The following is a 57,671-nucleotide window of genomic DNA, read 5'->3' on the forward strand; positions in this document are numbered from 1 at the left end:
GTTAATCCTTGTATAGTTTGAGATGCAACTTGTCCTATACTTTCTCCTGTAACTAAAGCATCACAGTGTCTAGATTCAGCTACTCTTTCTGCTATTTGCATCATGAACCTTCTTGATATTATAGTCATTTCCTCTTCTTTACATTCTAATCCTATCGCCTTTTGTATTTCTAATATATTAACCTTGTGAAGCCTTACTCTTCCACAGTACTTAGCAAGTATCTTAGCTAAATCTCTAACTTTCTCTTGAGATTTTTCACTTGTAAATGGGTAACTATGGAAATGTATAGCTTCTAAGTCCATACCTCTTTTAGCAATCATCCATGAAGCTACAGGACTGTCTATTCCTCCTGATAATAAAGACATAGCTCTTCCATTAGTTCCTAATGGTAATCCACCGTAACCAGCAACCGTATCACTATATACCATGACATGATTTTGTCTTAATTCACACTTTATCTTAACCTCTGGATTTCTAACATCTACCTTTATTCTATCTTTTACATTGTACACTAAGTATCCGCCGATATCTAAACTCATCTCTTGAGAAGTTAAATTAAAATCTTTGTCTCCTCTTCTAGATTCAACCTTAAATGTCTTATAACCTTCTTCTATTTTATCTTCTAACATAGCTAAAGCTAGCTCTTTTAATTTATCATAGTCTTTTGCTGCTCTTATCCCAGGACAAACTCCTACTATTCCAAATACTTTTTTAACTTCTTCTATTACTTCTTCATAATCGTAATCTTCTAAGTCTACATATATTCTTCCGTACTCTTTGTAAACATTGAACTTACCTATTGGCTTTAACATGTTCTTAATATTCTTTATAAGCTTATTTTCAAATAGGTATCTGTTCTTACCTTTAACACCTATTTCTCCGTATTTAACTATTAATATATTATACAAAATATCACCTCTTAAATTATTTTTGTCAATCAAAATACTGTCATCTATTTTGCTTATATGATCTATCTTCTTCTCATTATCATTCTTAGATCACTTATTGATTCTTTTAACACTCTCACTACTTCTAATATTTCTTCTTCTGTATTATCATCTGATAAACTAAATCTTATAGCACCCTCTATTTCATCTGGAGTAAGTCCTATCATATTTAATACATGGCTACCTTTTTTCTTAGACGAACAAGCAGATCCTGTTGATACATATATACCTTTTTGTTCAAGGTAGTGAAGTAATACTTCTCCTTTTATTCCTCTAAATGATATATTTAATATATGGCATACACCATCTTCAGGAGAATTAACTTTTATATCTTCTATAGACTTTATTATTTCATCCTTAAGAAGATTTTTTAATCCTGATATTTTTTCAATTTTTGAATCTAAATCTTTAGTTATTATTTTTACAGCTTCTCCTAAACCATAAATACCAGGTACATTTTCTGTTCCTGATCTTACTCCTATTTCTTGACCTCCACCAGTTAACATAGGCTTTAATCTATTATTTTCTTTAATATACATAAATCCTATACCTTTAGGACCGTGGAACTTATGAGCACTAACACTCATGAAGTCAATATTATATCTAGATGGTCTAAAGTTAATCTTAGCATACGATTGTATAGCATCTACATGTAAGTATACCTTATCCTGTAATGATTTTAGGTATTTACCTATTTCTGCTATTGGTTGTATGCTTCCAATTTCATTATTAACATGCATTATAGTTATTAGGCATGTTGATGGCTTTATAGAGTTTTTTAGTTCATCTATATCTATTTTACCTTCTTTATCAACATTTAAATATGTAACTTCAAAACCTTCATCTTCTAAATCCTTAAGTGTATTTAAAACTGAAGGGTGTTCTATTACAGTTGATATTATATGATTTTTTCTTTTCTTATGAAGGTTTGCTACACCTCTTATTATAGTGTTATTAGATTCTGTTCCACCTGAAGTGAAATATATTTCTTTATCTTTTGCGCCTATACTTCTAGCAATATCTTGCCTCACAGCTTTTATATTCTTCTCAACTTCTATTCCTTTTTTATGTAAAGATGATGGATTTGCATAATCTGAAGTTAATGCATACATCATTCTTTCTACTACTTCTTTGTAAGGCTTCGTAGTTGCACTATTATCTAAATATATATCCATATACTACACCAGCTTTCCAATTCATACTTAATATAAACAATTAATATTTATATTTTAACCAAAGTGATCATTATTTAAAAAATAACTTAAAAAAAAGAAATCTTTTGGATTTCTCATGCTATCTTTTAAATATAAATTTAAATTCATATCTCTTTATTATACCACTAAAGTACATTTTTTTTAATATTTTCTATGTAATAAGAAAAAATCTTTGACCTATATAAATCAAAGATTTTTGTTAATAGTTATTTTAATTAATACTTCCATAAATCTTTTCTATACTATCTAAACTAAATCCAAACATATCTAGCTTAATACCTTTTTCTCCTAGCATAGATTCTATCTCCTCAATAAATATTCCCTTTTCTTCAGTGTATATTATACTATCTATAGTTCGGCTTAAATTTTTATTACTTCCTAACTCTCCACCCCATTCTCCTCTGCAAGTTAAGCTAACACCACAAGATGGACTTCCATCTATCCCCAAGATACCTAATATCTCATGTCCATTATTTATATACTCTTGTATCTGGTACAGGTATGTTTTAAACTCTTCTCTGCATATTCTTCTAAAATGAGGAGTATCGAATTGATCTTTTACATGCCCCCATCTTTTACTTCCATACATTATTTGCTCTGGGCAAGGTAGCTGAATTATACTTATATTATTCTCTATAATTAACTTCACAAGTTCTTTCCTTGCCTCTTCTCTTTCAAATTCTTCGATAAAACTCTCTACTTTTGAGTTTACATTTAGAATACAGTGTGAAACCAATATAATTTTATTTGTACTTATCATATTCTAATATTCTCCTTAAATTTACATTATATGTCATATAAATTGTAATCTATCTGTAGCTTGATAGTAAAACTGATTTTATGAATATCTAATTATCACTTATAGATTTTATGAATATTTATTACATATATAAAACTTAAATTCTCATTTTATTTTCTATTTATATCTAAAAACTTACTTTTTTAATATTTTGAATACGTTTTCCTTATATTTTTTATTTAATTTTAACTTTTTTCAAGTTTTTTTAAGTTTTTTTGTAAAAACTATTGATTATCCTGTCGAATTTTGTTATTATTAATACATGGTTATCCCCCTGATAACCTTAATTAAAATCTCTATTCCCAATACCCCTTTTGAACGGATAGACTTTATATCCATTATTGTTAAATTGGCAACGGAAGCCAGTTTAACAGAAAAAAAAGAGCTTCCCCGAGCTCTTTTTTTTTATGCTTTTTTTTGATATAATGCAATTAGATTGTACAATTTTTATATTTTATAAAGGTGGAGATATTATATGACTAACAAAAAGAAAGTTGCCATAGTTTTTACTGGTGGAACTATATCCATGACTGTAGATGAAAAAGTTGGAGCTGCTATACCAACATTATCTGGAGAACAAATAATGTCAATGGTTACAAACATTGACAAGGTCGCTAATGTTGAAGTTTTTAATTTTGACGAAATTCCAGGACCTCATATAACTCCAGAAAGAATGCTAGAGTTGAGAGACTATGTCAATAATTTACTTGCAACAGACGATATATCTGGTGTTGTAATAACTCACGGAACTGATAGTTTAGAAGAAACTGCTTATTTCCTTGATTTAACTATAAAAACTTCAAAGCCAGTTATTGTAACTGGTGCTATGAGAAGTAGTTCAGAACTTGGATATGATGGACCAAGTAACTTATCTTCAGCTGTTTGTACTGCAATATCAGAAGAAGCTAAAGATAAAGGTGTACTTGTAGTACTTAACAATGAAGTTATGTTAGCTTCTGAAGCTACTAAGACTAATACACTATCTTTAAATACTTTCCAAGCTCTATCTGGTGGTCCTTTAGGAATCATAGATTGTAATGAGCTTGTATTATTTAAAAGTACAGCTTCAAGAAACATTGTTCATATAGATACAGATGTTGTTGAGTCTAAGGTTGCCTTATTTAAATCAGGAGTTGGAATGGATGATACATTTATAAAATTTGCTGCTGATAATGGCTACAAAGGTATAATAGTTGAAGCTATGGGTAGAGGTAATATACCTCCAATAATGTATGAAGGTGTTAAATATGCTAGGGAAAAAGGAATCCCAGTTGTTATAGTATCTAGATGTCACTCTGGTAGAGTATTTGATAGCTATGGATATTTAGGTTCAGGAAGAGATTTAAGAAATATAGGATGTATATTTGGTGGAGACCTTCCAGGACAAAAAGCTAGAATAAAACTTATACTTGCATTAGGAAAAACTAATAACTTAGATGAAATTACAGATTACTTTGAAAAAGGAATTTATTATTAAATATTATTGATATTTATATATATATGACCTACATTGATAATAAAGTTCGTTTAAGTCATTTATTAAAAATATAATTTAAAACAAAAGCGCTATCTAGATATACTTAGATAGCACTTTTTAATATTCATTATTAAATATATATTTTTTATGCCAAAACCTTATCGAAAAATTCTTTAGCTCTGCCATTTTTAGGAGCATTAAATACATTTTCTGGAGAATCATCTTCAATAATTTTTCCTTCATCAACAAATATCACCCTATCTGCAACTTCCTTTGCAAATCCCATTTCATGTGTAACAATTGCCATAGTCATGCCCTCTATAGCAAGTTCTTTTATAACATCTAGTACTTCTTTTACCATCTCTGGATCTAGCGCTGAAGTCGGTTCATCAAATAACATCATATCTGGTTCCATTGCAAGAGCTCTTGCAATAGCAATTCTTTGCTTTTGACCTCCTGAAAGTTGAGATGGATATGAATTTTTCTTATCTAATAAGCCTACTCTTTGAAGTAGGTACTCAGCTTTTTTCTCAGCCATTTCCTTAGTCATTTTATTTAGCTTAATTGGCGCTAGTGTAATATTTTCTAAAACTGTTTTGTGAGGAAATAAGTTAAAGTTTTGAAATACCATTCCAATTTTTTCTCTTACTTTATCAATCTTTATTTTTTTATCGGTTAAGCTAATCCCTTCAAAAATTATATCTCCATTTGTTGGTTCTTCCAACAAGTTCATACATCTAAGAAGAGTACTCTTACCACTACCGCTAGGTCCTACTATTGCAAGTATTTCTCCTTTTTTGATTTCTAAATCTATATTTTTTAGTATCTCTAATTTTCCAAATGATTTACTAAGATTATTTATTGTAATCATAACACTTATTCTCCTTGATTATATTTTTATGCATCAGCCATAGCAAATTTCTTTTCCAATAGACCAACAAGCTTAGATAATGTAAATGTAAGAACAAAATATATTAGAGCTGCTACTATTAGAGGTTCTAAAGGCTTAAACGTAGAATTCTTTACTACACCTTGAACAAACATGATCTCTTTGACACCTATAACAGATATAATAGAAGATTCTTTTATAAGTGATATAAATTCATTTGCTAAGGCAGGTAAGATATTTCTTATTGCTTGAGGTACTATTACATATCTCATCGTACTTGAGTAACTTAATCCCAAAGATCTACTTGCTTCCATCTGCCCATTATCAACTGACTGAATACCAGATCTAAATATCTCAGCTACATATGCACCTGAATTTATAGATAAAGCCACGGCCGCGGTTACAAATTCACTAGATATTCCAAATATACCCGGTATGTTAATTCCTATCTGAGGTAATCCAAACCAAAGTAAAAATACTTGTGCAAGTAATGGAGTACCTCTTAATACTTCAATATAAACACTTGCTAATCCACTTAAAAATTTATTTTTGGATAGTTTTGCAAGACATATAAATAAACCTATTATAAATCCGAAAAATAAAGCTATTAGAGAAACTGATATTGTAATACCAGTTCCCTTTAAAATCATCTCATACCATTTGCTTAAGAAACTAAAATCCATATTGCCCACTCCCAACTTTTATTTTTTATTGCTGACCAGACTCTGCCGCTATAGTTGAAGCTTCATCTAAAAATTCATCTATTTTCCCTGAATCTTTTAATTCTTTTATTTTTTTATTTAATAGATCCAAAAGTTCCTTATTATTATCAGTTTGCTTAATAGCTGCTGCCATACCTTCTTCTACACCTTCACCTATTGAAGTATTTGCTACTTTAATACCATCATAAACTTTAGTGTTTATCATAGACACTGCCTCATTAGTTACTATTGCATCGATATTTCCATTTTTTAATTCAAGCACTAAATCAGGTATACCAGCTAGAGATTTAAAGTTTTCAGCTTTTAAATCATCACGCACATACTCTTCTTGTATACTTCCCTTTTGAACCCCTATTCTTAGCTTTTTTAAATCTTCTTCAGATTTAATTTTATTTTCATCCCCACTTTTAACTATAACTGCATTGTAACTTACATAATATAAGTCTGTGAAATCAACGCTCTTCTCTCTTTCTTCTGTTGGTGACATTCCAGCAAGTATAATATCTATCTTATCTGCACTTAATGCACCTACTAATCCATCAAAATCCATTTCTTTAAATTCAACTTCTACTCCAAGATCTTTTGCAAATTCATCAGCTATCATAGCATCTACACCTAAAACTTTTTCATCTCCATCTTTATGAAACTCAAACGGTGGAAACTCTGCACTAGTTCCCACTACTAATTTTCCACTATCTTTTATAGATTCCAGTAGATTTGCTGATTCTGTTGAACCTCCATTACTTCCTCCTGATGTACTACATCCTACTAATGATATTGATAATGCTAATGCTGCCCCAAAACTTAATATTTTCTTTAATCCCTTCATTCCTAATACCCCCTAAATTAATTATTATTAAATATAATTTCTTAAATTAAAAAAGTCCCTTGGCATAAATGCCAAGAGACGAATCAAACGCGTTACCACTCTTGTTGATAAGCAAATAAATCAAAAATCATGGTTTTAGTCGTATAAATAAAAAAGTCCCTTAGTCTAAACGACTAAGAGACGAATTATATCCGCGATACCACTCTTCTTGATAAGTAATTACTTATCCTCTCAAAACCTTAAGGCGGCCAACCAATTATCATACTAAATCTTCTGATAATCTTCTCCAAAGCTCTCTTCACACTAAAATCCAATGCTAGGCTTGCACCACCCCCTAGCTCGCTGTAAATTCATTTAGGCTACTTTCTTCTTCACTGAATTTATCTTTCTTAAATTGTTAATAACATTGTACTTCTGCTTTTTTGAATTGTCAACAATTTTTAGAATATTTTTTATATTATAATTTACACATAATCTTTTTAGTTAAGCAAACTCTTGCGTTTAAGGTCTTATCTCCATCTTCAAATCTTATCTTCAAAGAATCTCCATCTTTTTGTATTATAGTTCCTTCTTTAAATCTCTTATGATAAATTTTATCACCTATAGTTATACTGTCTATCTCATCTTTAGTCAGCACATTTATACCATTTATCATATTCTCTTTCTCTATCTTTTTTCTATATTCTTCTTTAGAAGTTTTTGCGTCATCTATAAATCTAGATTTTGTTGCTTTTTTCCCATACTTATTAAGCGGCGAACTTATATATAGACTTTCTTCAGCTCTAGTTATTGCCACATACATAAGTCTTCTTTCCTCTTCTATTTGTTCATTTTTTCTTTCTTCGTCGTCTATATCATATGATTTTTCATGAGGTATTGTTCCTTCATTAGCGCCAATTATATAAACATTTTTAAACTCTAAACCTTTAGCACTATGCATAGTAGTAAAAATCACACCATCACTTTGCTTGTTATTTCTATTATCTATTATCTCAGCCTTTACCCGTTCAATATGGTCTAGATACTCTTGAATCGTTTTAAAATTAGTAGAAGAACTTTCTATTTCATTTAAAATTTCAACTAATCCAGTTGCCTTCATTTTTCTATTTGAGCAATAGTCTAGTATATATCTATCATAATCCAAGCTACTTCTAATATAAGATATAGCATTTTTAGGTGTTAAAGTTTTTAAGTAACTTATATCTATTTCTAAATCATTTATTGTTTTTACTTGTTTAGGATGAAGATCACATTTATTTATTAATGCATCTATAAAATCTTTTTCTTCTTTCATTAGATTTATATTATCTTTTGATATATACCTAAACGGCTTATTTATAATTCTTACCCAATCTTTGTTTGACTTAGGATCTAGGGCTATTCTTAAATATGCTAAAATATCCTGAGCTGCCCAATGGTCATATATTGTAATTATAGAATCCTTTACTACAAATGGTATTCTAAGATCCATAAATACATCTACCAGCGCTCTTGATTGTATATTAGTTCTGTAAATCACTGCAAAATCAGTATATTCAACATAGTCTTTTTTCATTTCTTCTAATATATCTTTTCCAACAAATAACGCTTCTTCCTCTGCATCATCAGGAGAAATATAACTTACCTTAGCTCCCTTACCTTGGCTACACTTTATAATCTTTTCATATCTATTATTATTTTTCTGTATAAGGTTATTAGATACTTCTATAATTTCATTCTTAGATCTATAATTTATATCTAAGACAATTTTTTCAGCTCCATTAAAGTACTCCTCAAATTGAAGTAAAAAATCAGGTCTAGAGCCTCTAAATCCATAAATACTTTGGTCTTCATCTCCAACTACAAATATGTTATTCATTGGATTAGATATTAGTTTTAGTACCTCAAATTGAACCTTATTTACATCTTGAAACTCGTCTACAAGAATATATTTATATACTCCTCTCACCATTTCTAATGCTCGTTTATTCTCTTTAAGTAGATGATATGTCTTTATTAACATATCATCAAAATCTATCTTATTTAATTGAGATTTATGCTCTTCATATAAATTATATACCTTAGAAAACTCATCCGATGTTAAAATTTCTGATGTAAAATCAATCCTATCCATTAACTCATTTTTCACATATGAAATCTCATTGATTACTTGTCCTACTGTCTCATCATCATCTGCATTTTCAATATTTAAGCTTTTTAAGATAGTTTTTATACACATTCTCTTCAACTTTTCTTCAAAAATACTGTCTAAACCGTAATTAGTAAAATGCCTTAAGATTCTAAAAAACACAGAATGGAATGTTCCATATGTAACCTTTGTAAGTCTAAAGTCATTATTTAAGCTGATAGCTCTATTTCTCATCTCAAGAGATGAAGCCTTTGTAAAGCTTATTGCCAGTATATTTGTAGGTTTTATATTCTCATTTAGTACTAAGTTTGCTATTCTATAAGTTATAACTCTCGTCTTTCCAGATCCAGGTCCTGCAAGTACCATACATGGACCATCTATATGCTTAACAGCTTTTTGCTGATTATCATTTAAATTATCTATATTAATCATTTTTTACCACCTTGATGTATTATTTAATTAAACTATAATTATATATAGGTTTAATTGTTGAATCCATATTATATTTTAGTACTAAACTATTATAATATATAATTCACGAAAGGAGAAATTTTATGGAAATTATTACGGATGTTCTAGATGATGTTTTTGATATTCCTCCTGACTGTTTTGTTTTTGATATCGAAACTACAGGGCTTAGTCATAAATTTTGCAAAGTTATCTTAATTGGTATCCTATATAACAATAATAATAAGACTGTACTTAAGCAGTTTTTTGCAAACACTGAAGCTGATGAATATGATTTATTATTAGCCTTTAAAGATGAAATTAATAATTTTAAAAATCATATAACCTTTAATGGTGTTGCCTTCGATATTCCTTTTTTAAATGCTAGATTTAAAAAATATGATATTGATTTTTCTTTAAATAAATCTGATGATATTGATATTCTAAGAGTTATAAAGCCTTATAAAGAAAAACTCTCACTATCTGATTGTAAACTAAAAACTCTAGAAAAATACATAGGAATACATAGAGAAGATACTATATCTGGAAAAGAAAGTGTTGAAATATATAAGGAGTTTGCTTCAACTGGTTGCAGTGATCTAAAATCTAAGATACTGCTTCATAACTATGAAGACATTTATTATTTAGCTAGACTATCTAAGATTAAGGACGCACTTATTCATAAATTAGATTCTATATCTATTTGCAATAATAGTGTGGATATTACTATACTTCCTTTGTCCTATAAGCTGAGCAACTTAAAATTAACTATGAAGTATAATATTTTCTTAGGAGATTTGCCTTATATAAGCATCTATAAAGATGACTACTTCGTATACTCTGATGATAATTTTTTATATTTAGATTTGGCTATAAGTAAGGGAATTGATTCAGATAATAATTCGATTTGGTTTTATAATATGTCTACCATAATTCCTCTGAAGTTTAATGAATCATGTTTAGAAGATAATATATATTCACTTTCTAATTTTTTAATAAAAAAAGAATTACACAACCTGTAAGATGATAACTATTTTAAATTATAATTAAATAGCAAATAATATATTATATATAAAAATTAGCGATATCATACAAAGTAATATCGCTAATTTTATTTTAAATATTTATTATATTTATTTCTATATAATTGATGTCTTTTTTAACTACTTGAAATAGATAATGCTGTATCTAGCACTTCTGCTGATTCACTTTGATCTGCAATAATTGTTATATAATCACCTGACATTATTTTTGTGTTACCCTTAGCAATTATCTCCTGATCCCCTCTTATTATAGATACAACTAAACTATTTTTAGGCCATTGTATCTCTTTTATTAATTTTCCATCTATCTCGCTGTCCATATGAACAGCTATTTCTAATAAAGTTTTCTTATTATGATTGCCTTGATATTTACTAGATCCATTATCTAATAATCTCTCTAATAAACTTTCGTAAATAGGACTTCCATTTAGTATATCAGACATTAGCTGAGCTACTACAACCACTATAGCTAGTGATAGCATGTGATCTAGTGACCCTGTCATTTCTGATATTAATATAACTGCCGTTATAGGTGCCTTAACGATAGCAGCAAAGTGTCCTGCCATAGCAAGTACTACAAAGTTCATTATATATATTGGTGGTATCGATAAATAATTTATACAAATAAGTCCTACTACATTTCCAACTAAAGCACCTAATACAAGTAATGGGAAGAATATCCCTCCTGGTACAGATGAACCAAAACTGACAAATGTAAATAAAAACTTCACTACTATAAATGTCATTAAAACGACAAGCGTATAGTTACCATCTTGCAAACTAATAATAAGGTCATGACCTCCACCTAATAGTATTGGACATATTAACCCTACTACTCCTGCTAATATAAAAGGAATTATTATCTTAGTTTCTATTTTTAGCTTACTATCCTTAAATAACTTCTGAGTTTTTAGTATACCTTTGTTGAATATTACTCCACTCACCCCTATTATTGCCCCTAGTATAATAAGCGCCCAATAGTATTTAAGTGGCAATGCCTCTAATTTTGAAAAGTGTAAGGATGGAATCATTCCAAAAAATTGCTTTGATACAAAATCTGCAGTTAATGAAGCTATCATTGCAGATAGTAATATTAATGGCGAGAAATTTTTATGCGCTTCTTCTAAAGCAAACATAACTCCTGATAATGGAGCATTGAATGCAGCGGATAATCCAGCGCTTGCCCCACTTGTAATTAAATATTTTTCTTCATTATCTAGCTTTTTAAAACCCTTTGCTATACCTTCACCAGCACTAGCTCCCATTTGTACTGAAGGACCTTCTCTTCCTACTGACAGACCTGCACCTAAACAAATCAGTCCACCTATAAACTTATAAAATAATACCCTAAACCAATTCATCTCTAGGTGTTTGGATAATATTCCCTCTACCTGAGGTATTCCACTACCACTTATCATAGGTTCTCTCTTTACCATCTTAGATACGATATACCCTAATACAATAAGTGTTATAAAAATGATAGGAATCATATATAAATTACTACGTCCCTGTGAATATAAATGTTCAAATACTTTAGTTAAGTTTCCTAATAAAATCCTATGAATAACAATTATAATTCCTACTACTAGACCAACTATTAAAGAATCTAATACCAACCTATATTTTAGGTTTTGGACTCTTTTAATAATATTAAATACTCTGTCTCTACTGTTTTTCATTGCTTTCCTCCTTGTTCTATAACTATTTTATTGTAGCTAAAAAAGTTATAAATCACAAGTAATACATTTATTAACACGCCTAGTAATATAACCCATATATAAACTATATCAATAGAATTTAATATTTTACATAAAAAAATGAACTCTATAAATTAGAGTTCATTTGATTGGCGGAGAAGGAGGGATTCGAACCCTCGCACCGGTTTAATCCAGCCTAATCCCTTAGCAGGGGATCCTCTTGAGCCGCTTGAGTACTTCTCCATATTTGGTTATATCCAAATTATATATTAATTTTTTAACTAAGTCAATACTATTTCTTATTTTATTTTAAAAACCACTTTAAAATATAAAATTTATTTTAAGGTGGTTTTTAATAATTCATCTTTCTATTTTAATGATTTATTTTCTATGCCTGATATAGATTTATAGCATTTTATATCTTTGGCCTGATGTGAATCTGACCCTAATACCATAGGTATTTCATATTTTTCTATTAAGTCCAGTAATTCTCCACTTATATAAGCTTCCTTACACTCTTCTTTTCTATATCCAGCTATATTATAATCAACCTCATATCCATTTTCCTTAATAGACTTTACAATTTCTTCTAGCAGTAAATTATTAGAGTAATCATAAGGAAAAACTTGATTAAACTTCCTAACTATATTCAAATGTCCTATTCTTTTTGGCTTATACTCTCCTAAATCAGAATCTATCGCATTTTTTATAGTTTGATAATACTTCGTGTAGACATTTCCTACTCCATTTAAAATACTTATTAATTTTCCAAATTCCTCTACACTATAGTCAATTAGGCAGTACTTCCCTCCTACATTAATCATATGAACTGAAATAATACTATCATCTAAATCCGGTCCATATTTATCTAATATATATTTTATCTCTTCTTCATATCCTTCTAGATAATCTACTTCTACACCTGCATTTATTTTTATCTTATCTCTATATCGTTCCTTGAGTTTTTTTACTGTATCTATATAGCACTCTATACTTTCTATTTTCATAGCACTATCCTTTTCATGAGATGGATCTACAAATCCATTAGGAAGTGGTAGATGTTCTGTAAATGTAATCTCAGTTAATCCTACCTCTATTGCATTTTTTATGTAGTCTTCAAAATCGTCATTACTGCCATGAGGGCAATAAGGTGAATGTACGTGCCCATCTTTCATGATACTACCTCCCCATTAATACAATATTTTTAAATTTACAATTATAAATAAGCCTTATATATCTTTTAAATCAATTACAGGTATAGTAACAATAAACTCAGTACCTTCCCCTACTTTACTAGTTACTTCTATACTTCCTCTATGCAAATTAACTATCGATTTACTAATGGTAAGACCTACTCCTATGCCACCAGTCTTTTTACTTCTTGATTCATCTACTCTGTAAAATCTTTCAAATATATATTTTAAACTTTCATCTGGTATGCCTACTCCATTATCTTCAACATGTATCTTAATTGCATCATCTTTCTTATAACTTCTCAAATATATATATCCACCCTCATTAGTATACCTTATTGCATTAGATAATAAGTTCACTACAAGCTGAGATATTTTTTCTTTATCTAGGTTAGATTCTATTTCTTCTAAGCTAGATTTTATTTCTATATTTTTCTCTAAAGCTTTACCTTGGTTATTATAAATAATATTTTGTATAAGCTGTCCTAAATTTACCTGTGTTAAGTTCAATTTACTCTCATCACTATCGAACTTAGCCAAATCTTTCAGTTGATTTACCAAGCTAGTAAGCCTTATTACCTCTTCATTTATACTAGACAATCTATCATTAGTAGGTTCCCATATTCCATCTAGTATCGCCTCTAGATGTGTTTGAATACTTGTAAGAGGTGTCCTCAGTTCATGTGAAACATCTGTTGTAAGCCTTTTTCTTAGCTTTTCCTGTTCTTCTAACTTAGATTCCAAATCGTTGATAGAATTTATTAATGTGTCTATTTCTTTTATATTACTATTATATTCGATCTTATTTGTATATCCTCCTTCACCAATCAACTTAGTCATTTCAGATACCTTTTCAATTGGTTTTGATATGTTGTTGGATATTAATATTGCTATTATTATAGTAATCACTATTGTGATTATAGCTATTATAACTATAAGTTTATTTATATGATTTAAGAAATCAACTTCCTCATCCATATAATAAAATGCTCCATACGACCCTACATTTACATAGCCTATATAATCTCCATATTCATTGGTTAGATTGTATTTTTCTACTGAATACTCTCCATCCCATTTCGGATTCATATTCTTCATATTATTTTTTATGCCATCCATAGTCTGATGACACATCTTATTATCATATTCACGAGCTCCCCATACTAAGTTCTCTTTATTATCGTATAGCTCTATTATTCTCCCTTTATCTATAGATACTTTTCCTATTTCTTTTATGTTATATATATTCCACTGATTATTTTTATACTCTTCTTCTAATGATGTTATCAAGCTATTAATTTCTTTTCTATTGTTCTTAGTTATATAATCTGCGAATGTATTTTCAAGTACTATATTTATAGTTACACCTATACTTACTACTACAAGCAATATTACTGATACCAATGATATTATTAATTTATTATTTAAAGTTTTTTTCTTATTTTTGTAATCCAAACTTATAACCTACTCCATATACAGTCTGAATAATTTCCGGCTTTCTTGTATCAATTTCTATTTTTTGTCGTAAGTTTTTTATATGGGCATCAATAATTCTATCTATCTTTTCATAAAAATCTTCTACTGATATTTCAAGTAGTTCTTCTCTTGTAAAAAGTTTTTTTGGATTTGTTGCTAGAGTTAAAAGTATTTTATACTCTGTATTTGTAAGTGTTACATATTTATCTCTAACTTTAACTTCATGAGACAATGTATTTATTTCAAGTTCATCATAAAATCTAAGTATGTCCTTACTATCTTCTACTTCTAACTTTCTAAAAACTGCCTTTACTCTTAGTACTAATTCCTTTACATTAAAAGGTTTACATACATAGTCGTCACAACCTAAATTAAATCCATCTATCTTATCTTCATCATCAATCTTTGCAGTTAGCATTATTATATGAACCATAGATTTTTTTCTTATTATTTTACATATCTCTTCTCCGCTTATATCTGGTAACATCCTATCTAATACTATTAAGTCAAATTCACTTTCATTAAAATAATTTATAGCTTCATTACCAGTATTAGCTATTTTACAGTTATAACCTTCTTTTTCTAAATATGCTTTAATAACATCCGTTATTTTTTCTTCATCATCTACTATTAATATATTAAACATAATAATTTCTCCTTTATGTTAATTTTCTTCATGTATATAGAAAAAGTATATCAAACAATTGTATATTTTTTATGAATTATTTTTGCCTTCATTATTTTTTCATAATTTTAAATTATAATCTTTATATTATTTAATTAATGAGGTGATGTATTGAGCAAAATTACTAAATCATTTGATGTTTTCAGTATGCATTGTAGATCTTGTGAAACTTTAATAGAAGATGAGATTAAAGAACTCGAAGGTGTTCATAGCGTTAAAGCAACTTATAATAATTCAAAAGTTGCTGTTGTTTATGAAAATGGATTATGTAGTGAAGAAAAAATTAAAAATGCAATAAAAAAATCAGGTTATTCTACTAATGATAACTCTCTTAGTAAATTGTTTGGTCTTGGATTAATATTTATAGCCATGCTCTTTTTAAGTAATAATGATTTATTCGGATACAATACAAACCAAATGCTAGAGAATTCTTCTTTTATTATGTTATTTATTGTTGGAGTACTTTCTTCTTTGCATTGCGTTGGTATGTGTGGCGGAATAATGCTTACTCAGACTTTAGATAAAGATATTTTACTTACAGATAAGAAAACTTCTTTTAATATTTCCCTTAAGTATAACTTAGGTAGAGTAATCTCCTACACTATCCTAGGTGGTATAATTGGTGAAGTTGGTTCAGTATTTTCTTTATCCATGAAAGTACAAGGCTTAATACAAGTAATAGCATCTTTATTTATGATCGTTGCTGGTCTAAATATGTTCGGATTTACATTATTCAAACAAATTAAACTAAGTATTCCTCTACCTAAAAATAAATGTGGAAATAAAAATAAGAATCCATTTTTAATAGGTATCCTAAATGGATTTATGCCATGTGGCGCATTACAAACTATGCAATTATATGCCCTTGGTACAGGTAGTTTTGTACTAGGATCATTTTCAATGTTTTTATTTTCCTTAGGTACAGTCCCTTTAATGCTTGGATTTGGATATATCTCATCTAGATTAACTAAAAGTTTTAGTGCTAAAATTTTTAAATACAGTGGTGTATTTATAATAGTTCTTGGTCTTTCTATGACACAAAGAGGGCTGGCTTTAACTGGTGTTAATATACCTTTTCTAAATAGCCAATATAAAACATCGTTAGAATTAGCTCCTATTGTGGATGGATATCAAGATATTACTATTACCGCTAATAGATATGGGTACTCCGTTTCAAATAGTATAGATCCTAATGTACCAGTAAGATTAACAATAAAAGGAGAAGAGCTTACTAGCTGTAACTCTACTCTGTACTTCCCTACTTTTGATCAGTATGTTGACTTAACTCAAGGCGATGTTGTTGCAGAAATAAGTCCGAATGGTGAAGATATACCTTTCACTTGCTGGATGGGTATGATTAGAAGTAATATAGAAGTTGATAACTAGTATCAATATATATAATTTATCATATAAAATTAATGATGCAATAGGTTTATTTTCCAAATTTTTCTTTGAATTATAAACCTATTTTTATTATTCTTCTTTAAATAAGTTCCTAAATAATAACTGATTTAGAACTTAACTACTGTGTATTTATAAGTAAGTAGAAATATAATTATCAAAGCTATTAATATCATAAAATCTATTTAATTATAGTTTATTACGTTACTATACACAGTACCACTTTCGCCTACACTACCTCTATATGCAGTACCCTTTGTCATAACTCGATAAGAGTATCCTTTAGTTATAGAGTTTGTTTTATTTAAGCTCGATAAAATCTTATCTTGAGTATCTGTCCAAGATTTAATATTTACCCATTTACCACTTACTTTTCTCTGTAATGTTGATGTTACAGAAGTTTTTGTCACTCCACTTTGTCCTCTGACTGAAGATGAAACAACAGCATTACTCCCTGATTTTGTTAGACTAGATGAAATCTTATATATATTATTGTATCTAGCATCTGGATTTTCTTCTGTATTAGTTTTGCTACCTTCGTATGCCGATATAGGTGTATGCATACCTAGACATCCTATTACTATTGCAAGGCTCAAAATTACCCCTGACTTTTTCTTTAATATCATTAAATTGATCCCCCTTAAAATGAAATGTATATACTGTATAACCTTTTTAATATAAATTTTGTGACAAAAAAAGATTATTTTTTTAAGATAATCTTTTTCTAAAACTTTATTTAACACTTTTTGCTATTTTAATCAATTGTTCTTTACTTTGCTGTTCATTAAATTCACTAGGAAAATCAACACTTATGTTATAAAGATATTCTTTGTCATTCCAGATTAAAGAATGATTACTACCTTTTACAATATAATCAGCCTTAAATCCATTTATTGTAATTTCATTTATAGTTGCACCTTCTGTATCTATATTTATGTTCATATCAATTAATTTGCTTACATCATAGAATATGAGCCCACCATTATCATTTGAATAAGTTACAAGCATATTGTTTTCACTTTCTACTTTATCAGTCTCCTCAAAGGTGTTTGGGATATAGGTAGGAACTAAGGATTCCCAACTTATCTGTTCAGAATCTCCCTCAGTCGAGTCTATAGAAAACATATATGTAGTAAAGTTTTCATATATTTGTCTAGTTATACTTAGAATTCTTGTTCTAAGTCCCTCCACACTCATAGATAGAGTTAATATACTTATACTTACAATAACAAATACTGCTGCTGCTTTTTGAGAGCTCTTATATACTGATTTATATTTGCCTCTATTTAAAAATAAGTTATCTATTTTTTCTTTAAATCCATTTGAAAACTCATAATCTAAGTCCTCTTCATTTGGTAGATCTTTTATCAGATGCTTATTTAAATTCTTTAGGCTTTCATATAAAATTTCATCAGTAATTTTATTATCCAACTATACTCACCTCACCTTCTGATAGAATTTCTTTTAGCCTTTGTCTACCTCTAGAAACTCTTTTTCTAACTGTATCTTGCCTTATATTAAGAACTTTACTAATTTCTTTATCTGATAATTGGTGAAAAAATTTCAAAAGGAATATCTCTTGATATGTATCTGGTAATTTTAAAATAGCAATTTCTATCTCTGAAAAAGTTTCTAAAGTTTCTAGATTAATATCAGTAAAAGTTGATATATCCTGCAGTCTATCAATTTTTTCATTTTCTTTTTTAACTTTATTATATATATTTATAGAAACTCTTTTTACTATTACTATAACTAACCCTTTAGTTTTATTACTTGTGACATCTTCAATCTTATTTTCATTTATGTATTTTATTAATCTAATAAAACTCTCGTGTACTGCATCTTCTGATAATTGTTTGTCCTTTAGTATCTCAAAAGCTTTATAATGCATTGTTTTTTTATAATTTTCATATATGTATTCAAATTTACTCACTCCTTCATGTGTATCTATCAAATTTAAATATAATAACATGCTTATCACTCCCCCTCTCACATTATATAACAAAAAATATTTTTTTTTATAAAATGTCACATATTCCAAATTTATGATGTTATATGTATGAAGAATAAATTTAGGGGGGAATAATATGTTTTTAAAAAAAATAAAGAAGAGCGTTGCATTAGCATTAACTGTAATTACAGTATCAATACCTTTTGCAAGTACAGCTAGTGCATTAGAACCAGAAGTATATATGGATAGTCAAGGTAATGAAATTGAAAGAGTTTATGTTAATGAGGAATCTGATAATACAGAAGGGGTAGAAAATAAAGGAGTAGGTACTCCTGCATTTTATGAATATTCAAAAAAAGTAGGAACTATGGGTGTTAAAGAGTTGGATAAGTTAAAAGGTTTAGCTGATAAAGCTCATAAAAGTAGTTCACAGGCTACACTATTCTCTTATGCAAGTTTTATAACTTCATTTTACTGGCCGGCAGTAAGTACGGGATTAGCAGTAGCATCTATGTTGCCTACTAGTTACATAAAGCCTTATGAAACAGTTTCATACTGTTATGATAGGCTTTCATACTTATATAAAAATCCATCATACAAAAAAGCAAAAGGTGAAATTCAATTTGTAAGATTCTGGAACGGAAATTCGTATCGCAATCCATGGCAACCATATAAAGCACCTAGACATATAAGTTATGTTAAATAAAAAGAAATATATCAAAATACTTTTTTTATTTCTTGCTATTTTTATAGTTATAGGTGGATTTACATACGCTTATAAGAAACCTGTAATAATACATAAAGTTTATAATGGAGTTATCAAAGATGTTAAGTCAAATGAATTAATTGGAGACTCAAAAATAAACTTAGATATCAATTATGAAAAGGCATATAAAATAAAAAATTTCAACAGTGTAGATAGGCTATATGGAACTATTACTATAGATGATATTGAATACGAAATTCAAGGAATAACAGTACTTAATGAAAAAAATAAATATATAGGTGCAACAGCTATTAAAAATGGCGAAAGTAAATACCATATATTTCTTTTAGAAGATCTTGAATTCATACTTTTAGGTGAACTTGGAGATGATGAGTTTGTAAAACAAATTGTAGCTCCAGCTAAAAATGAATCAGATTTTGATAGAATCATACAAAAATTACCTTAAAATATGCTAAAAATAGCTCTTAGCATCTAAGCAGGATCAAAATAATATAATTAAGGATAAATAATATAATATTAAAATCTAAAATACGACTTAAAGCTCAAAGTAGAGTCTTATAAGGTAATAAAACAAAAAAATTACCTATAAATAGATAACCTTAACTGATGCCTAACGGTTGTCAGTTAAGGTTATCTTATTTTTAGCTTTCTTATTTTTATACCAAATACATTTACATAAAATTCTTCATTATATATTTTATATAATTTATTTACTAATCTTTTAGTTTTTATATATTTAAAATTATTTTTTATTCTGCCTAAAAGTATAAACTACAGCTATTAATCATACTTCATAGTATCCTTTCACTTTGTTTTAATATTGACTTGATAATACTCCATATACATTATCTTGCAAATCCTTTAATAACTCCCGTTTTTGATAAAATTACACACAAGTTTTACATAGTTTTTAAATTATCATAATCTCCTTGTAATTAAAAAATCCCTGATTGTTCTATCAAGGATTTTTACTGGCATTTATTTAAACAGTATGAGAGTGAACTCCACTAAATCCATCTTCATGTACATGATCACATCCAACTCCATTAACATGTTCATGGACATGCATATAAGATACTTGTAACTTGTTATTAATAGGATTTTTGCCTATATAAGCATTTACTCCAAAAACTTCTTTTAACATTTGTGAAGTTATTACATCTTCAACTGTCCCAAAATCTATTACCTTACCTTCCTTCATTACTATTAAATAATCACAATACATAGAAGCCATATTCATATCATGTATTGCAGATAAAGTAGTTATATTAAGACTTTTTATCAAATCCATAAGCTGTATTTGATACCCTATATCTAAGTGATTTGTTGGTTCATCTAGTATTAAAAAGTCAGTATTTTGAACTAATGCACGTGCAATTAATGTTCTTTGCTTCTCTCCACCTGATAAATTTGAAAAACTTCTATCATTGTATTCATCTAGTCCAACTTTTTGAAGCATTTCTTTTACCATTTTTAAATCAGTTTTTGAATAATCTTCAAAAATAGACTTATATGGATATCTTCCCATCTTTACTATTTGTTCAACAGTAAAATCAAATTGAGAGTTACTTTCCTGAGCAAGTACTGCAATTTGTTTTGCACAGTCTTTGTCCTTCATATCAGATAAATCTTTATTATCTAATATTATATTTCCACTAGACGGCTTATATAATCTGTATATATTTTTAAGTAAGGTAGATTTACCAGAGCCATTTGGTCCTATAATACCTACAAAGGATCCTTTTGGAACTTCTAAGCTTATATCCTTAAGAATTTCTTTTTTATCTATACTAAATCTCAAATTTTTTATCTTCAGCTTTAACATTACTCATTACCTCCAAAAGAATAATTTTTCTTAGAAATAAGGTATAAGAAGAATGGTCCACCAACAAGTGATGTTATTATTCCTATAGGTATTTCTATTGGAGGGAATAATCCTCTTGCTGCTACATCTGATAGTATCAAAAATATTGAACCTACCAATGTAGAAAGTACAATAAGTTTCTTGTGATCACTTCCTGCTACAGTCCTACACACATGAGGTACTACTAGACCAATAAATCCTATCGCTCCAGTTATTGCAACTAACGTAGATGTAAGTAAAGTAGCTAGTATTAATATTATTGATTTTACTAGCTTTACATTTATTCCTAAAATAATTGCACTATCATCCCCAAGAAGTAATACATCTAATGACTTTGACATTATAAATGCTACAGCTACTACTATTATTAGTGCAATAAATGGAATTAACAATACATCCCATTTAGCTCCACCCAAACTACCCACTGTCCAAAACAGCGCATTTTTTGCTTGGTTAGAGTTTTTTGCAGAGTATATTAATAGATTAGTAAGAGCACCAAATATTGTTGATATTGCCATACCAGATAGTACTAATCTAGTTGTAGATGTAGTCCTTCCCATTTGTGTCCCTATTGCAAATACTAGTACTCCAGATACTATAGATCCTACAAATGCACCACCGGTTATACTTGTTATTCCAAGAGTTGATATTCCTCCAAGTACAATAACAGCAACAGCTCCACAAGATGCACCAGAAGATATACCAAGTATATAAGGCTCTGCTATTGGATTCTTAGTTACACATTGCATAAGTACTCCACAAAGCGCAAGCCCTGCACCACATACAGCTCCCAGTATTACTCTAGGAAGTCTTATCTCCCATATAATATTTTCAAACATAACATTCCAAGTTGGCTCAAATATCTCTCTACTTAATAACTTATTAAGTAATACCTTATAAACTACTCCAGGTTCTATATAAGTACTACCTATCGCTATAGCTCCTATTATCGTTGCAACTAAAACTATGCTAAGAGCTATAGACCAAAATAAGAAACCCCTCTTTTTAGAAAGGTTTCTTCTTTGTTGGATACTTACATCCACTATTTATTTTCTCCGTAGAAGTATCCGTACATCTTCTCTATAACTTGAGAATTTCTAACTCCTGGAGATAAGTCAGCTAATCCTACTACATATATTCTATTATTTTTTATAGCATCTACATCTTTAAGAGCTGGATGCTTCTTTAAGAAATCTATTTTTTCTTGTACTGGAGAACCCGCAAGATAGTCTGTTACTACTATAACTTCAGGATTTTCTGCAACTACGCTCTCCCAAGTAGCATTTATGTATGGTTGGTCTTCGTTACCAAATATATTGTTTCCACCTGCAAGCTCTATTAGGTTGTTTGCAAGCCCTGATCCTACAGCCATTGCTTTATCTTCACCTGAATCATATACCATCATCTTTACTCTGTCTTCATCTTTAACTTCTCCAACTTTGTCAGTTACAGATTTTATATCACTTTTCATTTTATCTACAACTTCTTTGGCCTTATCTTGTACACCAAATATCTTTCCTAATAGTTCAAAATCTTCATAAACAGTTTCTACTGTTGCATCTGGTGAATAAGACGCAGCTAAAAATGGTGTTACGTCATTTTTTATAAGTTCATCAGGTGCTCCTGTAGTTTGCTCACTTATAGACATATCCCATCCACTTACGAAATCTGCACCTGTAGCTACAAATGCTTCTTTTGATATAGAGTGCCCTTCTCCTATTTTAAGTTCAGGTATTTTATCATAAGCTTCTTTATATTCTGGTAGTATTTCATTATCTAAAAGAGCAGTCCCAACCATTCTATCTCCTAAATCTAGTGCTAATAGCATCTCTGTCATAAATTGAGATAATGTTACAGCTTTTTGACGTGGAGATTTTACTTCTACATCATAATCTTTAGCTCCATCTGAATATACAAATTTTACAGCTTCAAAATTACTTTCTTCTACTGCAGATTTAGGTGTTTCACTAGAATCACCTTTAGAATCATTTGAACATCCTACTGCTGCTAGCGACAATCCTGCTATTCCTAATACTATTAAAAATCTTTTTAAGCTTTTACTTTTTATCATCTTAATATCTCCCTCAAAAATTTGTATTATTTTATTTTTACTAAAAAACCATGAAGTTAATAAAGCGTGCCTTATTGCACTCTTTTATTTAAACCTTCATGGTTTTAGATTCATTTTATTAATTAAATTTTATTCCCCAATAAATTAAAATTAGTTATTATCCGTGATTATGAACGTGACTTTCACTGTGGTTATGTCCGTGTTCATGAGTATGCTCATGATCATGACTGTGAGCTCCTGTGAATCCATCTTCATGATTATGGTCATGTCCTTCTCCATTTATATGTTCATGGTCATGCCCATGTTCATGAGTATGTGAGTGTACATGATCTGTATGATTGTGGCTTCCACAACAATTTTCTCCACCATCTCCACAGCATCCATTTAGATGTGGGTTGTGATGTAACATTAAATTATTTTTACCAAGCATATTGTATCCCCCTTTAAATCCATATCCCTTTGAATACTTCTGTATTCCTTTTCCTGTTTTAATAATACATATAATTACAATTATTGTAAATATGTTCCATAGTTTTTATAAAATTTAGTTTTATACAGCATTCTCCGTTATTTTTAAAAATATTTCTTTTTTCGACTTATACTTACATAAAAAATGAGAGGTATAATAACCTCTCACTTATACATTAATTTATATTTTTTATATTACATATTCTTTTTAGCTTCTACTAGCATCTCATTAGCTTTTTGTAAGTATTCTATAGCCTTTTCTATACTATCTGCTGTATCATTTTTTCCTATAGCTCTAGCTTTTTCTACCCATTCCTTAAATCCTTCTTCATGAGATTCATTGTGGTTTACCCAATGAACTAATAAAATCTTTAGAGTTTTCTCATCCTTATTTTCTTGAGTTTCTCCATGAGAGTGTGTATGAACATGATCATGTCCTTCTAATTCATCATGACTATGATCATGGCCATGGTGGTATCTTACAGTATATTTACCTAGCATATTTTTTCCCCCTAGTTACTTTATATTAAATTCTTTTTTTATCACCTTGATTGTGTCTTTTATTAATAAGGATAATGGTTTATTTTCTAATCCAACTAAACTTATGTTTTCAGGCATTATAGGCAATAGTATTTTTAATGCTTCGCTATCTGATATAGCTTCACTTATTTTGCAAGTAACCTCTCCCATCATAGAGTTTGGCATTACTGCTGAAATCGGCGCAACTATAATATTAGCTTTTCTTGATGATGTTACTATAGCATTTTCGCCTGTTGCTCCTTTATTTGCATGTGATTTCATCATAGCACTAGTTGCTATAGAATTTGTCCCCAATGCGTATATATCTATGTATGTAGGCAACTCATCTCTAAGAGAAGAGACTATTTGAGCTCCTATGCCTCCACCCATTCCATCTACAACGGCTATTATCATCTTGTTATTTTCCCCTATGCTTTATTTTGTGATTAATTAGTTTCTTCTATTATTATTTTGTGATCCATTAGTCTTATTTCTTTTATTGTCCCATCTACTATTTTTTGCTCTCCAAGTAGATCTGTTAAATAAACTTTCCCTTCATATGGATCTATAGTCACTACGTTGTCCATAATTCTTTCTAGCTTATCGTTTTTTCTGATAAATGCTGCTGATTCACACATATAAAATCCCCCTATAAACTTATTCTTTAAAATATCAAAAAAAGGTCGCTTCAGGCATTTCAATACACCGAAGAAACCTTCATGATTTCAAAATCTTCTATACTATTTATAATTTGAGTATATACTTTGATTAGTGTAAAGTCAATTAAAATTACCTTTTTTTGTTATATTCATCACCCTTGTATTTCTTATATAATTCATTAGCTAAATTAAGCTCATAATCTGTCAGTTCTTCCTCTACAAATTCTACATTTAGATGTGAACTAAGACCTTTAATTAAGTTTTCTTCTAGTGTATCTATGTCTATACTTCTTCCTGTCTCATTTTCTATTCCACTAGCTTTGTTAGCAGTAAATCTCTTTGACCTTTCTTTTAACTCTGGTGTTTTCATTTTTATTAAATTAAATAAATCTTCCACATTGAAATCTAATACTATAGATCCATGCTGAAGTAATACTCCATCTTTTCTATGCTGTGCACTACCAACTATTTTTTTATGGTTTATAGTTATTTCATAAGATGCATGAGCATTGAAACATGCAGCAGATAGATTACCTCTAGTTATATGTTCTCCACTATTTAAATCATCTGTAGGTATATTTGATAAATGTAGCCCTTCTACTAAGCCTTCACTTATGAATCTATATGATAAATTTATACTTTTGTCAATTATAGGGTTCTCTTCTCCAACAACAATGCTATAAGTAAGTTCCTTATCATGTAATACTGCTCTTCCACCAGTTATTCTTCTTACATAATCTATGTTGTTTTCTTTACAAGCTATTAAATCTATATCACTTTCTAACTTCTGAAAGTATCCTATACTTAAACATGCTGGTTTCCAAGTATAAAATCTTACTGTCGGGTTAACTTTTCCTTCTTTATATGCAATACTTATAGCTTCATCTATTGCCATATTCATAGCTCCATCGTAGGATCTATTTTTTATAAGCCTCCACTGTTGCATAATAGCTCTCCCCCTATATCTAGGTTAATTTCTTTTTTTGCTAAATTTATCTCATCATCATTTAAACGCCTAGAATAATTATAAATAGTACTTCCTGGTCTCTCATTGTAATATGGTCTATTGCAATCTTTGCATCCTCTTATTTCAAAAGGATATCCTTTTTCTATATCTTCAATAATTCTTGAATCTAATTTAATTTCCTCTAGATATTCATCATCAAATCTAAAATACTCTTCTTTATAACCTTTATCTATCATATATGTCATAAGCTGTACTCTTCTATAACTTTCTATCTCTGGCTGATTTATATTTTCCATTTTAGTTCCTCTTACGGGAGTAAATGCAAATAAACTTATAGTTACATTATTACCCTTAAGATAACTATATAAATTATATATATCTTTATGGCTCTCACCTAGCCCAACGATTATATGAGTGCTTATTTTTCCAGGATATTTCTTAGCAGAACTTACAATAAATTCTATCTTTCCTTCAAAGTCTTTTCCCTTTATATCTTCATATAATTTTTCATTTGCCGCATCTATTGCTATACCTACTCTATCTACGCCCATAGATAAAAATCTATCTATATCTTCGCTACTTTCAAGCTTAGCAGACAAGGATATTGGCATATTTGTTTTATCTTTTATGTATAGTAAAAATTCTTCTACAGTTTGATATGCTTCTTTACTTGCTGTAGATTGAATACAGATTCTTCTTATATTATGCTTTTTATAATTTAGCATCGAATCTAATATATCTTCTTTAGAATATTGTGGCCATACCACCCTAGATAATTTATCTTTTCTAGTGTTACTTTCTATGGATTGAGAACAGAAAGAACATTTATTGGTACAAGATTCTCCAATCATGATATAAGCAGTGGTAGGAGGTATATCACTTCTCTTATTTAATAATCCCAACTCTATAGCAGTTCCTGATGATAATCTAATCATAGTACACAACACTCCTTCCCTTCTGTTATATTCATATCCATTTCTATCGCTTTATTTTTTGCTGATCTTGATGGTAAAACAATTTTATTTACTCCACACATTAGAGCTATCTTGTCTAGTTCACTTCTATATTCTCCTCTAGGTCTCATACACCCTAAATTTATTTCGGTATTTGGTAGGCTAATTCTAGCACTACAAAGTACATCTGCCACCTTATTTAGGTCTGGAGGACTTACTTTTTCATACTCTGTATTTTTAGTAGGTATAAGTACTATAAAAGTGATTTTTTTAGGAGGATTATTAGATAAGTATTCGATTACTTCGTATTCTCCCTTTATCTCTCCACCTTTTAGACCTATACATATATGTGGCGCTACCTCGGTATTTTGTTTTATAGTTTCATAAGCTGTTATATAGTCTTGAGCATTTTTATCTATCTTATATACTTCTTTGATGGTATCTTTATCAAATACTAAATCAAAAGAAACAATGTCTAGATATTTACAAACTTTATTTATACTCTCTTCATCCATAAGTCCTAGATGAGCATTTAACTTATAACCTTCTTCTTTTAATTTTTTTAGTGTATCTATATGTTTATTTATAGGAACATCTCCATCAAAATTACATCCTCCACTTATTAAAAAGCTACTTACGTTTTTGCTCTTAATCTTATTTTCATAATCGTTAATTGGAGTCATATTCTTTAAGTAGTGCCCATTGCAATGAGCGCATTTTAAAAAGCACTCACTATTGGTTGTGCTAATGGCTACAGTTTCATTAGGATATGAAAATTCTATTTTATTCCCAAAGTTATCTATCTTAGTATCATAAGCTAATTCCATCTTTTGTTTTAAGTCCATAGATTAAGCCTCCAATATAAGTTTTGTCGTTGGGAATTTTTCTACATTAGTATGAGGTAAGAAGCATGCAGATATAAACTCATCCATATAACTTGGATAGACACTAAGCTCTACATATGTCATTTCATTTCCTATATCTTCTAATTTCTTTTTAGCATCCTTGCTTATTAGTGCTAAGTATGCACCCACTAATGAACTGTTTCCTATATAAGTAAATTTATCTCTCGATATATCCGGAAGTAAACCTATTAAAATCGAATTTTCTATATTTAAATTATTTCCTATACCACCTGCTATATATACTTTATCTATATCTTCAAAGTCCATGCCTAGACTTTCTATAAGAGTTGCTGCCCCTGAAAAAATTGCTCCCTTAGCTCTTATAAAATTATCTATATCTACTTCATTTACTACAACATCTTGCTCTAAATCATATTCTTCTTTAAATGCTAGTACATATTCTCCCATGTCATGCTCATTAAATCTAACTCTTTTGCTCTTTATATCTCTATGAAGCTTCCCTCTTCTATCTATCAAGCCCTTTATAAGCATCTGGCAAATCAAGTCAATTATGCCTGACCCACATATTCCAATCGGTTTAGAATCTCCTATTATAGTTAAACTTGGGTCAAGTGTATATTTATCTATATTTACCTTTTCAATTGCTCCTGCAGAAGCTCTCATACCACAGCTAATACCTCCACCTTCAAATGCAGGTCCTGCAGAACAAGCACAGCTCATCATATAATCTTTATTTCCAAATACAATTTCTCCATTGGTACCTAAATCTACAAATAATATATTTTCTTCTGTTGCCCATATTCCTGCGGATAGTACACCTGCAGTTATATCTCCACCTACATAGCTTGCTACACAAGGTGCAAGATACACATAGGCACTTGGATTAACATTAAGACCAATATTCTCACCCATAAGATTTGGTGACTTTAGAAATGGTGGTATGTATGGCTCCTGTCTTAGATAGTCTGAATATACACCTAAGAATAAGTTCGTCATTGTTGTATTTCCAGCTACTGAAAGAGTTACTACATCATCCTTATTTATATTATTTTGTATGTATATATTTTCTAGTAATGGATTTATCGTTTCTTCTATAATTGCTTTATTTAAAGTTTCCAATCCATCACCTTTAGATGAATATATTATTCTATTTATTACATCTGCTCCATATTTTATTTGAGCATTACCAGAAGATGCTTTATCTATAACCTCTTTATTGAAGAGATTTACTAAGCAAACTACTACCGAAGTTGTTCCTATATCTATTGCTACTCCGTATAGGTTGTCCTCTGTATTTCCATCTTCTATATTTATAATTGTAATCTTATTTTTCTTTTGAACATAAGTTATTGTTACATTAAAATCACTTTGCCTAAATATTATTGGCATCTTTCTTAATATATCTAATCTAAAGTCGATATTATCATAACCTAGATGGTTTCTTACATATCTTTGAAGCCTGTCTACATCACTTATATTATCATCTAGGTTTGGCTTTTCCATCTCTATATACTTTTTTCTTATATTAGTCTTAAATTCCAGTTGGTGTGTCTCTATTATTTTCTTAGCCCTATCAAAAATCTCTCTATCTTTTTTACTATCGCTACCTTCTATTTTCATTCCATGCATGGATGATGATAACTTTGAAGGTACTTCTATTTCTATATCTGAAATAACCTTTGTATTACATGCTAATATATAACCTTGCTCCCACTCTTCATCACTTATATGTCTTGTTTTTTCAGCATCTACATTCCCCTTTAGTAGTTTTACTTTACACTTTCCACAAGATACGTTTCCATTACATGGAGCATCTATAAATATATCTGCTTTTCTCGCAATTTCTAATAAATTTTCCCCTTTATTACACTCAATTTCTTTATTATGCGACTTAAAATTAACTCTAATCATACTCTACCCCCCAATACAGTCTCTACTATAATTTTAGCATAATTTACTTTATATTTGATTAATTTGCCATTAAAAAAGAGTATAGTGGATTTGCGTGCACTCAAATCCACTATACTCTTTTAAATATTATTCTAATCCACTTTCATACTCATCTGAACTTATTAAACTATCAAGTTCATCAGAATTTTCTATTTTAACTTTTATTATCCATGCATCATATGGATCTTCATTGATAAATTCTGGTTCATCTTCTAATCTTTCATTTATTTCAACTACTTCTCCAGATATAGGAGCCACTAAGTCAGATGCAACTTTAGAAGATTCAACTACTCCGTAATCTTCATCTTGAGTTATTGTATCTCCAACTTCTGGCATCTCAACAAATAAAACTTCTCCTAATTGGTCTTGAGCGTAGTCAGTTATTCCTATATAAGCATATTCCCCTTCAACTTTCGTCCATTCATGTTTGCTAGTGTATTTTAAACTTGGTATAGTTTTCATTTTAATCCCCCCGTAGAATAAATTACATTACAGCTTCCATAGATAATGCTGGATGACCTTTTTCCTCTAAGAAAGCAAGTACTCCCTCAGAATCATTAGCTATAGTTTCATCACATATCATATCAGTGAAGTTTTCTATTCCTGTCATTTCTTGAACTGTAGCATTTAACTTATCAGCTACGTATTCTTTTAATTCTTTTGGCATCCAAACTATTCTTTCTGGTCCGCCCTCAGCATAAGCAAACTTTTTAGATGATATGAAGTGTCTTCCGTGTCCCATAAATCCTGGTGTTTGAACTCCACCACCTGTCATAGACGCAAGCTCACCAAATGTCATACCAACAGGAGTTATTTCTGGGAACTCTCTATTAACTATAACAAATCCGTTAGCTTCTGGCATTATACCGCATATACACTCGAAGCATCCACAAGAAGTCATAGGATCTTCAAGTATTGAGTATAATGTAACACTTTCTACAGCACCTTGAGATATTTGGCTAACTGTTTCATTTACAGATTCCCATATTCCTGTTCTATCATCTAAGCAATCACCTTTAACTATTGGTTGACATGGTCCTGTTGGGTCTAGTTCCTTAGTAGCCTTAGCATCTAACCAGCTAACTGCTCCACAAAGTCCAAGTCTCTCAGGAGTTACAACACAAACGTGAGCTGGAGCAAATGATTGACATAAGTTGCAAGAATAGAATGTATCAACACTCTCATCAACTAATGAAGCTAATCTTTCATCTCTAGATTCATATTTAGATGTAGCTTCTGATTTTCTAGCAGATACTTGTTCAGGATCAGTTATTATAACTATTTCACATTTATCAACAACTGACTCGAATTCATCTCTCATCTTAGCATATAAAACTTCCCCTATATGCTCGAGTCTGAATCCTTTTTCGTAAGCATCTTTAGAGATTCTCACCCAAGACATATCTCTTTGACCAACGTGCATTACACCTTCTATATAGTTCATAAAATAGTGGAAACGTCTCTCAAGAACTGGCTCAAAGTCATCTTCCATAGCTTTACCAGCTATCTTAACTATTACTGCAAGTGGTAATCTTACTAATCCATTTACAGGTTCTACTTCATCTATATTTGGTCCTATTATTTCTATTTTGTGATCTTCTACCTCACTAGTTTCCTTGTGTACAACAAGTTCCCAAGCTTCTGTTTTATTTCCACCAAACTCAGCAAACATATCAGCTTTTCTTATTCTCTCACCTTCAAAAGCTGCTGCAAATGCTACCGGTATAGGAATTTCAGTTATTTTTATTTTTATGTTTCTAGCTTCTAAAGAAGTAGCTACAACTTTATCATAATCTTTCTGAGTTAATAAGTTCATTGGAACTTCAAGAACTGTCTGGTCAGTTATAACTGGGAACCCTAAAGCTATTGCTCCAGCACCAGCAGATACAACTAATTCACTAAGTGGTCCAAATGCATTAACAAATGCTGGAACCCTCTTCGAAGTATACTCTAATAATCCAGAAAGGTCTCCTGGAGTTAATCCACCGAATATTAATGCTGCTCTTATAGCAACAGATACTACGTGGATAACTGAAGTTACATCATATCCTAAAGGTATAACCCTTAGCTCAACGCTCATTTTTACTCCAGCTTCGATTGCTTGATCTATAACCTTACCAACTAAGAAAGTAAGTAACCCTTTAGATTGATAATCTTTTATTACTTTTGCTGCAGTTTCAGCATCTGGACATTCTCCAAGTACAACCGCAACCCCTGGGATATCTCCTGTAACTAGAGGTACTCCTAAAGATCTGATTATTGGGTCACTTACATGACCTGCACATGGAGCTTGATATGGTTCTTCCATAGTAGCATATTTTATAGCTTCTATAACTTCAGCTGCTAAAGCTGTAGCTAGACCTGAGTTTAAAGCATGCTCTAATAAATGAGTTCTATTTATTAAAGATTCTACTACTGTTAAAGCACCTTCTAAGTCACCTAATGTATTCATTTTTTGACCTGTAGCTGCATAAATACAAGGTAATGAATATGCAGTATCTGGGAATGCAACCTTATGGTCTCTTCCATTTTTTTCGATAGCTTCAGCTAACATACCTTTAGCTGCTGCTAAAGCTTGCTCTGATCCTGTAAAAATTATATTATATAGATTCATTCTACTTCCCCCTTAATTTGTGTTAAATAAATATATTTAACTTATACGTTGTATGAAAATGCACCTTCACTTATTTCTAAATAAGAATCTGCGTATAAAGATGCTCCATTTATTATGTCGCATGTTTTTATAGTTTGCATTAATAATTCATCGCATGGGTTAACTATAGCTGAGCTAAATCCGTTCGCTATAGCCATAGCAGCGAAATTGCTATCTAATACAGGTCTTAAATGTTTAGGACAACCATTGGATACATTTGATAATCCTCCAGTAGTTAATAGCCCCATCTCAGTCATCATTCTTATAGCTTCTAATACTTCCATTTGTTTTTCTTGCATTCCTTTTATAACTAAGCATAGTGGATCAAATAATACATCAGTTGGATCTAACCCTAAAGTTAGAGCTTTTTCTAATATTTCTTGACAGTATCCCATACGCTCATCGTTATCTCTTGGTATACCTTCATTAGCACATAAACCTATAACTTTTGCATCATATTCAGCCGCTACTTCTATAAGACCCATTCTTGGACCTGCATCAGCTGAGTTTATTATAGCCTTACCATAAGTATTATTGTAAACTTTAAGACCCGCTTCTATAGCTTTTCTATTAGCAGTATCTAATGCTAAAGGAACATTGTTAAGTTCTGACTGAAGCATTTTAACACCCCAAGACATAACTTCTTCTCCATCTCTTTCTGCTGGACCGATGTTGAAATCTATATAATGAGCACCTGCATCTAGTTGCTCTTTTGCTCTTTTTAATATTGGCTCAGGATCTCTTTCCGCCAATGCTTTTCTTATTACTGGTGATATACAATGTATTCTTTCCCCTATTATCATAAACTTTTCCATTATAGTTTTATCCCCCTTAAATTTTTAAAGTTACTATTACTTAATATAATTATTAAGCATTAGCAAGAGCTTCATCTTTTTTAGCTTTGTAATCTTTTAAGAACTTAGGTATTTCCATAGATTCCTCAGTACCTATTATTACATTCCATCCTGGTAAGTTCTCTTCTATATCCCCTTTTAGAACAGCAACTTTACCTGGTATTATGATATCTCTGTTATTAGTAACTTCTTCAACCTTAGATTCTTTGATAAATTGAGAAATTGAATTTCCACCAAATTTACCAGCTGCCCAAGCTGTAAGAACAGAGTATCCTCCAGCATCTGGTATTACTAACCATACTGGTACTTTAGATCTTTCTATATCTCCAGATACTATAAAGTAAGTTAATGCAAAGTCAACAGTAACTAATACTGGTGAATTTTCATCTGGATTATTTATTGGGTAAATCTTAGGTTCAACTCTCATTGGTCTTTGTGGGTCAGTGTAGATGTTTTGTCTTAGAGCGAATAATGGTAATGCTTTTGCATAATCTATATCATCTATAACTATTATAGATCCATATTTAACTGTAAATACTGAAGATAATGCAACTTCCATCATTGGATTGTTGTCTGATAATTTGTTTGCAAATACTATTGAAGGGTATCCAAATGTTCTGTCTTGTTCTTTTAATGCTATTCTTCTAACTTGAACAGCGTTTGTATATGTTTCTTTTATACTTTCTCCTGTTACATCTAATATTAATTCTTTATATCCAGCAGCATGAATTGCTTCAGTAGTAGCATATAATTCTTCTAAGCTACTAGCTTTAACACCTAATGCTAACTTATCTCCTTTAACTACATCTATCATTTCTTTGTAGTTATCTTTAGTTGCTCCAAATACCATTGGTTTAGAATCTTTTACTATTTCTAAAGCTTCTTTAGCTACAGCCGCATCTTCACAATGTAATATGTATGCAACATCTAGTCCGCACTCTTTAACTTTTTTTACTAAGTTTAAGTATGCTTCTTTATTTCCAGTGTATTTGAAAGCTGCTATTTCAACTTTCATTTCTTCACCAATTCTTATATAATCAACAAGTTTCATATTAGCTATTTTTGCGTCTACTTGTTCTTCATTCATACAATCACAGAATTCTACAGCATATCTGTTTTTGTTTACTAATGTTTTTTCATGTCTAAATAAAACTGTTTCTCCACCAAAAGTATATTCAGATTCTCCAGCCCCAACTTTTAAAGTTTTCATAAGTGGAGCAGTTGCTTCTGATAATTTTGCTAATGCCTCATCAGACATGTGTGGACATTTTTCTACGTCTACAGCTCCTGAAGCTACCTTCATACAGAAAGCCATACAAGTTGGAAAACCACAATCCTTACAGTTTTTCTTTGGTGTTAATTTAAATATATCTAAAGCTTTTAATGCCATTATTTTATCCCCCTAACCCTTACTTTTTAATTAAACTAATGCACTTACTAGTTCTTTTATAGTTTTTATTGATTCCGGATGACGAAGTATAACTGCATTTGATCCACCAACTAAACAGCTAGCTGCAGTTGAAACTTCCATTGCTATTGTTCTCTTTTCTGGACATCCCCAAGTTGGCTCATCATCTACTGGAGCTATAGCTTCTTTAACATGACCTATTTCAAAAGCTACTGGTGTTATTATAGGCATTTGTAATGATTTATCATTTTGACCAAACGCAGCAAGTCTAATTCTATCCATAGTAGAAGCAACATACTCATATCCATAACCAACAGCTGAACATCCTATATTCATAACTATTTTTTCACCTTTAACTCCTAATTGAGTTAATAGTACGTTCATTTGCTTAGCTAAGTTTATATCAACAGAAGATTCAGCTCCAACTTTTTGGTTGTAAGCCATACCAGCAGAAGCACCTACTGCTTTGTAGTTATCTTCTACTGCTGACATCATTAATGTATTGTATCCATCAAGAGCTTCAGCTACTTTTTCAAATAATTTAGCATCTTTATCATGGTTACCAGTGCCAGATATAACTAATGGCAAGCTTACTGACTCAGCTACTTTTTTAGCAACTTCAGCACATTCCTCAGGAGATTTATCTAATCCATTTGGGTCAGCTCCATCAAACTTTAAACATATAAAATCTGCACCTGAATTTGACTCAACATATTTAGCCCACTCCACAGTATCATTAGCTACTTCTTTATACATTTCTTGATATGATTCAATCCAGCTATCTGGATATATATCTAATATCTCAACACCTATAGATGGCTTATTGCCAGTATCACCATCAAAGCTATAGAATGGTAATACATGTTCTCCGCCTAGTTTTATTGCCTTTTCCCCTGTACCTAATTCTACTTCTGATATTTTACCAGAATATTTTTGAACAGATTGCTTAAATGCCATTCTTTTTATCCCCCTTAAACCTATTTTAGTTCTAATTTATCTATTATAGCTTTCATCGCTACTTTAGACTGTGAGTCTTCAGGCAATTGAACTAATGGTATTCCTGAAGAATCATATTCATATATTAATTCATCTAGAGGTACAACACCTAAAAGATTTAGATTATGTTTTGCTATTTCTTCTTTGATACCATCATTTAAAATTCCATTAGGAACCTTATTTACAATTAAATGAGTATCTCCGACATGTAGCTTTAACTCAACTGCTAAATCTCTTATTCTAGCAACTGCCTGTATACTACGTCTTGAGCAGTCACTTACTAATAGTAATTGGTCGATATGTTTACTTGTCTTTCTACTTAAATGCTCCATTCCAGCTTCGTTATCAGTTATCATATACTTGTAATGATTAGAGATTTTATTAGTTTGTTCTCTTAATATACCATTAACATAGCAATAACAACCTTCACCTTCTGATCTTCCCATTACTATTAAGTCGTAGCCATCACCTTCCACAATACTATGATTAAGTTTGTACTGTAAAAACTGTGCCTTTGTCATTCCTCCAGGAAATGAATCGCCATTTTTTTCCCTCATATTTGCTTCTTCTCTTATTGAACCTATAGTGTCTTCTACTTCTACGCCTAATACTTCATTTATATTTTGGTTTGCATCTGCATCTACAACTAATATTGGCCCCTTTTCTTGACTTACCAGTTGATTAATTAATAGCCCTGTAAGACTTGTCTTTCCAGTTCCACCTTTTCCTGCTACAGCTATATTATATCCCATAAGACTTCCCCCTTTGTCTAAACAGAGCCATTTTTATTTATCCTAACTCTGCCTTGTTCTATGCTTTTACTGTTTGAGGTGCTGCATGAACACATTGGTCGTGAACATCATGAAGGGCTTCCATTATACCTTCAGATAGACTTGGATGTGCATGTATTACATCTCCTACTTGTTCTACTGTTAAACCTAACTCAACAGCTAAAGATAATTCTGTTAATAAATCGGTACCATGAGGACCTACTATTGCAGCTCCGACAATTTTATCGTCTTTATCTGCAAGGATTTTAATAAACCCTTGAATATGGCCTATAGCTTGAGCTTTCCCCAAAGCTCTAAAGTCAAATTGTCCTTTTTTGTACTCTATACCTTCAGCTTCAAGTTGTTTTTCAGTTTTACCAACTCCAGCAACTTCCGGCTCTGTATATACACATCTTGGTACAGCAGCATAGCTAACAGTTTTAGACTTTCCTAAAGCATTCTCTACAGCTATCATACCTTCTTTAGAAGCAACATGTGCAAGCATTGGAGTATTTATTATATCTCCAATTGCATATATACCTTCAACACTAGTTTCAAGATTTTCATTAACTACTATTTTGCCTCTTTCAGTCTTGATTCCTAGTTCTTCAACACCTGAGTTTGCAAGGTTTGGTTTTCTACCAACAGCTACTAGAGCATACTGCGAAATAATTTGTTTTCCATTTTGAAGTGTCGCTACTGCTTTCCCGTCAACAATTTCACAAGTTTGTACCCCAACACCTGTTATTACTTTAATTTTATCCTTTTTAAATTGTCTCTGCAACTGTTTAGCAACATCTTTATCTTCGTTAGGTAATAATTGGTCAAACATTTCTACTATTGTTACTTCAGTACCTAAAGCTCTGAAGAATTGACCTATTTCACTCCCAATTACTCCACCACCAACAATTAACATGGACTCTGGTAATTCTTTTAATCCTAGTACCTCATCACTGCTAATTACAACATTTCCATCATATGGGAACATAGGAGGTATTACAGGAGCAGATCCATTAGCTAATATTATTTTATCAGCATTTACCATCTCTATTGATCCATCTTCTTTTGTTACCTCAATAGTATTTTTATCTACTAATTTTCCAAATCCATTTATTAGCTGAACCCCTCTTTTATCAAATAAGAATTCTATCCCAGCTATTAATTGACTTACTACTTTTTCTTTTCTACCCATTATAGACGAAAAGTCAGCAGTAACATCACCATCTATATTAATTCCAAAGCTCTTAGCTTCTTTTATATTCATTAACATTGATGAAGAAGCAAGTAAAGCTTTAGTCGGTATACATCCTACATTTAGGCAAGTTCCACCTACCCTTTGTTTCTCTATTACTGTGACTTCCGCACCAAGCATAGCTGCTTTTAAAGCTGCTACATACCCTCCTGGTCCGCCTCCGATAACTGCTATTTTCATATTAATCTCCCCCAGAATTTATAATATTATATACCAGCAGCATCTAATATAGCTGGAACATTTTCCTCTGCACCTATGGCCATTATATGTACTCCATCACATAAGTCTTCCTCTTTAAGCTGTCTTATTAATTCTCCTGCCATCTTTATGCCTTCTGTTACCCAATTTTCTTTTCCTGCAGCTCTTAATCTTTCTATTTGCTCATCAGGAACAAATATACCAGGTACATTTGCAGTCATAAATTTAGCCATTCCTGGAGATTTTAAAGGAACTATTCCTGCTAAAACTTTGCAATTCATATCCTTTGTATGTTTTCTGAATTCTCTCATATGCTCTACATCGTATACAGCCTGAGTTTGGAAGAACTTAGCACCCGCATTTATTTTTTTCTGCATTTTTAAAAGTTGAACTTCTATTGGAGTATATTCAGGAGTAACCGATGCTCCTAAGAAGAAATCTGGAGAACCTTTTAATTTATTTCCTACCATATCTTCACCAGACATTAAAGTTTCCGCAGTTTGAAGTATTCCTACACAATCTAAATCAAATACACCTTTAGCTTGTGGGTGATCTCCTACTACTGTATGGTCTCCAGTTAGTGCTAGCATATTATTTATACCAAATACTCCAGCAGATAACATTTCACCTTGTATAGCTATTCTATTTCTATCTCTACCTGTTATTTGAATTACAGGATCTAATCCTACATCTTTTAATAATTTACATGTAGCAAGTGAAGTTGTTCTCATAACAGCAGATTGGAAATCCGTAACATTAGCAGCATGAACTCTACCAACAAGTGGCTTTGCACATTCTACCAAATGAGAAAGATCTGTCCCTTTTGGAGGAGCCATCTCCGTAGTTATAGCAAACTCTCCTCTTTCTAGTACTTCTTGTAATAAGCTCATCTAAAATCCCCCTTTTAATCTTATAAAAGCTTCTTATATTAAGCATTTGCTGTTGCATCAGCTTCTTTTTTCTTAACATCATATCTTCTTGGATTAGTTTGTAAAGAATAGTCTTTTGGTGGTCTTATTTCTGTTAAGTTTTCTAATTGATCTAGTGCTTTTAATCTGTCATAGATTTTTATCCAAGCACAATCGTTTTCTTGACTAACTTCACATTTTCCATTTTTAGCTCCACCACATGCTCCATTTAATAAGCCTTTAGCACACATAGTTATTGGGCATATTCCACCTGTCCATCCAAGTTCACATGCTCCACATGCTTTGCATGCTTCTTCAAATTGTCCAACTCTCTCTACTTCCCCGATGAATAATGTATTATTAGCTGGATATACTGGCATATTTTTTGTATTTTTAACTATAGTTTGTGTTCCGTCTCCACAAGCTAAAGATAATATAGCATCGGCTTCTTTTAATTCATTTTTTAAAGCTTTTAAGTCTTTTTTAGATTTTAAAAGATTACAAGCAGGATCTAAAATTGTGTAACCTAATACTTGTTTCCCCTCGGCTTCCAATGATTCCTTCATTTTAACAAGTTCTTCTTCTCCACCACTTTTACATGTAGCAGCACATTGATTACAGCCAACTAGTATTATTTTTTCAGCATCTTTTAAGAATCCTATTACTTCTTCCATTGGCTTCTTTTCAGAAATTACCATCTCTATCCCCCCTAAAAAACTTCAATACTATTTATTATTTTGTAACTTATAAGCCTTTACTACATGCTTTGCAAGTATAGATGTTGTTACAGAACCTACTCCTGCAGGAACTGGAGTTATCATAGATACTTTATCTAATACATCATCAGTATCAACATCTCCACATAACTTACCTTCTTCATCAACATTTATCCCAACATCTACTACTACAGCGCCTTCTTTTACAAAGTTTTCTTTTACCATCTTAGCTCTACCAACAGCAGCTACTAAAATGTCCGCTTCTGATGTTACATTAGCTAAATCTTTAGTTCTAGAATGGCATATTGTAACAGTAGCATGTTCATTTAATAAAAGCATTGCTGCAGGCTTTCCAACTACCATACTTCTTCCAAGTACAGTTACTTTAGCACCCTTTAATTCAACACCATAATGCTTTAATATTTCAACTACTGCTGTTGGAGTACATGGTGGGAATCCACTTTGATCTCCTTCCATTACCTTAGCTGCATTTACAGGGCTGAAGCAATCTACATCCTTTTCTGGAGATATAACATATTTTATAGATTCTTCATTTAATTGTTTAGGAAGTGGTCTAAAACATAGTATCCCGTGAACATCTTTATCCTCATTCACCTTTTTTAATGTTTCTATGTATTGTTCTTGAGCTATATCTTCAGCTAGCTCTAAAACTTCAGTTGTTATACCTATGTTTTCGCATCTTTTTAATGCTCCTCTTTCATAAGCTAAATCGTCTCCTCTAGCACCAACTCTAATTATAGTTAACTTAGGATTTATACCCTCTTTTACTAACTCATTAACTTCTTTTATTAAATTTTCGCTAATTTGATCAGCAACTGGTTTTCCTTTTATTATTTGACCTTTAGTTTGAACTACTTCCATATACTAATGCCCTCCTATTCAACTTTTTATTTATGTCTAATGCGCATTTACACGCCTTTATTTTCTAATTTATATAGTATACAATTTACTTTCTATAACGCTTTTACTACTTTATCGTAAACTTCATCACATATTCTAACGCCATCTTCAACTAATTTGTTTACTTCAGTTCTAACTTCATTAACATAATCTTGATCTTTTATAGAATTTATATTTATAACTACATTTAACTGCCCACCTAGTATAGCTGCTCTTAAACATTGAACTCCTACTCCAACATCACTTATTGCAAGTCTCGATCCTTTGTCTACTAAATCTTCATGTAGTTTTATTGCTTCATAACATGCTCTTACTATGTTTAATGGTACTTCACATGCTACCTTTAATGCACTTTCCATAGTTTCAGCTTTGAATTGTTTTTCTTCCTCTGTAGATGTCGGAAGACCATAAGCTTTAGATAAAGGATAGAATCCTTCTGCATCCTTGTCTATCATAGTTAATAAATCAGCTTCCAGCTTTGAAGCTCTAGCTAATGTATCTTTTACACTTTCTTCGTACTCTGCGTACTTCTTTTTACCTATTGTTAGGTTGCATACCATACTACCTAACGCCATACCTATAGCACCTACAAGTGCCGCAGCTCCACCGCCACCTGGTACTGCTGCTTTAGAAGCTAATACTTCAACAAATTCTACACAACTTTTCTCAGATATATTCATTAATTCTCCCCCTTAAGTACTATAAGGTATTGTTTTTTATATTTATGTATTAAGTAGTGTGTAGATAAACACCTACACACTACCAATTATTTTAATCTATTAGAATAATCCTGCTATTACTCCATTTTCATCAACATCTATTCTTTCAGCTGCTGGAACTTTTGGAAGTCCAGGCATCTTCATTATTTCTCCTGTAAGAGCAACTATAAATCCAGCTCCAGCTGAAACTGTTAATTGTCTTACAGTTATATTAAATCCTGTAGGTCTTCCTAATTTAGTTAAATCATCAGTTAAAGAATATTGAGTTTTAGCCATACATATTGGCATATTCCCAAATCCTAAAGCTTCTAAGTTAGCTAATTCTTTCTTAGCTGCTGGAGTAAATACTACACCATCTGCTCCATATATCTTAGTAGCTATTGCATTTATTTTTTCTTCTATAGTTAAATCATCTTCATAACAGAATTCAAAATTATTTTCTTCTTCATCTATCAATCTTAATACTTCCCTAGCTAATTCAGTTCCACCTTCTCCACCTTTAGCCCAAACTTGAGACAATGCAACATTAACACCTAACTCTTGACATTTTTGTCTTACTAATTCAACTTCTGCTTTAGTGTCAGTAGGGAACTCATTTATAGCAACAACTGCTGGTAACTTATACACTTGAGTTATATTCTCAACGTGCTTCAATAAGTTTGGAAGACCAGCTTCTAAAGCTTCTAAGTTTTCATTATTTAATTGATCCTTAGCAACTCCTCCATTGTATTTTAATGCTCTTACTGTAGCAACTATAATAACCGCTGCTGGTTTTATGTTTGCCATTCTACACTTAATATCTAAGAATTTTTCAGCACCAAGATCAGCACCAAATCCTCCTTCTGTTACTACATAGTCTGCAAAGTGCATAGCCATTCTTGTAGCTATAACAGAGTTACATCCATGAGCGATATTAGCAAATGGTCCACCATGAACAAATGCAGGTGTTCCTTCTAAAGTTTGAACTAAGTTTGGTTTTAAAGCATCCTTTAATAAAGCTGCCATAGCACCATTAGCTTTTAACTGAGCTGCTGTTACAGGATCACCACTGAAGTTGTATCCAACTATTATTCTTCCTAACCTAGCTTTTAAATCAACTATATCGTCAGCTAGACAGAATGCTGCCATTACTTCAGAAGCAACTGTTATATCAAATCCATCTTCTCTAGCAACACCATCAGCTCTAGATCCTAATCCATCAACGATATTTCTTAATTGTCTATCGTTCATGTCAACACATCTTCTCCAAGTAATTCTTCTACTATCTATTTGTAGTTCATTACCTTGGTGAATATGGTTATCTAACATTGCTGCTAATAAGTTATTTGCAGCTCCTATAGCATGGAAATCTCCTGTAAAGTGTAGGTTTATATCTTCCATAGGAACAACTTGTGCATATCCTCCACCTGCTGCTCCACCTTTTATACCAAATACTGGACCTAAAGAAGGCTCTCTTAATGCCACTAATACATTTTTACCTAATTTAGCTAAACCATCTGCAACACCTATTGTTGTAGTTGTTTTTCCTTCTCCTGCTGGAGTTGGGTTTATAGCTGTAGTTAATATAACTTTAGATTTTTTGCCACCGTTATCTTTTTTCAGAAGATTATAGTCAACTTTAGCTTTATATTTTCCATATAAATCTAAATCCTCTTCTGTTAATCCTAATTTTTTTGCTACTTCCCTTATATCTTGAGGTTTAGCCTCTTGAGCTATTTCAATATCAGATTTGAATCCCATAATTTAATCTCCTCCACAAATTAATAATATTTATAACACTATGTATAATAGTGCTTCAAAAACTATTCATGAAGTATCTTTACATGATTAGTTCTTAAACTTATTTTAGGTTTTGTAATGACATTAATCTGTCTCTTATTACTCTTACCTGTTCTCTTGTTTCTTCACTTGTATCATATGGAGATTGATTCGATCTGTCAGAATTTATAACGTCTTGGTTATAATAAATGAAACCTAAGGCTTCACCATTTTCTAAATTTTGTATTATAAATTCCTCATCTTCTTTGTTTCTAATTTTATTACCTACAACAAATACTTTTTTTACACCTATATCATTTCCTAGCTTTTTAACTTTTCTATAAGTTTGTAAACTTCTTTCTCCTGGTTCTACTACTACTATAAAAGCATCTACACCTTGGGCAGTACCTCTACCTAAGTGCTCTATACCAGCTTCCATATCCATAACCACTACGTCTTTATTTTGTAGTATTAAGTGAGAACATAGTCTCTTTAGTAGGACATGCTCTGGACATACACATCCAGAACCACCAGAATCAACAGTACCAAGAGTAAGTAATCTCACTCCATTATGTTCTTTACAATAATTATCCGGTATATCATCAACCTTTGGATTTAATTTGAACATCTTATTAAAAGTACCTGTTTCTGCAGCTGTTCTATCTGAAACTAACTTTTTCATGTCTGATATAGGAACTAATGAGTCATATACGTCTCGAGGAAATCCTAATGCTAATGCTAAATTAGCGTCTGGATCAGCATCTACAGCAACAACTCTATACCCGTCTTCAGCAAACATTCTAGATAACATTGAAGAAAAAGTCGTTTTACCTACTCCACCTTTACCTGTTATTGCTATTTTCATATTATACCATCCTTTTGTCATTCGTAACCATCTATGGTTATTTTTTTATTTTATTTTAGAAATAATTCGTATTTTAGCGACCATTTGATACTCAATTGATAAAAAACGTTTGCTATAGTTTATTTTTTACATGCAAAATAAACTATAGCTAGTTCTATCAAGAACTTATTATTTTAAAATTACTGACTTTTCAAAGTAGTATTTATAGTTTTATAATCATTTATTTAATTTATATTAAGCTTCTGCACCAGCTTCAACTTTTTCATTCATTCTCTCTTCTACTAAGTTTTCAAAATGAACACGTTTCTTTTCTATATCTTGAATAATTATTTGAGCTAATTCTTGTGGGTTTTCATTTACTGTGAATTTAGCTCCAACCATATCTTGTAATTCTCCACATAATATTTCTACAGCTCTTGAAGAACCTGTAACTGGAGGCATTACACCTAAGTATGTGTCTATACCAGAAGCTACAACATAAGATCCTATAGCTACTGCTTTTTCTGACATCCACTCTGGAGCTACTCCTGCTACCGGAAGATCAGACATATCCATATCTAATAACTTAGCAGTTCCTCCTACTACATCTAATATACGGCTACAGTCAACACAAGAACCTAAATGTAGAACTGGTGGTATATCTACTAGATCACAAACTGTAGCAAGACCTTTACCTGCAAGTTTTCTAGCTTCTTTAGTCATTAAACCAAATTTAGCTGCTGCTGAAGCACCACATCCTGTAGTAACTACAAGTATATCGTTTTTAATTAATTCTTTCATTATTGTTACGTGAGCTAAGTTTGAAACTCCTTTTGCATTGTTACATCCAACTACACCTACTGCTCCTCTTAATACCCCAGATTTTAAACAATCTGCTAAAGGTTTAAGTGTTCCTGCAGGATCTATATGAGAGTTTACAACTCTATCTAGTTGACCTAATATTGCATCTGCGCTATATCCAACTGTTGCTTTAGATTTTAATTCTGGTATAAGTACTTTTTCTTTATCTCTATTTTTAAAGTTTAATACTGCTTCTTTAACTATTTTATATCCATCTGCATATGCAGTTTCTTCTGAGAATTCCATATATGTTGAACCAGCTATTTTAGCCTTTGGAGATGTTGTTATGAATTTTGTGTGATAGCAGTCAGCAACTTTTGCTAATGCTGGGAATATACATTGAACGTCAACTATCATAGCTTCCACTGCACCAGTTACTATTGCAAGTTCTTGTTGGTGGAAGTCTCCAGCTGTTTTTACACCATGTCTCATTGTAACTTCATTACCTGTACAGCACATACCTGCTAAGTTTATTCCATCAGCTCCCATTTCTTTAGCCAAAGCTACTAGTTCTGGGTCTTCTGATGCTAAAACTATCATTTCTGATAATGATGGTTCATGACCATGTAATATTATATTTACTTTATTATCTTCTAAAACACCTAGGTTAGCTTCTGTTTCTCTTACTGTAGGTGTTCCAAATAAGATATCACTGAATCTAGTACCTATCATAGATCCAACCCATCCATCTGCTAATGCAGTTCTAAGCGACATATGTATTAAACTATCTATATCACCTGTACAACCTATGTGAGTTGAATGCATTATTGTTGCAATTTCTCTATCTATTGCTCTTGGCTCTATACCAAGGTCTTTCCAAATTTTTTGTCTTGGCTCTGGAGCATTCTTTAAGAATCTTGCTACCCCATGAGGTTTACCAAATTCCATTAATGCAACATCTGCAACTTCGTGAGCTATATCATAGATATCTCTACCTTCTGTTTCTACATCCCACTCTTTTGCTAATATTATTAATTTTTCTTCATCTCTTATTTTATAATTTCCATCTCTACTACTTAATGCCATAGTATGAGCTATATCTCTAGCATGGTCAGAGTGAGCTGCTGTCCCCCCAGCAACCATTCTTGCAAAGTTTCTACCTACTATAACATGCTCATCAGCTCCACATATACCTCTTGGAGTTTTAGGAGTTATTCTACAAGGTCCCATACCGCATATTCTACAACAATTACCTTGAAGACCAAATCCACATTGACTTTTAAATCCTTGCTTCCTATCGTACATTGTTTCTACGCCATCTTTTTCTGCCTTATCTAGCAATACGTGGCTATTCAAATCGATAGTCATCATTTTTTTATCCATATTCATATCCCCTATCCCCTTTTTTTGATTTTAAAATCCTTAGGTGACTAAAAAAATATGTCTGTTTTAACAAAAATATTGTTATTTAAAAATAAGCATTATCTAATTTGATTATATACTAATTTCTAGCCATTTTGGTAGTTTTTTAAATATTTTTTTAACACAATTATCCATTTTATTTTTATTTTATTTTTTCATTTTATTTTACTAAATTCAACATTTTTTTAATATATAAATATAAAATCTGCATAAATTTATTTTTATATAAATGTTAATTTTAAGCATAATAATAGAAATATAAGTATTTAGCCTATGCTTATCTATATGTCTCAGAAAATATTTTATTTTATATTTCTATAATGTTTTTATATAATTTATTTTATATCTCAATAAATAAAACATTTTTTACTTATCTTTATGTTCAATTAGCTTATTTTCATTTAGATAATATACTTATTTTTTTGACATTTTAATAACAATTTTTTATTTATACAAGTAATATTAATTTTGTAATATTGAGTCTAATATTGGCATATTTTATATTTATGACATTAAATATGTAAATATAATCTCTTGCTAAAATCATATTTTAAATAATATAGATAAAGTTATCAGAATAATAAATTCTTGTTACACAAAAAATATCCTCTAAGAAATTATATAATTTCTTAGAGGATATTAAATTTATCTATACTTATCTAATTCTCTTAAGCAAGCTACTGTGATTTCATCCTGTGGATCTAATTCATATGCTCTTTCTATAAAGTAAATAGCATCATCTAAATCTCCATTATTTAAATATGCCATACCTAAGTTGCATAATATTTCTGGATCCTCTTTTATCTTGGCCGCAGTTTCAAATAATTCTATTGCTCTTTCCATATTAAATGAACTTGCTTCACAAAGAGCTAATTCTACCATAGCATCTACTTGGTGAGGCTTTAGTAATAATATTTTTTCGAAGTATTGTTTAGCCGATTCTATTTCATTCATATTTTTATAAGCTAAACCTATCATGAATAAAAGATTCCACCAATCAGAGTGTTCTTCTTCTAATGGACGTAATTTTTCTAGTCCTTCTTCATTTTTACCTTGGAACACTAATGTATATCCTTCTTCATACTGAACCTTAAAGTCCATTTTACCTATATTTTCTTGTACTTCAGCCATTAAATCAGGCTCTAGACCTAATTTTTGAGCTTCTTCCCATATAACTTTAGATTTTACATACTGACCTTGATTATAATAATGGTATCCTAAGTGATAATAAGCTAAAGCAAATCCTTCATCTAACTGAACTACCATTTCTAACTTCTCAAGCGCTTCAAGTAAAAACTTGTTCATAGCTTCATCATCTGAATCTTTTTGATGCTTTTGAGCTACTTCTTGACAAACGATAGCATAATGATACATTCCTTCTATATCATTTGGATACATTGTTATTAGTGCCTTTAAATATATTAATGAATCTGTATATTCACCAATATCAAAATATTTTCTAGACATATATCCAGCATATGCTCTAATATCTATATCAATATTTGTAGCTAATGCGTCTAAAAACTTTCTATATTCATCATTATATTTAAACTTGCTATCTATACCGATTATGTATATCATAGCATCTGCTATAGACATAGAATTTATCTTCTCTTGAGCAGTTTCTTCTTTAATTCCTTTTACTAGTACTTCATTTTTTATAGGAACATCTAGTCCAGCTTTAGGTATTTCATATCCTTTTAATTGAAATTCTCCCTCACTTTTTAATGTAATAAAAGCTAGCTCTTCTGTTTTCTTTAATAAATATTTTTCTATCTTAAAATTCATCTTAACCTCCTATATTTCCACGCTGTAGGCTTTTGATTTTTCAAATATTTTTTTATCATCATATACGAATAGTACTATATTTTCATCTAACTCTAACTTACTACGTATATCTTTCTTTAATTCTAAAATATTAAATCTAAAAGGCTCAAAATGAACATATTTTATAATATGTTTTGCTGGCGTATTTGTAAAGCTAGGTAAATATTTGCTTAAGTTCTCTTCATCCTGTAAAAATACGTGACATCTATTTTTGAAGTCTTCTATTTCTAACTTAGTAAAGAACTGAGGCACATTAGATGTTTTACCTAGTGATATATAATCGTATTTTAGTATATCATTAAATAAGTCTTTGTTCACATTTATTTTTTCATTGTAAAAATCTAGTAATATTTTATATAATGCATTTTTACCTTGAGCCATATCAAAGTATCCATTTTCATCAAAATATGTAGCAAAATCTTCAAAGAATTTAAATGGACTTTGGCTATAGAAATTATGAATTATATATCTCATTGATAACACAAAGTTTTTAGAGTTATAATATTTTTCTAATATTTCCTCTATATCTTTTAACTTCAATATCTCAGTATAGCTTATATAATCATTGTATAAAATCTCATATGGTGCATAGTCCTTATATTTGTATCCATGATCATTTGCAGTATTTCTTACACCTGTACCTTTAATCATTTTTAAGAATCCTAGTTGTAAATGTTCTATTCCTAAGTTAAATACATCATTAAATGAGTTCTCAAAACTTTCATATCCTTCATATGGAAGACCTGCAATTAAATCTAGATGTTGGTGAATATTTCTATATGATGCTACTTTTTGAACTACATAAGATAATTTCTTAAAGTCATCTCTTCTACCTACTGCATCTAGTGATTTTTGATTTGTTGTTTGTACTCCTATTTCAAATTGGAATAATCCCTCTTTACAATCTTTTAAGAAGTCTAACATCTCGTCATCTAGTAAATGTGCTGTAACTTCAAAGTGATAAGTTGTATAGTCATTATCATTTTCCATAAGGAAATTCATAATTTCCATAGCAAACTTTTTATTAGCATTAAAAGTCCTATCTATAAATTTAATTTGAGACACTCTAGCATCTATTAATTTTTTTAAATCTCTTTTTACTCTATCTATACCGAAGTATCTTAATCCTTTTAGTGTAGATGATAAACAATACTGACAGTTAAATGGACATCCTCTTGATGTCTCATAGTATACTATCCTATTTTCGTACTCTTTTGGATCTAAGTTTTCGTAAGGGCTAGGTATTTCATCCAAGTTTTGTAATAAGGCCTTCGGTTTATTTTTTATAATTTCATTTCCATCTCTATATACTACACCCTCAACATCTTCAATATGTTTCTTACCTTGTAGGTGTAGTACCAAATCTCTAAATACTAATTCCCCTTCTCCACATAGTATATAATCTACAAAAGGATAGTTCCTCATAGAACATTCACTATCATAAGTTACTTCTGGACCACCTAGCGCTATCTTAGTATTAGGCTTAACTTTCTTTATATTGTCGCAAAGTTTTACTATATCATATACATTCCATATGTAAGTTGAAAATAATATTATGTCATAGTCATTCTTATATATATCTTTTAGTATATAGTCTAAATCATTATTTATTGTATACTCTCTTATTTCTACTTCTTCTAAGTCTCTTACAAACTCTTTTAGGTATCTTATAGCTAAATTTGTATGAATAAACTTAGAGTTTAATGTTGTCAGTAATATTTTCAAAATATTTCACCTCTATATTAAGATTATCTATTGTTTTGCATTATTTTTAGGTTAAAATAGTATATGTAATATCTTATCAATTTCTCAAAAAAAAGAAGGTTTTTTATTAATTTTTGTAGAAATATTATATAAGTACTACTATTCAGAAAGGGAGTTTTTTATGGAATTAATTGACCAAGTATCTATAAGCGCTTTATCTAAAAGGGATTTACTACTTATTATAAAAGCATTAGAATATACTAATGATAATACAAACCTTGAAGATTTTATTGAACTTAGAAATAATATAGTAAAAGAGCTATGCTTCTTAACTAATACTACAGAAGAACAATTCGTTACGTACTTAGAATCTTCTAATTAAAACTTAAAAATTATGATTTTTTAAATTTTAGTGTGTATTCTCCAGATTTAGATTGAACTTTAACTCTAAGTATATTATCACTAAAATTTTTAGATACAATTGTTATTTGATTAAGTATTGGGTCTAATTTAGATTCACCTTCATTAAGACCTATTAAGCTTCTTGGGTCTGCACTTTGATTGTATACTTTCTTATTGATTTTATACTTTCTCAGCTTAATAATGTATTCTGACATTGATAAAGTAAAGTCTATATTATCTATCTCTTCTTCGCCATCTTCACCAAGTATAGATAATATAGATTTTTTCATGCTTTCTATTCCATCAATACTTATTTCTCTATCCTCTATATAAATATCATATAAAATATTTAATACAGTAGTTATTATTTTACTGTCATCATAATCTTCTACTTTTAGCTCCATATACTTATCAATTTCTTGTATAAAGTTTATTCTCGCCATCTGAAATTTAATAGTACTCATCTTATCTAAATCCACTACTAGACCTATAATTTTTTCTTTTATAGACTGTAGTAAGTCTACATATTCTATATTTTTATTTTCTAGTAAAGTATGTACTGTGCAATTGTACATTACAGTCCCTAATATATAATCAAATAAATATTGCTCTTTTTTTAGATATTTTACATACTTTTGCATTAGCTTGACTGCTTCATCTTCACTTCTCTGAATATTTGTATTTGCAAGCATTATAGGTAGTAAAATATTAAGTATACTATTATGTTGCGGCTTCTCACCATAGAAATTATAGTAAATAAGCTCGTCTTTTAACCTGTTATTATCTATATAAACGTATCTTTGTGTGTCATCATCTATCATACATTTTGTATTGATAGTCATTAAATTTTTTAGTGACTTATTTTCTATTCCAAAAGCAGCTATATATGATTTTTTTATTATATTATCCTTCATGTATATTACCTTCCTAACGTAATACCCTATTAATTATTTTTATCAGTTAATATATTTAATATACTCACTCACTTAAACAAAAAGAGACAGCTAAAAAGCTGTCACATGTAGGATATATCCCTACATTCTTTCTGGTGCTTGCATTCCTAGTAAGCTTAGACCATTTTCTAAACTTTGTCTAGTAGCTTCAACTAATGCTAATCTTGCATTCCTTAATTCTACATCATCAACTAATATTGGATTATCATGATAGAATTTATTGAAAGCTTGAGCTAAATCTAGTACAAATCTAGTTACTATATGTGGCTCATTTCTTCTTAACGATGAAAGTATGCTCTTATTAAATGAACCTATTACCTTTAGCACTTCTGCACTATCTCCGTTAGATAATAATTCATAGTTAACATCTGCAGTTACCTCTTGTTCTGCTTTTCTTAAAACTGCACAACATCTAGCATGAGTATATTGAACATAAGGTCCAGTCTCACCTTCAAAGCTTAATGTTCTCTCCCAAGAGAATGTGTAATCTTTTATTCTACTGTTAGATAATTCTTGGAATACTACAGCTCCAACCCCTACTTGCTTAGCTATTTCATCTACATTTTTAGCCTCAGGGTTTTTAGCAAGCATTGTTTCTTTAGTTTTTTCTATAGCTTGCTTTAATACGTCCTCTAAGAATACTACTCTACCTTTTCTAGTAGACATAGTTCCTTCTTCTAAAGCAACCATACCAAATGGAACGTGAACTAAGTCTTTAGCCCATTCGAATCCAACAAGCTCTAATACCTTAAATAATTGTTGGAAGTGTAAACTTTGTTGAGATCCAACTACATATATACACTTTTCAAAATCATAATTATTTTTTCTATATAAAGCTGCCGCTAAATCTCTAGTCATGTATAATGTTGAACCATCAGTCTTAGTTATAAGAGCTGGAGGCATATTGAATTCTTCTAAATCTACAACATTAGTACCTTGAGATTCTTGTAATAATCCCTTTTCATTTATTAGTTTTATAACATCATCCATCTTATCTGAGTAGAAACTTTCTCCAGCATAAGAATCAAATTGTATATCTAATAAATCATAAACTCTAGCAAATTCCTTTAAACTTTCGTCTCTGAACCATTTCCATAATTCTTTAGCTTCTTCATCATCATTTTCTAACTTAGTAAACCAAGCTCTTGCTTCATCTTCCATTTCTGGCTTAGATTCAGCTTCATCATGGAATTGTACGTATAACTTTAATAATTCTGGTATAGGGTTAGCTTCTACAGTCTTTTTATCACCCCATAATTTAAATGCTACTATAAGCTTACCAAATTGAGTTCCGTAGTCTCCTAAGTGGTTTACTCTTACTACATCGTATCCTTGAGAATCATATATTTTATATAATGAATTCCCTATAACAGTAGTTCTTATATGACCTATATGGAAAGGCTTCGCTATGTTAGGAGATGAGAAATCTATTACTACAGATTTTTCTTGTCCTAAATCACTATGTCCGTACTTTTCTTTTTGAGTTAATACTTCTTTTATAACAGTTTCTGCTAATTGAGATTTGTTTACGAAGAAGTTAACATATCCACCTAATGGCATTACTTTAGATATTACTCCACTAGCTTCTATAGTAGATGATAAATCTTCAGCTATCATATTTGGTGCTTTTCTAAATACTTTTGCTAATTTGAAGCATGGGAAAGCATAATCTCCCATTTCTTTATTTGGTGGAACTTCTATAAGTCCTAATATTTCGTCTACAGTTAAATCTTCTATCTTTTCCTTAAGGCAATTGGCGATTGCTACCTTGAAATCTTGCATTATGTTGCTCCTCTCTCTATCTCTTATTACTTTATGGTAAATCAATTCATAAGTTTTTTCAAGATATTTGACATATTTCGTTATATTATGAGTTATATTTCTTTTTCGCTAGTTACTTTTATATTATTCTGTCTTAATAATGCAGCCGTTACACCTTGTCCAGGTATTTTTTTCCCTGAAAAAGTTCCATCATATATCAAACTAGATCCACATGATGGACTTCCTTCTTTTAATATAGCTTCCCTACATCCATATATTTGAGCTATCTTTAAAGTCTCTACTGCACCTTTTTTAAAATTACCCGTTACGTCTATATTTTTATTACTTATAACTTTATCTTGCTTACCGCATTCACCCTTTGATATAATTTCAGCTGGATCTCTCGGAGTAGAAAGTCCGCCCAGTTGTTCTGGGCAAACTAATACAAAAATTTTGTCTTTTAAGTATTCTTTTACCTTCTCACTTTCATTATTATCTCCACTATATTTACAGTTTATTCCAAGTAAGCATGCAGATACTAATATCATTTTATATTCCCGCCTTTATCATAAGCTTTTTATCTATTTTAACGTGATCATCGTTACACCAGCTCCACCTTCACCATATTGACCTGGTCTTTGAGATTTAACGTGTTTGTGTCTTTTAAGTATATCTTGAAGTCCTGATTTTAATACACCTGTACCTATACCATGTATTATTGTGACAGATTCTAGGCCTGCTACGTACGCGTCATCTAAGTACTTATCAACTTCCATTATAGCTTCCTCTAAATTCATGCCTCTTAAGTCTACTTCACTCTTTACATTTCCTGATTTAGATTTTATTATACTTCTTGTAGTTTTTGTAACTGTAGTTTTAGCATCCTTCTTAGATTTTTGAAGCGACTTAAATGGTAAATTCATTTTCATTATTCCCAATTGAACTACAGCTTCTTTTTTCTTTTCATCTACAGAAACTACAGTTCCTTGCTGATTTAAAGTTATTACCTTAACTTCATCTCCTGCACTCAGGTTCTTTATTTCTTTTGTAGTAACCTTAGGTACTATCATACTCTTAACTGTTGGTTGCAATGCACCCATAGATTTAGATAATTCTTTTCTAAGGTCTTCTATTTGCTGATTTTTTTCTTTAGAAGCACGTTCATCTTCTAACCTTCTTAATTCTTTAATTATAAAGTCAACTTCTTCTTTTGCCTGTCTCGTTATTCTAAATGCTTCTGACTTAGCTTGTTCTATTAATTTTTCTTTTTGATTTGCTAGTTTTTCTAGCTTTTCATCATATTCTATCTTTAGTCTTTCAATTTGAGCTTTTAGCTTCTCTGCCTCTAATCTCTCTTCTTCCGCTTTTATTCTATTTTTCTCTACGTTTTGAAGAACATCTTCTAATTCTATATTATCTGTATTTATAAATTCTTTTGCTCTAGTAATCACATAGTCACTAAGACCTAATTTTTTAGATATTTCAAATGCATTTGATTTTCCAGGAACTCCGATAAGTAGTCTATATGTGGGACTTAAAGTTTCTAAATCAAACTCAACAGCTGCATTTTCAACTCCTGGCTTAGTTAATGCATAGTTTTTAATTTCACTATAGTGAGTAGTTGCTATACATTTTGCTCCTGCCATATTTACATCTTCTAATATTGCTATTGCAAGTGCGGCTCCTTCTATAGGGTCTGTACCAGCTCCTAATTCATCAAATATTACTAAAGAATCTGCTGTAACTTCACTTAATATAGACACTATATTCGTCATATGAGACGAGAAGGTAGATAAGCTTTGTTCTATACTTTGTTCATCCCCAATATCTGCAAATATATTATCATATATACACATGCTGCTTCCAAAATCTGCTGGTATATGAAGTCCACTTTGAGTCATAAGTGCAAATAGACCTACAGTTTTGATAGTTACTGTCTTACCACCTGTATTTGGTCCCGTTATAACCAATGTATGGAAATCTCTACCTAGATAAACTGAATTTGGAACTACTTTATCTTTATCTAGTAATGGATGTCTTCCTTTTTTAATATTTATATATTTATCTTCATTTAATTCAGGAGAAACAGCTCTCATCTGAACTGATAGTTTTCCTTTTGCAAATGCAAAATCTAATCTACCTAAAATCTCTTGATTAGATATTATATCCTCACTAACTTCTCCAATCATGGCTGATAATTCAGCTAAGATTCTTTCGATTTCCTCTTTTTCATCTAATCTTAGCTTTCTTAATTCATTATTCATTTCAACTATGCTCATAGGCTCTATAAACAGTGTAGCACCAGTTGAAGATTGATCATGTACAATACCAGTTACTTGAGATCTATACTCTGCTTTTACAGGCACTACAAATCGATCTCCTCTTACTGAGATTATTGCATCCTGTAAATATTTTTGGTATGTAGTTGAAGTTATTATTGAATTTAGTTTTGATCTTATTGATTGATTCTTTTGTACTATCCTTCTTCTCAAATCTCTAAGCGTACTTGATGCATTATCAGATACTTCTATTTCACTTACTATTGCATTATATATTGCATCTTCTATATCTCTATATACATATAGTGAGTTTGACATAGATTGAATTATTGGATAATTAAAATCCTCTTCATCTGAGCTAGATAGATTATTCTTTAATGTTCTAGCAGCTCTTAAGGTATCTGCTACCATTATTAAACTGCCTGCATCTAGAGATGCTCCAATATTTGCTCTCTTTACTTTATCTTCTATATCATGAATCCCTGATAGTCCTGTTATACCTCTTTTTAAATATATAGCCTGTGCTTCATTAGTTTCTTCTAGCATATATTTAACGTCTTCGAAATCAGAACTCGGCATTAGTTTTTCTATATATTTTAAACCTAAAGAAGATGAAGCTTTTTCCTTTAACATGTCTATTATTTTATTAAATTCTAAAACTCTTAGCGATTTCTCGTTCATGCTTCCTCCTTATTTATCTATTTATTTTCTAGTGTTTATTTTATGTAGATTTGTATTATACTATTTATATAGCTATTTATATATTATACATAATCACACTTTATTTGTAATATAAATTTGTATTATTAAATAAAAATAGCTAGTTAAACTAACATATTCATAAAAAAGGAGATATCAATAATGGAAAATATATTAAAAGGGTTAAAGCCAGAGCTAGTTTTTAAGCATTTTGAAGAAATATCTCAAATCCCTAGAGGTTCTGGAAATGAAAAAGCTATAAGTGATTTTTTACTTAAATTTGGTAAAGATTTAGGATTTGAGTCTATACAAGATGAACACCTAAATATAATAATCAAAAAGCCAGCTACTAAAGGTTATGAGAATTGTCCTGGAGTAATTCTTCAAGGCCATATGGATATGGTTTGTGAGAAAAATAAAGACACTGTACATGATTTCGAAAAAGACCCTATCAAATTAAGAGTTGATGGTGACATGATATATGCTACAGGAACTACTCTTGGTGGTGATAATGGTATAGCTGTAGCTATGGGTATGGCAGTTGTATCTTCCAATGATGTAGAACATCCAGCTATAGAACTTTTATTTACTACTGATGAAGAAGTTGGTATGACTGGAGCTATGAAGTTAAATGGTAAAAACCTTTCTGGAAAATATATAATCAACTTAGATTCTGAGGAAGAAGGATATATTTTAGTTAGCTGTGCAGGAGGAGTGACTACATTTAACAAAGTACCTGTTGAATATGAAAAAGTATGTTCTGAGAAACAAGGTCTACTAGTAGAAATTAAAGGTCTAAAAGGTGGACACTCTGGTATGGATATTATCAAACAGAGAGCTAACTCTAATAGATTATTAGGTAGATTATTAAATTTATTAGATATAGACTATGATTTAGCTAAAGTTGAGGGTGGTTCTAAAAATAATGCAATACCACGTGAGGCTGATGCTTTAATTACAGTAAGTAAGTCTGATGTAGAAAATACTAAGAAAAAAATATCTGAAATTGAAAGTATATTTAAGCATGAGTTTAGTACTTCTGACCCTGATATATCTATAAACTGTTCTGAAACTACTGTAGAAAAAGTATTTACTTGTGATTCTAAAGATAGAGTTATTAAGTTAATAAACTTAATGCCTAATGGTATTCAAACTATGAGCATGGATATTGAAGGTTTAGTGGAAAGTTCTACTAATTTAGGTGTACTTAAAACAATTGATAATGAAGTAATATGTGAATGTGCGGTTAGAAGTTCTGTTGAAACATTAAGAACTGATATTACAAATAAGATGAAACTTTTAGCTTGTGCTCTAGGTGGAGCTTATGAATCTGAAGATCCATATCCTGCTTGGGAGTACCGTAAGGGATCTAAGCTTGAACAAATATGTGTAGATGCATATAAAAAATTAACTGGTAAAGATCCTGTAATAATGGCAATACATGCAGGACTTGAGTGTGGGCTATTATTAGAGCATTTACCTGATGCCGAAGCTATATCTATAGGACCTAATATGGCCGATGTTCATACACCTAATGAGCATTTGAGTATATCTTCTACTGAAAATACTTGGAATTACTTATTAGCTATATTGAAATCTATGAATCAACTTTAGTATATAAATATTTTTTATACAAATAACGGTGTACTATATTAGTACACCGTTTAATATTTTAAAATCTAATTTTTATAATTTAATTCTATAAAACTTTACACTTACCGCCACATTCGAAGCATACTAAATCTGGATTTTTGTGTTCACTTATTTGTACAGATACCGATTTACATTTTTCACACTTTAGTTTATACACATTCCCAGTGTTTAATAATGGTTGAATTAAATCATTTTTATTATCTTTCATTAAATTTACTCCCCTAATTTTTT

Annotated in this window: 53 protein-coding genes, 1 tRNA gene and 1 other annotated feature (1 of these 55 only partly in view); of the genes, 7 read left to right on the top strand and 47 right to left on the bottom strand. The window is 30.6% G+C overall.

The window, feature by feature from the left end:
- From thiI to CHL78_RS02625, 3 genes are all read right to left on the bottom strand, one after another.
- On the bottom strand, positions 1 to 908 hold the 5' portion of the coding sequence (gene thiI / locus CHL78_RS02615; protein ID WP_199533975.1) for a tRNA uracil 4-sulfurtransferase ThiI. 265 nt of this gene lie to the left of the window's left edge; only the first 908 of its 1,173 coding nucleotides appear in the window; it begins with the start codon at positions 906 to 908; the stop codon falls past the left edge of the window.
- A gap of 62 nt (positions 909 to 970) precedes the next feature.
- Positions 971 to 2,122 (bottom strand): cysteine desulfurase family protein, encoded by a 1,152-nt coding sequence (locus tag CHL78_RS02620; protein ID WP_094368886.1) that lies wholly within the window; start codon positions 2,120 to 2,122, stop codon positions 971 to 973.
- Between the two features lie 250 nt (positions 2,123 to 2,372).
- Positions 2,373 to 2,921, bottom strand: coding sequence for a CD3072 family TudS-related putative desulfidase (locus CHL78_RS02625; RefSeq protein ID WP_094368885.1), 549 nt, complete (start codon positions 2,919 to 2,921; stop codon positions 2,373 to 2,375).
- A 514-nt stretch (positions 2,922 to 3,435) separates the two neighbouring features.
- On the opposite strand from CHL78_RS02625, the gene CHL78_RS02630 reads away from it, so the two are divergent.
- The gene (locus CHL78_RS02630; RefSeq protein WP_116041198.1) at positions 3,436 to 4,437 is read left to right on the top strand and encodes an asparaginase; all 1,002 of its coding nucleotides are present in this window, start codon (positions 3,436 to 3,438) and stop codon (positions 4,435 to 4,437) included.
- Positions 4,438 to 4,582: 145 nt separating this feature from the next.
- On the opposite strand, the gene CHL78_RS02635 is transcribed toward CHL78_RS02630, so the two are convergent.
- The 4 genes from CHL78_RS02635 to CHL78_RS02650 all read right to left on the bottom strand — a co-directional run bounded on the left by CHL78_RS02635 (position 4,583) and on the right by CHL78_RS02650 (position 9,437).
- Positions 4,583 to 5,308 (bottom strand): amino acid ABC transporter ATP-binding protein, encoded by a 726-nt coding sequence (locus CHL78_RS02635; RefSeq protein ID WP_094368275.1) that lies wholly within the window; start codon positions 5,306 to 5,308, stop codon positions 4,583 to 4,585.
- A gap of 26 nt (positions 5,309 to 5,334) precedes the next feature.
- On the bottom strand, positions 5,335 to 6,009 hold the full coding sequence (locus tag CHL78_RS02640) for an amino acid ABC transporter permease (RefSeq protein WP_094368274.1): 675 nt from the start codon (positions 6,007 to 6,009) through the stop codon (positions 5,335 to 5,337).
- Between the two features lie 25 nt (positions 6,010 to 6,034).
- Entirely contained in the window at positions 6,035 to 6,877 is an 843-nt protein-coding gene (locus CHL78_RS02645; RefSeq protein WP_094368273.1) for a transporter substrate-binding domain-containing protein, read from the bottom strand.
- Positions 6,878 to 7,050: 173 nt separating this feature from the next.
- Positions 7,051 to 7,261 (bottom strand) — a binding site (T-box leader).
- Positions 7,262 to 7,334: 73 nt separating this feature from the next.
- Positions 7,335 to 9,437: an ATP-dependent helicase gene (locus CHL78_RS02650; protein ID WP_094368272.1), complete on the bottom strand. Its 2,103-nt coding sequence runs from the start codon at positions 9,435 to 9,437 to the stop codon at positions 7,335 to 7,337.
- A 122-nt stretch (positions 9,438 to 9,559) separates the two neighbouring features.
- On the opposite strand from CHL78_RS02650, the gene CHL78_RS02655 reads away from it, so the two are divergent.
- Positions 9,560 to 10,474 (top strand): ribonuclease H-like domain-containing protein, encoded by a 915-nt coding sequence (locus tag CHL78_RS02655; protein ID WP_094368271.1) that lies wholly within the window; start codon positions 9,560 to 9,562, stop codon positions 10,472 to 10,474.
- A gap of 137 nt (positions 10,475 to 10,611) precedes the next feature.
- On the opposite strand, the gene CHL78_RS02660 is transcribed toward CHL78_RS02655, so the two are convergent.
- The 5 genes from CHL78_RS02660 to CHL78_RS02680 all read right to left on the bottom strand — a co-directional run bounded on the left by CHL78_RS02660 (position 10,612) and on the right by CHL78_RS02680 (position 15,507).
- Positions 10,612 to 12,174 (bottom strand): ClC family H(+)/Cl(-) exchange transporter, encoded by a 1,563-nt coding sequence (locus tag CHL78_RS02660; protein WP_094368270.1) that lies wholly within the window; start codon positions 12,172 to 12,174, stop codon positions 10,612 to 10,614.
- A gap of 168 nt (positions 12,175 to 12,342) precedes the next feature.
- Positions 12,343 to 12,435, bottom strand: a tRNA-Ser gene (locus CHL78_RS02665).
- Between the two features lie 125 nt (positions 12,436 to 12,560).
- Positions 12,561 to 13,367: a histidinol-phosphatase HisJ gene (hisJ, locus tag CHL78_RS02670; RefSeq protein WP_094368269.1), complete on the bottom strand. Its 807-nt coding sequence runs from the start codon at positions 13,365 to 13,367 to the stop codon at positions 12,561 to 12,563.
- 54 nt (positions 13,368 to 13,421) lie between these two features.
- Positions 13,422 to 14,840 carry a sensor histidine kinase gene (locus CHL78_RS02675; protein ID WP_094368268.1) on the bottom strand — a complete coding sequence of 473 codons (1,419 nt, stop codon included), beginning with the start codon at positions 14,838 to 14,840 and terminating at the stop codon, positions 13,422 to 13,424.
- The gene (locus CHL78_RS02680; RefSeq protein WP_094368267.1) at positions 14,824 to 15,507 is read right to left on the bottom strand and encodes a response regulator transcription factor; all 684 of its coding nucleotides are present in this window, start codon (positions 15,505 to 15,507) and stop codon (positions 14,824 to 14,826) included. Before CHL78_RS02680 ends, CHL78_RS02675 begins: the two co-directional genes overlap by 17 nt.
- 150 nt (positions 15,508 to 15,657) lie before the next feature.
- Between CHL78_RS02680 and CHL78_RS02685 the strand changes: the two genes are divergently transcribed.
- Positions 15,658 to 16,932, top strand: a complete 1,275-nt coding sequence (locus CHL78_RS02685; protein WP_094368266.1) for an urease accessory protein UreH domain-containing protein — start codon at positions 15,658 to 15,660, stop codon at positions 16,930 to 16,932.
- A gap of 200 nt (positions 16,933 to 17,132) precedes the next feature.
- Here CHL78_RS02685 and CHL78_RS02690 read toward each other — a convergent pair whose 3' ends face one another.
- From CHL78_RS02690 to CHL78_RS02700, 3 genes are all read right to left on the bottom strand, one after another.
- Positions 17,133 to 17,573 (bottom strand): hypothetical protein, encoded by a 441-nt coding sequence (locus CHL78_RS02690; RefSeq protein WP_094368265.1) that lies wholly within the window; start codon positions 17,571 to 17,573, stop codon positions 17,133 to 17,135.
- Between the two features lie 106 nt (positions 17,574 to 17,679).
- Positions 17,680 to 18,378: a DUF4367 domain-containing protein gene (locus tag CHL78_RS02695; RefSeq protein ID WP_094368264.1), complete on the bottom strand. Its 699-nt coding sequence runs from the start codon at positions 18,376 to 18,378 to the stop codon at positions 17,680 to 17,682.
- A complete protein-coding gene (locus CHL78_RS02700) occupies positions 18,371 to 18,919 on the bottom strand; it encodes an RNA polymerase sigma factor (protein WP_094368263.1) in 549 nt (182 codons plus the stop codon). Before CHL78_RS02700 ends, CHL78_RS02695 begins: the two co-directional genes overlap by 8 nt.
- A gap of 115 nt (positions 18,920 to 19,034) precedes the next feature.
- Between CHL78_RS02700 and CHL78_RS02705 the strand changes: the two genes are divergently transcribed.
- Positions 19,035 to 19,604, top strand: coding sequence for a hypothetical protein (locus CHL78_RS02705; RefSeq protein WP_094368262.1), 570 nt, complete (start codon positions 19,035 to 19,037; stop codon positions 19,602 to 19,604).
- Positions 19,594 to 20,070 (top strand): hypothetical protein, encoded by a 477-nt coding sequence (locus CHL78_RS02710; RefSeq protein WP_094368261.1) that lies wholly within the window; start codon positions 19,594 to 19,596, stop codon positions 20,068 to 20,070. Before CHL78_RS02705 ends, CHL78_RS02710 begins: the two co-directional genes overlap by 11 nt.
- Before the next feature lie 537 nt (positions 20,071 to 20,607).
- On the opposite strand, the gene CHL78_RS02715 is transcribed toward CHL78_RS02710, so the two are convergent.
- The 27 genes from CHL78_RS02715 to CHL78_RS02845 all read right to left on the bottom strand — a co-directional run bounded on the left by CHL78_RS02715 (position 20,608) and on the right by CHL78_RS02845 (position 49,714).
- Complete coding sequence (locus tag CHL78_RS02715) at positions 20,608 to 21,450, bottom strand: ABC transporter ATP-binding protein (RefSeq protein WP_094368260.1); 843 nt, start codon at positions 21,448 to 21,450, stop codon at positions 20,608 to 20,610.
- A complete protein-coding gene (locus tag CHL78_RS02720) occupies positions 21,450 to 22,532 on the bottom strand; it encodes a FecCD family ABC transporter permease (protein WP_094368259.1) in 1,083 nt (360 codons plus the stop codon). Before CHL78_RS02720 ends, CHL78_RS02715 begins: the two co-directional genes overlap by 1 nt.
- Positions 22,532 to 23,560, bottom strand: coding sequence for an ABC transporter substrate-binding protein (locus CHL78_RS02725; protein WP_094368258.1), 1,029 nt, complete (start codon positions 23,558 to 23,560; stop codon positions 22,532 to 22,534). The genes CHL78_RS02720 and CHL78_RS02725 overlap by 1 nt, the downstream gene beginning before the upstream one ends.
- A gap of 157 nt (positions 23,561 to 23,717) precedes the next feature.
- The gene (locus tag CHL78_RS02730; protein WP_094368257.1) at positions 23,718 to 23,990 is read right to left on the bottom strand and encodes a hypothetical protein; all 273 of its coding nucleotides are present in this window, start codon (positions 23,988 to 23,990) and stop codon (positions 23,718 to 23,720) included.
- A gap of 233 nt (positions 23,991 to 24,223) precedes the next feature.
- Positions 24,224 to 24,529, bottom strand: coding sequence for a zinc transporter (locus tag CHL78_RS02735; RefSeq protein WP_094368256.1), 306 nt, complete (start codon positions 24,527 to 24,529; stop codon positions 24,224 to 24,226).
- 15 nt (positions 24,530 to 24,544) lie between these two features.
- Positions 24,545 to 24,961 (bottom strand): DUF3842 family protein, encoded by a 417-nt coding sequence (locus tag CHL78_RS02740; protein ID WP_094368255.1) that lies wholly within the window; start codon positions 24,959 to 24,961, stop codon positions 24,545 to 24,547.
- Positions 24,962 to 24,993: 32 nt separating this feature from the next.
- A complete protein-coding gene (locus CHL78_RS02745) occupies positions 24,994 to 25,185 on the bottom strand; it encodes a CooT family nickel-binding protein (protein ID WP_094368254.1) in 192 nt (63 codons plus the stop codon).
- A 151-nt stretch (positions 25,186 to 25,336) separates the two neighbouring features.
- Positions 25,337 to 26,152, bottom strand: a complete 816-nt coding sequence (locus CHL78_RS02750) for a lipoate--protein ligase family protein (protein WP_094368253.1) — start codon at positions 26,150 to 26,152, stop codon at positions 25,337 to 25,339.
- The gene (locus CHL78_RS02755) at positions 26,131 to 27,108 is read right to left on the bottom strand and encodes a radical SAM protein (RefSeq protein ID WP_094368252.1); all 978 of its coding nucleotides are present in this window, start codon (positions 27,106 to 27,108) and stop codon (positions 26,131 to 26,133) included. The genes CHL78_RS02750 and CHL78_RS02755 overlap by 22 nt, the downstream gene beginning before the upstream one ends.
- Entirely contained in the window at positions 27,105 to 27,971 is an 867-nt protein-coding gene (locus CHL78_RS02760) for a radical SAM protein (protein ID WP_094368251.1), read from the bottom strand. Before CHL78_RS02760 ends, CHL78_RS02755 begins: the two co-directional genes overlap by 4 nt.
- Before the next feature lie 3 nt (positions 27,972 to 27,974).
- Positions 27,975 to 29,903, bottom strand: a complete 1,929-nt coding sequence (gene acsV, locus CHL78_RS02765; protein ID WP_094368250.1) for a corrinoid activation/regeneration protein AcsV — start codon at positions 29,901 to 29,903, stop codon at positions 27,975 to 27,977.
- A gap of 126 nt (positions 29,904 to 30,029) precedes the next feature.
- Positions 30,030 to 30,404, bottom strand: coding sequence for a glycine cleavage system protein GcvH (gene gcvH, locus CHL78_RS02770; RefSeq protein WP_094368249.1), 375 nt, complete (start codon positions 30,402 to 30,404; stop codon positions 30,030 to 30,032).
- 22 nt (positions 30,405 to 30,426) lie between these two features.
- The gene (gene acsB / locus CHL78_RS02775; protein ID WP_094368248.1) at positions 30,427 to 32,556 is read right to left on the bottom strand and encodes an acetyl-CoA decarbonylase/synthase complex subunit alpha/beta; all 2,130 of its coding nucleotides are present in this window, start codon (positions 32,554 to 32,556) and stop codon (positions 30,427 to 30,429) included.
- Between the two features lie 41 nt (positions 32,557 to 32,597).
- A complete protein-coding gene (acsE, locus tag CHL78_RS02780; protein WP_094368247.1) occupies positions 32,598 to 33,410 on the bottom strand; it encodes a carbon monoxide dehydrogenase/acetyl-CoA synthase methytransferase subunit in 813 nt (270 codons plus the stop codon).
- Positions 33,411 to 33,462: 52 nt separating this feature from the next.
- Positions 33,463 to 34,839 (bottom strand): acetyl-CoA decarbonylase/synthase complex subunit gamma, encoded by a 1,377-nt coding sequence (gene acsC, locus CHL78_RS02785; protein WP_094368246.1) that lies wholly within the window; start codon positions 34,837 to 34,839, stop codon positions 33,463 to 33,465.
- A 30-nt stretch (positions 34,840 to 34,869) separates the two neighbouring features.
- Positions 34,870 to 35,814, bottom strand: coding sequence for an acetyl-CoA decarbonylase/synthase complex subunit delta (acsD, locus tag CHL78_RS02790; RefSeq protein WP_094368245.1), 945 nt, complete (start codon positions 35,812 to 35,814; stop codon positions 34,870 to 34,872).
- Between the two features lie 20 nt (positions 35,815 to 35,834).
- Positions 35,835 to 36,605 (bottom strand): ATP-binding protein, encoded by a 771-nt coding sequence (locus tag CHL78_RS02795; RefSeq protein WP_094368244.1) that lies wholly within the window; start codon positions 36,603 to 36,605, stop codon positions 35,835 to 35,837.
- Positions 36,606 to 36,663: 58 nt separating this feature from the next.
- Entirely contained in the window at positions 36,664 to 38,055 is a 1,392-nt protein-coding gene (gene lpdA / locus CHL78_RS02800) for a dihydrolipoyl dehydrogenase (protein WP_094368243.1), read from the bottom strand.
- Between the two features lie 26 nt (positions 38,056 to 38,081).
- Entirely contained in the window at positions 38,082 to 38,963 is an 882-nt protein-coding gene (locus CHL78_RS02805; protein WP_094368242.1) for a methylenetetrahydrofolate reductase, read from the bottom strand.
- Positions 38,964 to 39,001: 38 nt separating this feature from the next.
- On the bottom strand, positions 39,002 to 39,679 hold the full coding sequence (locus tag CHL78_RS02810; RefSeq protein WP_094368241.1) for a methylenetetrahydrofolate reductase C-terminal domain-containing protein: 678 nt from the start codon (positions 39,677 to 39,679) through the stop codon (positions 39,002 to 39,004).
- Positions 39,680 to 39,706: 27 nt separating this feature from the next.
- Positions 39,707 to 40,579, bottom strand: coding sequence for a bifunctional 5,10-methylenetetrahydrofolate dehydrogenase/5,10-methenyltetrahydrofolate cyclohydrolase (locus CHL78_RS02815; RefSeq protein WP_094368240.1), 873 nt, complete (start codon positions 40,577 to 40,579; stop codon positions 39,707 to 39,709).
- 92 nt (positions 40,580 to 40,671) lie between these two features.
- Positions 40,672 to 41,298, bottom strand: a complete 627-nt coding sequence (locus CHL78_RS02820) for a cyclodeaminase/cyclohydrolase family protein (RefSeq protein WP_094368239.1) — start codon at positions 41,296 to 41,298, stop codon at positions 40,672 to 40,674.
- A gap of 99 nt (positions 41,299 to 41,397) precedes the next feature.
- Entirely contained in the window at positions 41,398 to 43,077 is a 1,680-nt protein-coding gene (locus CHL78_RS02825; RefSeq protein ID WP_094368238.1) for a formate--tetrahydrofolate ligase, read from the bottom strand.
- 100 nt (positions 43,078 to 43,177) lie between these two features.
- Complete coding sequence (locus tag CHL78_RS02830) at positions 43,178 to 43,960, bottom strand: ATP-binding protein (RefSeq protein WP_094368237.1); 783 nt, start codon at positions 43,958 to 43,960, stop codon at positions 43,178 to 43,180.
- Positions 43,961 to 44,194: 234 nt separating this feature from the next.
- Positions 44,195 to 46,123, bottom strand: a complete 1,929-nt coding sequence (gene cooS, locus CHL78_RS02835; RefSeq protein ID WP_094368236.1) for an anaerobic carbon-monoxide dehydrogenase catalytic subunit — start codon at positions 46,121 to 46,123, stop codon at positions 44,195 to 44,197.
- Between the two features lie 684 nt (positions 46,124 to 46,807).
- Positions 46,808 to 47,950 carry a tetratricopeptide repeat protein gene (locus tag CHL78_RS02840; protein WP_094368438.1) on the bottom strand — a complete coding sequence of 381 codons (1,143 nt, stop codon included), beginning with the start codon at positions 47,948 to 47,950 and terminating at the stop codon, positions 46,808 to 46,810.
- Between the two features lie 9 nt (positions 47,951 to 47,959).
- Positions 47,960 to 49,714 (bottom strand): B12-binding domain-containing radical SAM protein, encoded by a 1,755-nt coding sequence (locus CHL78_RS02845; protein ID WP_094368439.1) that lies wholly within the window; start codon positions 49,712 to 49,714, stop codon positions 47,960 to 47,962.
- A 160-nt stretch (positions 49,715 to 49,874) separates the two neighbouring features.
- Here CHL78_RS02845 and CHL78_RS02850 point away from each other — a divergent pair, with 160 nt between their 5' ends.
- Positions 49,875 to 50,075, top strand: a complete 201-nt coding sequence (locus CHL78_RS02850) for a hypothetical protein (protein WP_094368440.1) — start codon at positions 49,875 to 49,877, stop codon at positions 50,073 to 50,075.
- A 10-nt stretch (positions 50,076 to 50,085) separates the two neighbouring features.
- Here CHL78_RS02850 and CHL78_RS02855 read toward each other — a convergent pair whose 3' ends face one another.
- From CHL78_RS02855 to CHL78_RS02870, 4 genes are all read right to left on the bottom strand, one after another.
- On the bottom strand, positions 50,086 to 51,009 hold the full coding sequence (locus CHL78_RS02855) for a hypothetical protein (protein ID WP_094368441.1): 924 nt from the start codon (positions 51,007 to 51,009) through the stop codon (positions 50,086 to 50,088).
- 120 nt (positions 51,010 to 51,129) lie between these two features.
- Complete coding sequence (gene argS, locus CHL78_RS02860; RefSeq protein WP_094368442.1) at positions 51,130 to 52,830, bottom strand: arginine--tRNA ligase; 1,701 nt, start codon at positions 52,828 to 52,830, stop codon at positions 51,130 to 51,132.
- 92 nt (positions 52,831 to 52,922) lie between these two features.
- Positions 52,923 to 53,357, bottom strand: coding sequence for a DUF523 domain-containing protein (locus CHL78_RS02865; RefSeq protein ID WP_094368443.1), 435 nt, complete (start codon positions 53,355 to 53,357; stop codon positions 52,923 to 52,925).
- Positions 53,358 to 53,390: 33 nt separating this feature from the next.
- Positions 53,391 to 55,769, bottom strand: coding sequence for an endonuclease MutS2 (locus tag CHL78_RS02870; RefSeq protein ID WP_094368444.1), 2,379 nt, complete (start codon positions 55,767 to 55,769; stop codon positions 53,391 to 53,393).
- A gap of 180 nt (positions 55,770 to 55,949) precedes the next feature.
- Here CHL78_RS02870 and CHL78_RS02875 point away from each other — a divergent pair, with 180 nt between their 5' ends.
- Positions 55,950 to 57,401: an aminoacyl-histidine dipeptidase gene (locus CHL78_RS02875; protein WP_094368445.1), complete on the top strand. Its 1,452-nt coding sequence runs from the start codon at positions 55,950 to 55,952 to the stop codon at positions 57,399 to 57,401.
- A gap of 85 nt (positions 57,402 to 57,486) precedes the next feature.
- On the opposite strand, the gene CHL78_RS20645 is transcribed toward CHL78_RS02875, so the two are convergent.
- Positions 57,487 to 57,648 carry a hypothetical protein gene (locus CHL78_RS20645; RefSeq protein ID WP_158540623.1) on the bottom strand — a complete coding sequence of 54 codons (162 nt, stop codon included), beginning with the start codon at positions 57,646 to 57,648 and terminating at the stop codon, positions 57,487 to 57,489.
- Positions 57,649 to 57,671: the final 23 nt, after the last annotated feature.

It is taken from the genome of Romboutsia weinsteinii (assembly GCF_002250835.2).
GTDB lineage: Bacteria > Bacillota > Clostridia > Peptostreptococcales > Peptostreptococcaceae > Romboutsia_A > Romboutsia_A weinsteinii.

Excerpts from the sequence above, each read along its gene's own strand:
- CHL78_RS02705 (WP_094368262.1), top strand. The coding sequence starts at position 19,035 with ATGTTTTTAAAAAAAATAAAGAAGAGCGTTGCATTAGCATTAACTGTA.
- CHL78_RS02760 (WP_094368251.1), bottom strand. The coding sequence starts at position 27,971 with ATGGACTTAAAACAAAAGATGGAATTAGCTTATGATACTAAGATAGAT.
- CHL78_RS02700 (WP_094368263.1), bottom strand. The coding sequence starts at position 18,919 with ATGTTATTATATTTAAATTTGATAGATACACATGAAGGAGTGAGTAAA.
- CHL78_RS02690 (WP_094368265.1), bottom strand. The coding sequence starts at position 17,573 with ATGATATTAAAGAAAAAGTCAGGGGTAATTTTGAGCCTTGCAATAGTA.
- CHL78_RS02755 (WP_094368252.1), bottom strand. The coding sequence starts at position 27,108 with ATGATTAGATTATCATCAGGAACTGCTATAGAGTTGGGATTATTAAAT.
- CHL78_RS02715 (WP_094368260.1), bottom strand. The coding sequence starts at position 21,450 with ATGTTAAAGCTGAAGATAAAAAATTTGAGATTTAGTATAGATAAAAAA.
- CHL78_RS02840 (WP_094368438.1), bottom strand. The coding sequence starts at position 47,950 with ATGAATTTTAAGATAGAAAAATATTTATTAAAGAAAACAGAAGAGCTA.
- lpdA (WP_094368243.1), bottom strand. The coding sequence starts at position 38,055 with ATGAAAATAGCAGTTATCGGAGGCGGACCAGGAGGGTATGTAGCAGCT.
- CHL78_RS02745 (WP_094368254.1), bottom strand. The coding sequence starts at position 25,185 with ATGTGTGAATCAGCAGCATTTATCAGAAAAAACGATAAGCTAGAAAGA.
- CHL78_RS02730 (WP_094368257.1), bottom strand. The coding sequence starts at position 23,990 with ATGCTTGGTAAAAATAATTTAATGTTACATCACAACCCACATCTAAAT.
- CHL78_RS02680 (WP_094368267.1), bottom strand. The coding sequence starts at position 15,507 with ATGTTTAATATATTAATAGTAGATGATGAAGAAAAAATAACGGATGTT.
- CHL78_RS02820 (WP_094368239.1), bottom strand. The coding sequence starts at position 41,298 with ATGAATATATCTGAGAAAAGTTGTGTAGAATTTGTTGAAGTATTAGCT.
- argS (WP_094368442.1), bottom strand. The coding sequence starts at position 52,830 with ATGCAAGATTTCAAGGTAGCAATCGCCAATTGCCTTAAGGAAAAGATA.
- CHL78_RS02865 (WP_094368443.1), bottom strand. The coding sequence starts at position 53,357 with ATGATATTAGTATCTGCATGCTTACTTGGAATAAACTGTAAATATAGT.
- CHL78_RS02625 (WP_094368885.1), bottom strand. The coding sequence starts at position 2,921 with ATGATAAGTACAAATAAAATTATATTGGTTTCACACTGTATTCTAAAT.
- CHL78_RS02735 (WP_094368256.1), bottom strand. The coding sequence starts at position 24,529 with ATGCTAGGTAAATATACTGTAAGATACCACCATGGCCATGATCATAGT.
- acsV (WP_094368250.1), bottom strand. The coding sequence starts at position 29,903 with ATGATTAGAGTTAATTTTAAGTCGCATAATAAAGAAATTGAGTGTAAT.
- CHL78_RS02850 (WP_094368440.1), top strand. The coding sequence starts at position 49,875 with ATGGAATTAATTGACCAAGTATCTATAAGCGCTTTATCTAAAAGGGAT.
- acsB (WP_094368248.1), bottom strand. The coding sequence starts at position 32,556 with ATGAATCTATATAATATAATTTTTACAGGATCAGAGCAAGCTTTAGCA.
- CHL78_RS02650 (WP_094368272.1), bottom strand. The coding sequence starts at position 9,437 with ATGATTAATATAGATAATTTAAATGATAATCAGCAAAAAGCTGTTAAG.
- CHL78_RS02750 (WP_094368253.1), bottom strand. The coding sequence starts at position 26,152 with ATGCAACAGTGGAGGCTTATAAAAAATAGATCCTACGATGGAGCTATG.
- CHL78_RS20645 (WP_158540623.1), bottom strand. The coding sequence starts at position 57,648 with ATGAAAGATAATAAAAATGATTTAATTCAACCATTATTAAACACTGGG.
- acsC (WP_094368246.1), bottom strand. The coding sequence starts at position 34,839 with ATGGCATTAAAAGCTTTAGATATATTTAAATTAACACCAAAGAAAAAC.
- acsD (WP_094368245.1), bottom strand. The coding sequence starts at position 35,814 with ATGGCATTTAAGCAATCTGTTCAAAAATATTCTGGTAAAATATCAGAA.
- CHL78_RS02870 (WP_094368444.1), bottom strand. The coding sequence starts at position 55,769 with ATGAACGAGAAATCGCTAAGAGTTTTAGAATTTAATAAAATAATAGAC.
- CHL78_RS02630 (WP_116041198.1), top strand. The coding sequence starts at position 3,436 with ATGACTAACAAAAAGAAAGTTGCCATAGTTTTTACTGGTGGAACTATA.
- CHL78_RS02825 (WP_094368238.1), bottom strand. The coding sequence starts at position 43,077 with ATGGGATTCAAATCTGATATTGAAATAGCTCAAGAGGCTAAACCTCAA.
- CHL78_RS02710 (WP_094368261.1), top strand. The coding sequence starts at position 19,594 with ATGTTAAATAAAAAGAAATATATCAAAATACTTTTTTTATTTCTTGCT.
- CHL78_RS02620 (WP_094368886.1), bottom strand. The coding sequence starts at position 2,122 with ATGGATATATATTTAGATAATAGTGCAACTACGAAGCCTTACAAAGAA.
- cooS (WP_094368236.1), bottom strand. The coding sequence starts at position 46,123 with ATGGATAAAAAAATGATGACTATCGATTTGAATAGCCACGTATTGCTA.
- CHL78_RS02805 (WP_094368242.1), bottom strand. The coding sequence starts at position 38,963 with ATGAGCTTATTACAAGAAGTACTAGAAAGAGGAGAGTTTGCTATAACT.
- CHL78_RS02655 (WP_094368271.1), top strand. The coding sequence starts at position 9,560 with ATGGAAATTATTACGGATGTTCTAGATGATGTTTTTGATATTCCTCCT.
- CHL78_RS02645 (WP_094368273.1), bottom strand. The coding sequence starts at position 6,877 with ATGAAGGGATTAAAGAAAATATTAAGTTTTGGGGCAGCATTAGCATTA.
- CHL78_RS02640 (WP_094368274.1), bottom strand. The coding sequence starts at position 6,009 with ATGGATTTTAGTTTCTTAAGCAAATGGTATGAGATGATTTTAAAGGGA.
- CHL78_RS02795 (WP_094368244.1), bottom strand. The coding sequence starts at position 36,605 with ATGGGATATAATATAGCTGTAGCAGGAAAAGGTGGAACTGGAAAGACA.
- hisJ (WP_094368269.1), bottom strand. The coding sequence starts at position 13,367 with ATGAAAGATGGGCACGTACATTCACCTTATTGCCCTCATGGCAGTAAT.
- CHL78_RS02635 (WP_094368275.1), bottom strand. The coding sequence starts at position 5,308 with ATGATTACAATAAATAATCTTAGTAAATCATTTGGAAAATTAGAGATA.
- CHL78_RS02810 (WP_094368241.1), bottom strand. The coding sequence starts at position 39,679 with ATGGTAATTTCTGAAAAGAAGCCAATGGAAGAAGTAATAGGATTCTTA.
- CHL78_RS02660 (WP_094368270.1), bottom strand. The coding sequence starts at position 12,174 with ATGAAAAACAGTAGAGACAGAGTATTTAATATTATTAAAAGAGTCCAA.
- CHL78_RS02815 (WP_094368240.1), bottom strand. The coding sequence starts at position 40,579 with ATGGAAGTAGTTCAAACTAAAGGTCAAATAATAAAAGGAAAACCAGTT.
- CHL78_RS02725 (WP_094368258.1), bottom strand. The coding sequence starts at position 23,560 with ATGATAAAAAGTAAAAGCTTAAAAAGATTTTTAATAGTATTAGGAATA.
- CHL78_RS02740 (WP_094368255.1), bottom strand. The coding sequence starts at position 24,961 with ATGATAATAGCCGTTGTAGATGGAATGGGTGGAGGCATAGGAGCTCAA.
- CHL78_RS02875 (WP_094368445.1), top strand. The coding sequence starts at position 55,950 with ATGGAAAATATATTAAAAGGGTTAAAGCCAGAGCTAGTTTTTAAGCAT.
- CHL78_RS02855 (WP_094368441.1), bottom strand. The coding sequence starts at position 51,009 with ATGAAGGATAATATAATAAAAAAATCATATATAGCTGCTTTTGGAATA.
- gcvH (WP_094368249.1), bottom strand. The coding sequence starts at position 30,404 with ATGAAAACTATACCAAGTTTAAAATACACTAGCAAACATGAATGGACG.
- acsE (WP_094368247.1), bottom strand. The coding sequence starts at position 33,410 with ATGGAAAAGTTTATGATAATAGGGGAAAGAATACATTGTATATCACCA.
- CHL78_RS02830 (WP_094368237.1), bottom strand. The coding sequence starts at position 43,960 with ATGAAAATAGCAATAACAGGTAAAGGTGGAGTAGGTAAAACGACTTTT.